The sequence below is a fragment of the Pseudoalteromonas sp. MB47 genome (genome assembly GCF_011319765.1).
Classification (GTDB): domain Bacteria; phylum Pseudomonadota; class Gammaproteobacteria; order Enterobacterales; family Alteromonadaceae; genus Pseudoalteromonas; species Pseudoalteromonas simplex.
Genome location: NZ_VFBD01000014.1, coordinates 1 through 57,671, shown reverse-complemented (window position 1 = coordinate 57,671; position 57,671 = coordinate 1). Strand labels below are relative to the sequence as shown.

The 57,671-nt window shown below is 41.6% G+C and carries 55 protein-coding genes and 1 rRNA gene (1 of these 56 running past the window's edge); 32 read left to right on the top strand and 24 right to left on the bottom strand.

Annotated features, from left to right (window positions below; translation table 11 throughout):
* Both IMPJCBKJ_RS08470 and IMPJCBKJ_RS08465 read left to right on the top strand, forming a co-directional pair.
* A protein-coding gene (locus IMPJCBKJ_RS08470; protein WP_138617965.1) for a methyl-accepting chemotaxis protein crosses the window boundary here: on the top strand, positions 1–42 show its final stretch. Its footprint begins 1,554 nt before the window's first position; 42 of the gene's 1,596 nt are visible here — the last part of the coding sequence; the start codon falls outside the window, past its left edge; it ends in the stop codon at positions 40–42.
* Positions 43–108: 66 nt separating this feature from the next.
* Complete coding sequence (locus tag IMPJCBKJ_RS08465; protein ID WP_166339788.1) at positions 109–561, top strand: hypothetical protein; 453 nt, start codon at positions 109–111, stop codon at positions 559–561.
* Here the strand turns inward: IMPJCBKJ_RS08465 and hemF are convergent.
* The 6 genes from hemF to IMPJCBKJ_RS08435 form a co-directional block, all read right to left on the bottom strand.
* Entirely contained in the window at positions 558–1,508 is a 951-nt protein-coding gene (gene hemF, locus IMPJCBKJ_RS08460; protein ID WP_138602077.1) for an oxygen-dependent coproporphyrinogen oxidase, read from the bottom strand. The two genes, IMPJCBKJ_RS08465 and hemF, sit on opposite strands and share 4 nt — an antisense overlap.
* Before the next feature lie 2 nt (positions 1,509–1,510).
* Positions 1,511–2,077 carry an L-threonylcarbamoyladenylate synthase gene (locus IMPJCBKJ_RS08455; protein WP_054554765.1) on the bottom strand — a complete coding sequence of 189 codons (567 nt, stop codon included), beginning with the start codon at positions 2,075–2,077 and terminating at the stop codon, positions 1,511–1,513.
* Positions 2,078–2,111: 34 nt separating this feature from the next.
* Positions 2,112–2,681 carry a type I DNA topoisomerase gene (locus IMPJCBKJ_RS08450; protein WP_166339786.1) on the bottom strand — a complete coding sequence of 190 codons (570 nt, stop codon included), beginning with the start codon at positions 2,679–2,681 and terminating at the stop codon, positions 2,112–2,114.
* A 71-nt stretch (positions 2,682–2,752) separates the two neighbouring features.
* The gene (locus IMPJCBKJ_RS08445) at positions 2,753–3,226 is read right to left on the bottom strand and encodes a DUF494 family protein (protein WP_054554767.1); all 474 of its coding nucleotides are present in this window, start codon (positions 3,224–3,226) and stop codon (positions 2,753–2,755) included.
* The gene (dprA, locus tag IMPJCBKJ_RS08440; protein WP_166339784.1) at positions 3,219–4,316 is read right to left on the bottom strand and encodes a DNA-processing protein DprA; all 1,098 of its coding nucleotides are present in this window, start codon (positions 4,314–4,316) and stop codon (positions 3,219–3,221) included. Before dprA ends, IMPJCBKJ_RS08445 begins: the two co-directional genes overlap by 8 nt.
* 30 nt (positions 4,317–4,346) lie before the next feature.
* The gene (locus IMPJCBKJ_RS08435; protein WP_054554769.1) at positions 4,347–5,465 is read right to left on the bottom strand and encodes a LysM domain-containing protein; all 1,119 of its coding nucleotides are present in this window, start codon (positions 5,463–5,465) and stop codon (positions 4,347–4,349) included.
* Between the two features lie 118 nt (positions 5,466–5,583).
* Here IMPJCBKJ_RS08435 and def point away from each other — a divergent pair, with 118 nt between their 5' ends.
* From def to trkA, 4 genes are read left to right on the top strand one after another with little or no spacing between them, the layout of a single operon-like run.
* The gene (gene def / locus IMPJCBKJ_RS08430) at positions 5,584–6,093 is read left to right on the top strand and encodes a peptide deformylase (protein ID WP_054554770.1); all 510 of its coding nucleotides are present in this window, start codon (positions 5,584–5,586) and stop codon (positions 6,091–6,093) included.
* Between the two features lie 20 nt (positions 6,094–6,113).
* Positions 6,114–7,067, top strand: a complete 954-nt coding sequence (fmt, locus tag IMPJCBKJ_RS08425; protein WP_166339782.1) for a methionyl-tRNA formyltransferase — start codon at positions 6,114–6,116, stop codon at positions 7,065–7,067.
* Positions 7,060–8,346, top strand: a complete 1,287-nt coding sequence (gene rsmB / locus IMPJCBKJ_RS08420) for a 16S rRNA (cytosine(967)-C(5))-methyltransferase RsmB (protein WP_054554772.1) — start codon at positions 7,060–7,062, stop codon at positions 8,344–8,346. Before fmt ends, rsmB begins: the two co-directional genes overlap by 8 nt.
* Positions 8,347–8,358: 12 nt before the next feature.
* Entirely contained in the window at positions 8,359–9,735 is a 1,377-nt protein-coding gene (gene trkA / locus IMPJCBKJ_RS08415; RefSeq protein ID WP_054554773.1) for a Trk system potassium transporter TrkA, read from the top strand.
* A gap of 84 nt (positions 9,736–9,819) precedes the next feature.
* Here trkA and IMPJCBKJ_RS08410 read toward each other — a convergent pair whose 3' ends face one another.
* The 9 genes from IMPJCBKJ_RS08410 to IMPJCBKJ_RS08370 all read right to left on the bottom strand — a co-directional run bounded on the left by IMPJCBKJ_RS08410 (position 9,820) and on the right by IMPJCBKJ_RS08370 (position 17,656).
* Entirely contained in the window at positions 9,820–10,038 is a 219-nt protein-coding gene (locus IMPJCBKJ_RS08410; protein WP_054554774.1) for an EF-hand domain-containing protein, read from the bottom strand.
* 86 nt (positions 10,039–10,124) lie between these two features.
* A complete protein-coding gene (locus tag IMPJCBKJ_RS08405) occupies positions 10,125–10,340 on the bottom strand; it encodes a calmodulin (protein ID WP_054554775.1) in 216 nt (71 codons plus the stop codon).
* A gap of 140 nt (positions 10,341–10,480) precedes the next feature.
* A complete protein-coding gene (locus IMPJCBKJ_RS08400; protein WP_054554776.1) occupies positions 10,481–10,693 on the bottom strand; it encodes a calmodulin in 213 nt (70 codons plus the stop codon).
* Positions 10,694–10,760: 67 nt separating this feature from the next.
* Positions 10,761–10,970, bottom strand: a complete 210-nt coding sequence (locus IMPJCBKJ_RS08395) for a calmodulin (RefSeq protein ID WP_054554777.1) — start codon at positions 10,968–10,970, stop codon at positions 10,761–10,763.
* Between the two features lie 468 nt (positions 10,971–11,438).
* Positions 11,439–12,095 carry a flagellar brake protein gene (locus IMPJCBKJ_RS08390; protein WP_300357340.1) on the bottom strand — a complete coding sequence of 219 codons (657 nt, stop codon included), beginning with the start codon at positions 12,093–12,095 and terminating at the stop codon, positions 11,439–11,441.
* Positions 12,096–12,131: 36 nt separating this feature from the next.
* Positions 12,132–13,583, bottom strand: a complete 1,452-nt coding sequence (locus IMPJCBKJ_RS08385) for a TrkH family potassium uptake protein (protein WP_054554779.1) — start codon at positions 13,581–13,583, stop codon at positions 12,132–12,134.
* A gap of 95 nt (positions 13,584–13,678) precedes the next feature.
* Positions 13,679–14,296 carry a YigZ family protein gene (locus IMPJCBKJ_RS08380; RefSeq protein WP_166339778.1) on the bottom strand — a complete coding sequence of 206 codons (618 nt, stop codon included), beginning with the start codon at positions 14,294–14,296 and terminating at the stop codon, positions 13,679–13,681.
* A 57-nt stretch (positions 14,297–14,353) separates the two neighbouring features.
* The gene (pepQ, locus tag IMPJCBKJ_RS08375) at positions 14,354–15,676 is read right to left on the bottom strand and encodes a Xaa-Pro dipeptidase (protein WP_054554781.1); all 1,323 of its coding nucleotides are present in this window, start codon (positions 15,674–15,676) and stop codon (positions 14,354–14,356) included.
* 93 nt (positions 15,677–15,769) lie between these two features.
* Positions 15,770–17,656 carry a transglycosylase SLT domain-containing protein gene (locus IMPJCBKJ_RS08370; protein ID WP_166339776.1) on the bottom strand — a complete coding sequence of 629 codons (1,887 nt, stop codon included), beginning with the start codon at positions 17,654–17,656 and terminating at the stop codon, positions 15,770–15,772.
* 195 nt (positions 17,657–17,851) lie between these two features.
* Here IMPJCBKJ_RS08370 and fadB point away from each other — a divergent pair, with 195 nt between their 5' ends.
* The 3 genes from fadB to tusA all read left to right on the top strand — a co-directional run bounded on the left by fadB (position 17,852) and on the right by tusA (position 21,576).
* Positions 17,852–20,011 (top strand): fatty acid oxidation complex subunit alpha FadB, encoded by a 2,160-nt coding sequence (gene fadB, locus IMPJCBKJ_RS08365; RefSeq protein ID WP_166339774.1) that lies wholly within the window; start codon positions 17,852–17,854, stop codon positions 20,009–20,011.
* Between the two features lie 5 nt (positions 20,012–20,016).
* A complete protein-coding gene (gene fadA, locus IMPJCBKJ_RS08360) occupies positions 20,017–21,183 on the top strand; it encodes an acetyl-CoA C-acyltransferase FadA (protein ID WP_054554784.1) in 1,167 nt (388 codons plus the stop codon).
* A 153-nt stretch (positions 21,184–21,336) separates the two neighbouring features.
* A complete protein-coding gene (gene tusA, locus IMPJCBKJ_RS08355) occupies positions 21,337–21,576 on the top strand; it encodes a sulfurtransferase TusA (protein ID WP_054554785.1) in 240 nt (79 codons plus the stop codon).
* Positions 21,577–21,745: 169 nt separating this feature from the next.
* Here tusA and IMPJCBKJ_RS08350 read toward each other — a convergent pair whose 3' ends face one another.
* The 7 genes from IMPJCBKJ_RS08350 to dnaA all read right to left on the bottom strand — a co-directional run bounded on the left by IMPJCBKJ_RS08350 (position 21,746) and on the right by dnaA (position 31,430).
* Positions 21,746–22,195 (bottom strand): hypothetical protein, encoded by a 450-nt coding sequence (locus tag IMPJCBKJ_RS08350; protein ID WP_054563764.1) that lies wholly within the window; start codon positions 22,193–22,195, stop codon positions 21,746–21,748.
* A 61-nt stretch (positions 22,196–22,256) separates the two neighbouring features.
* Positions 22,257–24,326 (bottom strand): glycine--tRNA ligase subunit beta, encoded by a 2,070-nt coding sequence (gene glyS, locus IMPJCBKJ_RS08345; RefSeq protein ID WP_138618662.1) that lies wholly within the window; start codon positions 24,324–24,326, stop codon positions 22,257–22,259.
* 8 nt (positions 24,327–24,334) lie between these two features.
* A complete protein-coding gene (gene glyQ / locus IMPJCBKJ_RS08340) occupies positions 24,335–25,234 on the bottom strand; it encodes a glycine--tRNA ligase subunit alpha (RefSeq protein WP_054554789.1) in 900 nt (299 codons plus the stop codon).
* A gap of 141 nt (positions 25,235–25,375) precedes the next feature.
* Positions 25,376–27,802, bottom strand: a complete 2,427-nt coding sequence (gene gyrB, locus IMPJCBKJ_RS08335) for a DNA topoisomerase (ATP-hydrolyzing) subunit B (protein ID WP_166339772.1) — start codon at positions 27,800–27,802, stop codon at positions 25,376–25,378.
* Between the two features lie 12 nt (positions 27,803–27,814).
* Positions 27,815–28,909 carry a DNA replication/repair protein RecF gene (recF, locus tag IMPJCBKJ_RS08330; RefSeq protein ID WP_138602147.1) on the bottom strand — a complete coding sequence of 365 codons (1,095 nt, stop codon included), beginning with the start codon at positions 28,907–28,909 and terminating at the stop codon, positions 27,815–27,817.
* Positions 28,910–28,915: 6 nt separating this feature from the next.
* The gene (dnaN, locus tag IMPJCBKJ_RS08325) at positions 28,916–30,019 is read right to left on the bottom strand and encodes a DNA polymerase III subunit beta (RefSeq protein WP_166339770.1); all 1,104 of its coding nucleotides are present in this window, start codon (positions 30,017–30,019) and stop codon (positions 28,916–28,918) included.
* A 13-nt stretch (positions 30,020–30,032) separates the two neighbouring features.
* On the bottom strand, positions 30,033–31,430 hold the full coding sequence (gene dnaA, locus IMPJCBKJ_RS08320) for a chromosomal replication initiator protein DnaA (protein ID WP_138602144.1): 1,398 nt from the start codon (positions 31,428–31,430) through the stop codon (positions 30,033–30,035).
* Positions 31,431–31,936: 506 nt separating this feature from the next.
* Here dnaA and rpmH point away from each other — a divergent pair.
* The 4 genes from rpmH to yidC all read left to right on the top strand — a co-directional run bounded on the left by rpmH (position 31,937) and on the right by yidC (position 34,542).
* Positions 31,937–32,071 (top strand): 50S ribosomal protein L34, encoded by a 135-nt coding sequence (gene rpmH, locus IMPJCBKJ_RS08315; RefSeq protein ID WP_008488847.1) that lies wholly within the window; start codon positions 31,937–31,939, stop codon positions 32,069–32,071.
* Positions 32,072–32,078: 7 nt separating this feature from the next.
* Positions 32,079–32,501, top strand: a complete 423-nt coding sequence (gene rnpA / locus IMPJCBKJ_RS08310; protein WP_058583673.1) for a ribonuclease P protein component — start codon at positions 32,079–32,081, stop codon at positions 32,499–32,501.
* Positions 32,502–32,629: 128 nt separating this feature from the next.
* The gene (yidD, locus tag IMPJCBKJ_RS08305; protein WP_054563758.1) at positions 32,630–32,902 is read left to right on the top strand and encodes a membrane protein insertion efficiency factor YidD; all 273 of its coding nucleotides are present in this window, start codon (positions 32,630–32,632) and stop codon (positions 32,900–32,902) included.
* A gap of 8 nt (positions 32,903–32,910) precedes the next feature.
* Complete coding sequence (gene yidC, locus IMPJCBKJ_RS08300) at positions 32,911–34,542, top strand: membrane protein insertase YidC (protein WP_166339769.1); 1,632 nt, start codon at positions 32,911–32,913, stop codon at positions 34,540–34,542.
* A 56-nt stretch (positions 34,543–34,598) separates the two neighbouring features.
* On the opposite strand, the gene IMPJCBKJ_RS08295 is transcribed toward yidC, so the two are convergent.
* The gene (locus IMPJCBKJ_RS08295) at positions 34,599–35,804 is read right to left on the bottom strand and encodes a PepSY-associated TM helix domain-containing protein (protein WP_166339767.1); all 1,206 of its coding nucleotides are present in this window, start codon (positions 35,802–35,804) and stop codon (positions 34,599–34,601) included.
* Between the two features lie 9 nt (positions 35,805–35,813).
* Positions 35,814–37,961: a TonB-dependent siderophore receptor gene (locus IMPJCBKJ_RS08290; protein ID WP_166339765.1), complete on the bottom strand. Its 2,148-nt coding sequence runs from the start codon at positions 37,959–37,961 to the stop codon at positions 35,814–35,816.
* Between the two features lie 209 nt (positions 37,962–38,170).
* Here IMPJCBKJ_RS08290 and mnmE point away from each other — a divergent pair, with 209 nt between their 5' ends.
* The 19 genes from mnmE to IMPJCBKJ_RS08195 form a co-directional block, all read left to right on the top strand.
* Positions 38,171–39,535 carry a tRNA uridine-5-carboxymethylaminomethyl(34) synthesis GTPase MnmE gene (mnmE, locus tag IMPJCBKJ_RS08285; RefSeq protein ID WP_166339763.1) on the top strand — a complete coding sequence of 455 codons (1,365 nt, stop codon included), beginning with the start codon at positions 38,171–38,173 and terminating at the stop codon, positions 39,533–39,535.
* A 146-nt stretch (positions 39,536–39,681) separates the two neighbouring features.
* Positions 39,682–40,422: an isocitrate lyase/phosphoenolpyruvate mutase family protein gene (locus IMPJCBKJ_RS08280; protein WP_166339761.1), complete on the top strand. Its 741-nt coding sequence runs from the start codon at positions 39,682–39,684 to the stop codon at positions 40,420–40,422.
* A gap of 586 nt (positions 40,423–41,008) precedes the next feature.
* Positions 41,009–41,458: an FMN-binding protein MioC gene (mioC, locus tag IMPJCBKJ_RS08275; protein WP_054554800.1), complete on the top strand. Its 450-nt coding sequence runs from the start codon at positions 41,009–41,011 to the stop codon at positions 41,456–41,458.
* A 429-nt stretch (positions 41,459–41,887) separates the two neighbouring features.
* Entirely contained in the window at positions 41,888–43,777 is a 1,890-nt protein-coding gene (gene mnmG / locus IMPJCBKJ_RS08270) for a tRNA uridine-5-carboxymethylaminomethyl(34) synthesis enzyme MnmG (protein WP_054554801.1), read from the top strand.
* 15 nt (positions 43,778–43,792) lie between these two features.
* Positions 43,793–44,413: a 16S rRNA (guanine(527)-N(7))-methyltransferase RsmG gene (gene rsmG, locus IMPJCBKJ_RS08265; protein ID WP_166339759.1), complete on the top strand. Its 621-nt coding sequence runs from the start codon at positions 43,793–43,795 to the stop codon at positions 44,411–44,413.
* 13 nt (positions 44,414–44,426) lie between these two features.
* Positions 44,427–45,212, top strand: coding sequence for a ParA family protein (locus tag IMPJCBKJ_RS08260; protein ID WP_054554803.1), 786 nt, complete (start codon positions 44,427–44,429; stop codon positions 45,210–45,212).
* Positions 45,213–45,232: 20 nt separating this feature from the next.
* On the top strand, positions 45,233–46,144 hold the full coding sequence (locus IMPJCBKJ_RS08255) for a ParB/RepB/Spo0J family partition protein (RefSeq protein ID WP_054554804.1): 912 nt from the start codon (positions 45,233–45,235) through the stop codon (positions 46,142–46,144).
* A 159-nt stretch (positions 46,145–46,303) separates the two neighbouring features.
* Entirely contained in the window at positions 46,304–46,684 is a 381-nt protein-coding gene (locus tag IMPJCBKJ_RS08250) for an ATP synthase subunit I (RefSeq protein WP_054554805.1), read from the top strand.
* 15 nt (positions 46,685–46,699) lie between these two features.
* Positions 46,700–47,557, top strand: a complete 858-nt coding sequence (gene atpB / locus IMPJCBKJ_RS08245; protein WP_054554806.1) for a F0F1 ATP synthase subunit A — start codon at positions 46,700–46,702, stop codon at positions 47,555–47,557.
* 56 nt (positions 47,558–47,613) lie between these two features.
* The gene (gene atpE / locus IMPJCBKJ_RS08240; protein ID WP_010561330.1) at positions 47,614–47,847 is read left to right on the top strand and encodes a F0F1 ATP synthase subunit C; all 234 of its coding nucleotides are present in this window, start codon (positions 47,614–47,616) and stop codon (positions 47,845–47,847) included.
* A gap of 42 nt (positions 47,848–47,889) precedes the next feature.
* On the top strand, positions 47,890–48,360 hold the full coding sequence (gene atpF / locus IMPJCBKJ_RS08235; RefSeq protein ID WP_054554807.1) for a F0F1 ATP synthase subunit B: 471 nt from the start codon (positions 47,890–47,892) through the stop codon (positions 48,358–48,360).
* 16 nt (positions 48,361–48,376) lie between these two features.
* The gene (atpH, locus tag IMPJCBKJ_RS08230) at positions 48,377–48,910 is read left to right on the top strand and encodes a F0F1 ATP synthase subunit delta (protein WP_166339757.1); all 534 of its coding nucleotides are present in this window, start codon (positions 48,377–48,379) and stop codon (positions 48,908–48,910) included.
* Positions 48,911–48,924: 14 nt separating this feature from the next.
* Complete coding sequence (atpA, locus tag IMPJCBKJ_RS08225; protein WP_054554809.1) at positions 48,925–50,466, top strand: F0F1 ATP synthase subunit alpha; 1,542 nt, start codon at positions 48,925–48,927, stop codon at positions 50,464–50,466.
* Positions 50,467–50,525: 59 nt separating this feature from the next.
* Complete coding sequence (atpG, locus tag IMPJCBKJ_RS08220; RefSeq protein ID WP_054554810.1) at positions 50,526–51,386, top strand: F0F1 ATP synthase subunit gamma; 861 nt, start codon at positions 50,526–50,528, stop codon at positions 51,384–51,386.
* Between the two features lie 32 nt (positions 51,387–51,418).
* Positions 51,419–52,804 (top strand): F0F1 ATP synthase subunit beta, encoded by a 1,386-nt coding sequence (gene atpD, locus IMPJCBKJ_RS08215; protein ID WP_054554811.1) that lies wholly within the window; start codon positions 51,419–51,421, stop codon positions 52,802–52,804.
* 13 nt (positions 52,805–52,817) lie between these two features.
* Positions 52,818–53,240, top strand: coding sequence for a F0F1 ATP synthase subunit epsilon (locus tag IMPJCBKJ_RS08210; protein ID WP_054554812.1), 423 nt, complete (start codon positions 52,818–52,820; stop codon positions 53,238–53,240).
* A 272-nt stretch (positions 53,241–53,512) separates the two neighbouring features.
* Complete coding sequence (glmU, locus tag IMPJCBKJ_RS08205; protein WP_166339755.1) at positions 53,513–54,871, top strand: bifunctional UDP-N-acetylglucosamine diphosphorylase/glucosamine-1-phosphate N-acetyltransferase GlmU; 1,359 nt, start codon at positions 53,513–53,515, stop codon at positions 54,869–54,871.
* A gap of 143 nt (positions 54,872–55,014) precedes the next feature.
* Positions 55,015–56,853 carry a choice-of-anchor I family protein gene (locus IMPJCBKJ_RS08200; protein WP_166339753.1) on the top strand — a complete coding sequence of 613 codons (1,839 nt, stop codon included), beginning with the start codon at positions 55,015–55,017 and terminating at the stop codon, positions 56,851–56,853.
* A gap of 570 nt (positions 56,854–57,423) precedes the next feature.
* Positions 57,424–57,671: ribosomal RNA gene (locus IMPJCBKJ_RS08195) — 16S ribosomal RNA — on the top strand; the annotation flags it as partial.

The following is a 57,671-nucleotide window of genomic DNA, read 5'->3' as shown; positions in this document are numbered from 1 at the left end:
CGGTCACTGGATGAACAAGTAAGACGCTTCAAATTAAGCTAAATTGCGCACTTTTCGTGCAACTGCTAGAGTTGTTATATACATTTCATAGTAAATAAGGATGTTTAAATGAAATTTATAACAACTCTTTTAGTCTGCATTGGGATTATTGCAGCGCTATTATTTACCTATCAGCACAGCGTGAATGATACTGCTGATCAACTAAGCACTATTGATCAATATATTTATCAGGATGATATTCAACAGATTGCTCAATCTCTTATCAGTCAAGATAAAACCTCACAGAGCGATAAACATGAACAAAGCATTGTTGATGGTTTTGATAAGCTTATTCAGCACCCTGAATATTTTGAGGTGAAACTTGATTTCTATGCCTGTGATATTAGTCAATGCTTAACACAGGTTAGTGCCCCCATTGATACACCATCTGATAAGTTAGAGATATTAAAAGTAGAAGTGCTATTTAGTGTCTTGGCAGAGCTGCCTAACAGTGACAGTGTCGCCACCCTCGTTGAGGGTGACAACACAATGTTGATTAGAGTGGTTTCAATACTTGATTAAAGCTGCCACTGACGTGCAACTAAATCTGATTCTTTGCTGTTTAACCAATCTTGCGGGCGTAGATAGTACTGATACAGCTTAGCTTCTGGGCTATCTGCAGCAGGTACATAGTTATACTCCCAACGTGCTAATGGTGGCATCGACATCAAAATTGACTCAGTACGTCCGCCGGTTTGTAAGCCAAATAATGTACCGCGGTCCCAAACAAGATTAAATTCAACATAACGACCACGACGATACAGTTGGAAATCGCGTTGCTGTTCGGTTGTCGGCGTGTCTTTACGGCGCTCAATAATAGGAAGGTATGCATCTAAATAGCCATTTCCTACCGCCTGCATAAAGGCAAAGCTTTGTTCAAAGCCGAGCTCATTTAAATCATCAAAGAATAAGCCACCAACACCACGTGTTTCGCTGCGGTGTTTTAGATAAAAGTAATCATCACACCAGTTTTTATATTTGTCGTATACCGATGCACCGAATGGCTGACATAAATCGCTTGCCACCTGATGCCAATGTTGTACATCTTCAAATACAGGGTAATAAGGTGTTAAATCAAAACCACCGCCAAACCACCAAATTGGATCTTCACCTTCTTTTTCGGCAATGAAGAAACGCACATTGGCGTGACTCGTTGGAATATGTGGATTATTAGGATGGATCACTAATGACACACCACATGCATGAAAACTACGACCTGCGAGCTCTGGACGATGCGCTGTTGCAGATGCTGGCATTGACGCGCCAAAAACATGCGAGTAGTTTACCCCACCCTGTTCGATGACATTACCACCTTGGATAACACGAGTACGACCACCGCCGCCTTCTGCACGTTGCCAATTATCTTCAACAAATTTTGCTTTGCCATCGGCACTCTCAAGACCCTGACAAATTGTATCTTGTAAGGCCATTAAATAGGTTTTAACTTGTTCGAGTAGCTCGCTTTGCATGTTTATCCTCTAAATACTTTGCCGGTCGCAGCGTCTTTGATCACACTTGGTTGGCTGTTGCCACCTAACGGCTCATCAACATAAAAATCTACCATGTCAGCAAATTCGCTTTTCGCTTGTGCGATAGTCATTACCGTTTCTTGACCGGTTAAGTTTGCACTTGTTGAAACTAACGGCTTACCAAATTGCTGACACAGGGCTTTTACTGTTGGGTGATCAGTTACACGCACAGCAATAGTATCAAATTGACCAGTTAACCACTTTGGCGTTTCTTTTGCTGCCGGCATCACCCAAGTGATAGCACCTGGCCATTGTGAAAAGATATCAGCACGTTTATCCATGGGGATTTTGGCATCATCTACATACTTTAATAACTGGCCATAATTGTCAGCAATTAAAATTAAGCCTTTTTCTACAGGGCGTTGTTTGATGGCTAAAAGCTTTTCAACCGCAGATTGGTTATCAGGATCGCAACCAAGACCAAAAACAGCTTCGGTTGGGTAAACAATCACACCGCCTTGCTGCAAAGCGTCAATTGCATTGGCTGGTTGTGCAACAGGATCAGACAAAGAAACTCTCCTAAATAAACAAATTACAAGTGCATTAAGATTCGACTAACTTATGCATACACGACTTCTGCGGGCATTGTAACACAACACCTGAGGCAGTTTTCTTTTCGGTCATAATTGGCCAATGACAGGCAGGACACTCGGTCGCCACAGGTTTGTGGTTAAGTGTATATTTACAGCGCGGATAGCCATCACAAGAATAAAAGGTTTTGCCAAACTTATTACTACGCGCAACCAGCTGGCCTTTTTTGCATTTCGGGCAAGCAGGTAACTGAGGGGCACCGTCAGGTTCTTCATCATGTGCAATATAGTGGCACTCGGGATAGCCCGTACACCCAATAAACATGCCGTAGCGGCCATTTTTAATTACCAATGGCTTGCCACACTCTGGGCAGGCACTGTCTTCGAGTACTTTTATTTGTTGGCTATCGTGATGAGCTAATGGGCGGATGTAGTCACATTTAGGGTAACTGGCACAGCCTAAAAATGGCCCTGACTTTGAGTTGCGCATAACCAATTCAGAACCGCATTTAGGGCAAACCTCATACTCTTTTTCGAGTGCATGTTTATCTGCAGAAAAAAGAGAATGGTCGATTTTACTCATAAGATTCCTGTGGGGTTGGCTAATTTTCGCCTAATATACCCAAACTCAACAAAGATACAAGCAAAGTCGAATTAATGTAATACATCGGTTGGTTCGTCAAATATTAAGTCTTCCATTTGTGCGTAAGCTTGCTCTGACCCAGGTACATTAAATAACACCATCAGCACTACCCACTTTAGATCTTCCAAAGAAATAAATGGTTTATCTAAAGCGCAAAGCCTATCTATCACCATTTCGCGGGTTACGGTGTTAATCACACCAATTTGCTCAATAAACATTAAAAAGCCGCGACACTCAACACTTAACATTTGGCATTCACTATCTGTGTAAATACGCATAGCATGTTGTGGTTGGGCATTAAGGTACGGGTAGATATCGCTTTGTTGTAAGTCTGCAAGTTGCTCTAGCCAATCAAGGGCTTTGTAGATTTCAGGTTTATTGAAGCCAGCACGAACTAACTCATCGGTAAGTTCGTTCTCTTCAGTAAAGATTTCAGCTTCACTATGGATATAGTTTTCAAAAAGATACATGAGGATGTCAAACATGTTTATGTCCTCCCAGTCTTATATAACCATCTAGTACTCGTTCGATTTTATCTGCGAGCTCTAGGTCGAGTAACCGAGCTTGTACTTCGTCTACAGGTAATTGGCTGCGCTGTGTTATTTGATCAACACTTGTTACCTCATACCCTATACTTTTGAACACTGGGCAGTCGGGTTCATCTGCTATGGGCTGTTCTATACTATATAGACTGTTTTCACAGAAAAAGCTCACTTCATCAAGAATATCACTAATATTTTCTGTCAATTTAGCGCCTTGCTTAATTAAAAAATGACTCGCCTCTGAAAGTGGGCTTTTTATAGAACCCGGCACTGCAAACACTTCTTTACTCTGCTCAAGTGCATAGCGTACGGTAACCAAAGAGCCACTTTTAATCTGCGCTTCTACAATCAACACACCTAATGATAATCCAGAGATAATACGGTTTCGGCGCGGAAAATTAGCGGCATTAGCAGCAGTGCCTGGTAAGAACTCAGAAACCAATAAGCCCCGCTCTGCAACTTGTTTAATGAGCAAACTATGGCGTTTGGGATAGGCAATATCGATACCCGTACCAAGTACAGCAATGGTGTTTCCTGTTCCTGCTAATGCACCTTTATGGGCTGCGCCATCAATGCCCAAAGCCATACCAGATGTCACCGTCATGCCAACAGAAGATAATTGATGAGCAAATTCAGCAGCTATTTCAAGCCCTGTTGGTGTGGCATTACGGCTACCGACAATTGCTATTTGTGGTGACCGTAATAGCTCAGTGTTACCTAAACAAAATAATAAGATAGGTGCACTGGCTATTTGTTTGAGTAAGGGCGGATAGTTGCTATCAAAATAACTGATCACTTTGATTTTAAGCGTTGATATCTGCTCTTGATAGTGGGCGACTAATTGCCAATCGGTATTAACTAAGTTATCGGCTTGGCTTTGTGATAAGCCCAGCTGCTGAAGCTCTAAACTAGATAACCTAAATAGCTCATCCAGTGGCTGCTTTTGACTTAATGCAATAAGGCTTTTTATCCCAAGCCCTTTACATAAATAAAAGGCAAGCCAATGGGATAGCTTGCCTGAAACCTGTGCCATGCTCCCTCCTTAGAGCGCCCAAATTGTGAGTTAGTTTATAACTGCATAATCTCCAACTCGGATCGGGTGCTGATTTTTCACAATCAATGCGTAGCTAACATTGTCATATACCTTAAACACCATTAGTTCACCGACTTTTTCCTTTGGCATATGCCATACACTACTGTCTTCGTCACTTTCGATACCGAACAGCTCATTTGCGTCAGTCATGAATTTCTCAAGGCTGTTAGAGTCTTCGCGGTAGCGAGGACCATTGCGACCGTCATACACTTCTGGTGATTGACGTTGAATATCGAGGACGAAACCCGGTTTCACTTGGTCCGAGCCTAAGTTTAGTACAACAATATCCATGGTACTAAATTCACGCATTTCATTAGCTGACGCGATTATCGTGCCATCTAAAGCCGTGTCTGGACGTTTCATTGTGAAATAGGCAGGCAACATCTGCCCTTCCATTGCTGGCATTAAAAAGTCATGCGGCTTAATTTCTTGTTTTACTAGCTCAACCTTAACTGAGGCAGGAACGCCATTTGCTACATCACCGCTTCTAAATGAGCGAACAATCGCCACAAGCTCAGCTTTATTCGCCAATACTTCATTGGTCTTTGGATCAACAAGGTCATTTCCTTTTCGATAAACCCCATACGCTTCATTTAAATGCAGGTCGCCTTTAACATAGAGTGTATGCCCCAAGGTGTTCATTTTAGTATTAACACTAGCGCCTAAAATATAGGGTTTATCAGCAATAATTTCGGCGCTAATCGCTTGCTCATAGCTTAAATATGGGCGTAATAATTCCAATGGTAAGGTAGGCACTGCATTTTTGCCTTTTGGAGTGATTCGCCCTTCTGGAGAGAGTTTTTTATAACGCGCATTTTTAACTAAACGAGGATTTCCGTCTTTATCGTAAATTAAAGTGAGAGCATCACCCGGGTATATTAAATGTGGATTCGCAATTTGTGGATTCATTTGCCATAAGTCAGGCCATTGCCAAGGCTCATCTAAATACACACCAGAAATATCCCAAAGTGTGTCGCCCTTTTTTACAACGTATTGTTTTGGCGCATCTTTTTTTATTGTTAACACATCAGCAATTGCAGGAAAAGCACTGCTAAAGGCTAGCAAAGCCGCAACTAGTGGGTATCTCATTTGGCTTCCTTGTGTTGTTTTTCGATTATTATCAACCAAAACCTGTTAAAGGTGAACACGAATGGCTAAAATAAGAGCATACAATACCCTAAATGAATCACAAGTGTAAAAGGTAACTATGGCTAGGTTAGAAGTTTTAAGATTTCCGGATGAGCGTTTACGTACAATCGCGAAAGAAGTGCCAGAAGTAAACGATGAAGTTCGTCAAATCGTCAAAGACATGCTTGAAACTATGTATGACGAAAACGGTATCGGCTTAGCAGCAACGCAAGTAGATATCCACCAGCGCATTGTGGTGATCGATGTATCTGAAGAGCGCGACCAACCGTTAGTGTTAATCAACCCAGAAATCACCAAAAAAGATGGTTCAACGGTGAGTGAAGAAGGCTGTTTATCAGTTCCTTATTCATATGCAAAAGTTGACCGCGCAGAAACAGTCACTGTTAAAGCGCTTAATGAAAATGGTGAAGAATTCAGCCTAGACGCTGACGAGCTATTAGCGATTTGTATTCAGCATGAGCTTGATCACCTTAAAGGCACTCTATTTATTGATTATCTATCACCTTTAAAGCGCCAACGAATCCGTAAAAAGCTTGAGAAAGAAGCTAAGCTGGCAGCTAAATCATAAGTTAATCAATAGGAATATCTGTGACACAACCATTACGCATTATTTTTGCTGGTACGCCGGATTTTGCTGCGCGCCATTTACAAGCACTGATTGACTCAGAGCACGACATTGTTGGTGTATATAGCCAACCAGATCGCCCAGCGGGCCGAGGTAAAAAGCTAAAAGCCAGTGAAGTTAAAGAGCTGGCGCTTGCTCATGATTTACCTGTATTTCAACCGCAATCACTCAAATCAGATGAAGCGCTTGCAGAGCTTACCAGCCTGAACGCCGATATTATGATTGTAGTGGCGTACGGCTTACTGTTACCAAAAGCGATTTTAGATGCACCGCGCTTAGGCTGCTTAAACGTGCATGGCTCTATTTTACCGCGCTGGCGTGGTGCTGCACCGATCCAACGTGCTATTTGGGCTGGTGACAATGAAACCGGTGTAACAATAATGCAAATGGATGAAGGCTTAGATACAGGCGACATGCTGCATATCAGCCGTTGCCCAATTGATAGCACAGAAACCAGTAGCTCTTTATACTATAAGCTAGCTGCATTGGGTCCTGATGCACTGATCAGTACAATCAACCGTCTTGCTGCAGGTGAAATCACTCCAGAAAAGCAAGATGACGCACAAGCTAATTACGCTAAAAAGTTATCAAAAGACGAAGCCAATATTGATTGGTCAATGGATGCTGCGCAAATTGAGCGTAATATCCGCGCTTTTAATCCATGGCCTGTTTGTTTTACCGAAATGGCAGGACAAACAGTAAAAATTTGGCAAGCCGAAGTTGTATCGCAAACTGCACAAGCCGGTAAAATCATTGCTGCTGATAAGCAAGGTATTACTGTTGGCTGTGGGCAAGATGCACTTAAAATCACCCTTCTTCAACCGCAAGGTAAAAAACCAATGGCTGTTACTGACTTTTTAAATGGTCGCAGTGATTGGGTCGAGCCTGGCTCAGTATTAGGTCAAAGCAATGAGTAATGTAAGAGCACTTGCTGCTGAAACCCTTTACAACGTAGTCGATAAAGGCGCGTCGCTTAATCAAGAGCTACCTTTTGCAAGCCAGGGTTTATCGCCGAAAGATAAAGCCTTACTACAACAAATTTGCTACGGTGTGCTGCGCTATTTACCTAGCCTAGAAAATTATTGCCAGCAACTTTTAGATCAACCACTAAAAGGTAAGCGCCGTATTTTCCAGTTCTTGTTGTATGTGGGTATTTACCAACTTCAACATATGCGTGTACCGCCTCATGCAGCAATCAGCGAAACGGTTAATGCGCTTCAGCAAATGCGCGCACTGGGTTTAAAAGGTCTGATTAACGCGATTTTACGTAGTTTCCAACGTGAGCAAGCTGAGCTTGAAGAAAAAGCAAAGCAAATTCCTGTTTGCAAATTTAACCACCCAGGTTGGTTTATCAAACAAGTTACTGCAGCTTATCCTGATAACTGGCAAGAAATTCTTGAAGCGAATCAGTTGCAAGCACCTATGTGGTTACGTGTAAACCAAGCGCAGTACAGCACCCAAGAATACAGCGAGATGCTTAAAGCAAATGATATTGAGCATACCCTTAATGCTGATTTTCCTGATGGTATTAAACTAGCTAAACCGTGTGATGTATACGCATTACCAGAGTTTGATACCGGTGCCTGCTCAGTTCAAGATGCAGCGGCGCAATTAGCAGCACGCTTTTTAGATCCACAAAATGATGATGTCATTTTAGATGCGTGTGCAGCGCCAGGTGGTAAAACGTGCCATATCCTAGAACTTGCCGACGCTGACGTATTAGCACTAGATAGCGACAGCGAGCGTCTAGAACGTGTTAAACAAAACTTAGTGCGTATTGGCTTGGCTGCCGATCTACAATGTGCCGATGCTTCACAACCCCATATCTGGTGGGATGAACAGCAATTTGACCGTATTTTGCTTGATGTGCCTTGTTCAGCAACTGGCGTGATCCGTCGTCACCCTGATATTAAGTGGTTACGTCGTGCATCTGATATTGAAGATCTAGCTAACTTACAAGGCGATATCCTAAATAGCATTTGGCCTCTACTTAAGCCTGGTGGTACGTTAGTTTATGCGACCTGCTCTGTATTACCGCAAGAGAACCAACAACAAGTTGCGAAGTTCCTTGCCAATAATCAAAGTGCTGAACACATACCTTTGCATGAAAACGACACCCCTACTTTACCTGGTCTGCAATTACTGCCTGGTGAAAGTGACGGTTTCTATTACGCAAAGCTAGTTAAAAAACACTAATAAGAACAAGCTATGAAAATAATCATACTCGGTGCCGGACAAGTTGGTGGCACATTGGCAGAAAACCTCGTAGGTGAGCAAAATGAGATCACCGTTGTCGATATCGACGGTAACCGTTTGCGAGAGCTACAAGATAAGTACGACTTACAAGGTGTTACCGGTCACAGTGCGCATCCCGATGTATTGCGTCGCGCAGGCGCAGAAGACGCCGATATGATTATTGCCGTAACCAGTTCAGATGAAGTGAACATGGTTGCTTGCCAAGTTGCTTATAGTATTTTTAACACACCAACCAAAATTGCCCGTATTCGCTCAGAGCAATACTTAAAGTACCGTGAAAAGCTATTTCATAATGACGACTTACCTGTTGATCACTACATTGCTCCTGAAGCGCTGGTAACTAAGTATATTCGTCGCTTAATCGACTATCCGGGTGCTTTACAGGTATTACAATTTGCCGATGGCATGTTATCGCTGGTTGCGGTGAAAGCCTATTACGGTGGTTTGCTGGTGGGTTATGCACTTTCAGCCTTGAAAGAGCACATCCCGAATGTCGAAACCCGGGTAGCGGCTATTTATCGTCAAGGTAAAGCGATTAAACCACTTGGCACAACCGTTATCGAAGCGGACGATGAAGTGTTCTTTATCGCTGCAACAAAGCATATTCGCGCAGTCATGAATGAACTTCAAAAGCTCGAACGTTCATACAAAAAGATCATGATCGCCGGTGGTGGTAATATCGGTGCGGGCCTTGCGCGTTCACTTGAGAAAAACCACAGCGTTAAGCTGCTTGAGCGCAATAAAGAGCGTGCAGCACAGCTTTCTGAAATGCTTGATAACACCGTCGTATTTTGTGGCGATGCCTCTGATCAAGAACTGTTATCTGAAGAACATATTGAACAAGTAGATGTTTTCATTGCTGTTACCAATGATGATGAAGCAAACATTATGTCTGCGATGCTGGCAAAGCGTATGGGCGCACAAAAAACCATGGTGCTTATTCAGCGTGGCGCTTATGTAGACTTAGTACAAGGTGGTGAGATTGATATTGCTATTTCGCCTCAGCAAGCCACTATTTCAGCACTACTAACACACGTTCGCCGTGGTGACATTGTTAATGTTTATTCGTTACGTAAAGGCGCAGCAGAAGCTATTGAAGCTGTCGCTCATGGTGATGAGCATACATCTAAAGTTGTTGGCCGAGCAATTGCTGAGATTAAGCTACCAGCTGGAACTACCATTGGTGCAATTGTACGTAACGATGATGTGCTGATTGCCCATGACGATACCGTTATTCAGTCTGGCGACCACGTTATCATGTTCTTGATTGATAAAAAGCACATTACAGTTGTTGAAAAGCTATTCCAAGTAAGTGCTATCTTCTTGTAAACGAACGCTTATAAACGAAAAAAGCAGCCATGACAGCTGCTTTACGACTCTTGAAGTGAAAGTACCTAACTTTTCTAAAAGATTCTACTGAATTTGAGCAAACTCTTCTTTTGAAAGTTCGCCATTACCATCGCTATCTAACTCTGGAAATAACTTTTCAAGCTGCATATTTGCAGACGCTTCTTCTTTGCTGATCACACCATCACCGTCGGTATCGAACGTTGCAAAGCTTACGCCTTGTGCAAAGGCTGCTGATGATGTTGCTAGTGCTAAAATTGCGATTGTTGTGCTTAACTGTTTCATAATAACTACCTTAAATTTTAAAAGAGTGAAATCCGTTTCTGAGATCCTTGCTTAGTGGAAACTGGTATAACTACGTACTAATTCAGTTATTCGGCTTCAGAGAACTCAGCTTCAGTAAGAACGCCGTCGCCATTCACATCTAGTGTTTTAAACTGCGACATAATTTTTGCGTCAACGGCTGCTTCACTTTTGCTAACCACGCCATTACCGTCAACATCTAGAGTGTCAAAGTCAGATGCTGCAAAAGCTGCTGATGATGATGCAAGTGCGATTAAAGCTAATGTTTTGTTTACTGTTTTCATAATCATATTCCTTCAATATTAAGAGTGTTAGCTGATCACACTTCCAGTGTTGTCCTTTGTCATGGATTCCCTTATCCATTTAGGCTGTCTTTGGCAGCTCAGAACTAATCAGCTAAAAAAACTGGTTTTGCTTAATCACATTAAGCTTTTGAAAATTCTTGTTTCGATAACTCACCGTTACCGTCAGTGTCTAGTTCACTGAATTTGCTCATAAGCTCTGCATCTACCGATGCTTCGCTTTGGCTGATAACACCATTGCCATCAACATCTAAGGTATCGAAGTCACTCATCGCAAATGCTGCAGATGAAGATACAAGTGCCATAAGTGCTAGTGTTTTATTTACTGTGTTCATAATGTCATTCCTTCAAAATGTGTTGTCTTGAGTTAGAAATCCTTTTCAGTGCGTCCTTACAATGAAATTAAGCTTTTGAGTACTCTTGTTTTGACAGCTCACCGTTGCCGTCTGTATCAAGCTCTTTAAATTGGCTCATTAATGCTTCGCTTACAGATGCTTCGCTTTTGCTGATTGCGCCATCACCATTAACATCTAATGTGTCAAAGTCAGCGGCAAATGCTGCAGATGAAGTTGCAAGAGCTACAAGTGCTAAAGTTTTGTGTAACGTTTTCATAATCACTATTCCTTCAATGTTGTCTCAACTGTGATAAAGGATATGTTCCTGAATCAGTTTTTCTCTGTGTTCGCTAAGGCTATTTCAACTTCGATGCCAAAGTTAAAAAGAACAATAAAATCAGTGCATTAAATTAAAACACCGAGAATTAGGGGGAAATAACGCGATTTATTTGTTGCTGTTTTGCAACAAGCTCGGTGGTTGGTTTTTTGTCACCTTTAAAATCAATAAGTTACAAATATTAAAATGGAGACAATAGCGATTAATTCGGATTAGAAAACAGAAAAGTTAGGGATTGGAAAATAAATACTATCTGAACAACAAAACTTAAAGAAAAAAATCGAAATTAATTTAATTAGTAATACATTGATTTAATTGGTTATTTAAATTTATTTATAAAATAATTTTAATATCTGTGGGGTTAAATTGAGGAAAATAGCCATTTTGTTGCAAAATGGCGAATTGGCATTAACTATCCAACACTGAAAGGTCAATTAAGTGCTCTTTCATAAACGCTTTCATTTCATCTTCACTGGTATCAAGCTGTACACCGAACATAAAGCCACCCGCTCGCTTGCGTACGCTGCATACCTTGCCACTAAACTCACGTTTACTTAGGGTGATTTGGCAGCTTTGTCCTTTAAAAGCGCTTAAGTCCTCCTTGCTATTAATATCAAACTGCACACCTGTCACAGAAATATCTTTAATAAGCCCTGCCAGTTTTTGCTCTGCAATGACTAAGTTTGCAGGGAATAACGTAGGAATACGCGCTTCACTACGCAAACTATAAAGCTGCACTTGCTGAGGGAAGTCAAGAAAGATTAAGCGATAAGGGTGCGATGATAAGGCGCTTATTTGCTGGCGAAAAGCAATTACTTGACCACCGCCCGCTTCGAGCACAGCCCGTATAATCACCATCACACCGTCTTTGATGAAATCACTGCCGTTCGCCAATCGCTTTGAGGAAGGGTAATTTAAGATGATGTATTGCTCATTCATCAAGCCAATAAACTCTGTTTTCACACGCTTACTATTTGTTGGTGTGATAATTTCCACATCAACTAAGCTACCAGCAGGAATACAGGTTAACTTTTCTAAATTTAATTGCTTTTGGGTTTTTGGCACTTTTTTGATCTCCATTCCTAGAGAGTTATCCGCCGTTTACCCTCGCCAAAACGTTGGGGTAAATAACACTAATAAAGTAAATATTTCTAAACGACCAAATACCATCGCAATAGTAAGTAGCCATTTTGCCGTATCAGAAATCGCGCCGTAATGAGCAGCGACTTCACCTAAACCAGGGCCTAAGTTATTTAAGCAAGCAGCGGTTGCTGAGAATGCACTGATGTTATCCATACCGGTGCCCATCAGCGCCAACATAATAATGACGAACACTAACGCATAGGCTGAGAAAAAGCCCCAAACGGCTTCTACAACTTTATCTGGGAGTGCTTTTCGGCCTAATTTAATTGAATAAATAGCCCTCGGGTGCACTAGACGATTAAGTTCACGAATACCTTGTAGGTAAAGTAAGAACACCCGCACGACCTTCATACCACCACCGGTAGATCCGGCACAGCCGCCAATAAAACTTGAAAAGATAAGTAAAATAGGTAGGAACAGCGGCCATGCTGAGAAGTTATCAGTCGCAAAGCCCGCGGTTGTACTCATTGAAACCGCTTGGAACATGGCTTGGTCGAGAGTCTCATCACCATCGGCATAAATATTATTTGATGACAGCACAGTAAAGCAGACAATAACTAAGGCTAATTGAATCAATAAAAACACTTTGAATTCAGGGTCGCGTAAATAAACACGAATATTGCGTGACGATACAGCTGCATAGTGCAGCGAAAAGTTAATGGCTGCGATCAGCAAAAACACGACACAGATAAAGTTAATTAATGGGCTATCAAACTGCCCCATTGATGCGTCGTAGGTAGAGAAGCCGCCAATCGCAATCGTAGAGAATGCATGACATATTGCATCAAACCAATCCATCCCTGCAGCCCAGTATGCAAGCGTACAGGCAATCGTCAGCGATACATAGATATACCAAAGGTGCTTTGCAGTATCGGCAATACGCGGTGTCATTTTTGAGTCTTTAACCGGACCAGGTGTTTCTGCACGGTATAGCTGCATACCACCGACACCTAGCATAGGCAGTACCGCGACCGCTAGTACGATGATCCCCATACCACCTAGCCATTGCAGTTGCTGGCGATAAAAGAGCACTGATTTAGGTAGGTATTCTATGCCCGTAAGTACGGTAGCCCCTGTCGTTGTCAGCCCAGAAAAGGCCTCAAATACGGAGTCAGCTAGGGAGAGGTTAGGTTCTTGTAAGAACACTAAAGGCACCGCAGCGAAGGTACCTAGTACTAACCAGAACAAGACCACAATCAAGAAGCCTTCACGGGCTTTAAGATCACCATGTTCATGACGGTTTGGATAATAAGCCGCTAAACCAATTACAACACTAAAGATAAAAGCGAGAACGAATGGCACACCACCACCGTCTTTGTAGATCAAAGACACCAGTGCCGGTGGCACCATAGTGATACTAAATAACGCCACCAGCTGGCCGAGAATTTTTATTATGGTACGAAATTGCATCTAGGCGTATCGCTTTCTTATTAAATGTTTAGCTAATACAGTTTATTGTCTTACAGGCTTAATTGTAAGTAAACGGAATGTATTATTTTTACATTTCAAACTTTTCTGACTTTTAGGCTAACTTCGCCATGAGTCAATTCATGGATATCAGCAATCGCTTGCTGCGCCTGACGGCTATCGATTTCAATTTGCCAAGTGATGTTCTCTGCAAATTGTTTTTCGATATTAAGCACCTGATACTGATTTTTTAATAACTGCTCGATTGCACCTTGTACGCTGTAATCACTTTGGCCAACCAGCTCAACACTCGGTACCTTGGTAATGGTTTTAAGCTCGCGCATGGCATTATTTAAACTACCGCCGTAAGCGCGAACTAGCCCACCTGTACCAAGCTTGATGCCCCCGAAATAACGGGTTACCACCGCTGTAATTTCACCAATACCAGAACCTGTTAATACATTAAGCATTGGCTTACCAGCCGTGCCATTAGGCTCGCCATCATCAGAAAAACCATACACATGACTGCCACCGGGGTTACCCGCAACATGTGCCCAGCAATTATGACGAGCATCGCTGTATTTATCTTGAATTTCTTTAATAAAGGCTTTTGCTGACGCAAGATCAGGAGTGTGGGCAATATGCACAATAAAGGTGCTTTTTTTGATTTCTTCTTGGTAAAAAACCGGCTCAGCCGGATATTGGTATTCAGACATAATTGCTTATCTAAAAAAATGGGGCCTATTGGCCCCGATATTCACGAACCTTTATCGTTAATCTAAGTGTAGATCACGCGTCATGTTTTCTAGGCTATCTTCATGAACGATAATATTATCTTCAATACGGATACCGCCAAATGGCTTAAGCGCTTCAACTTTTTCCCAGTTAATAAACTGTTTGTTGTCAGTTTGCGCAAGGTCACCTAATAACGAGTCGATAAAGTATAAACCAGGTTCAATAGTAAATACTTGGTTCTTTTCGATTAAGCGAGTGCAACGTAGGAAAGGATGACCTTCCGGTGGTGCTTGGTGCGCACCTGTATCATCAGCCATAAAGCCACCCATATCGTGAACTTGTAAACCAAGGTGGTGACCAAGACCATGCGGGAAGAACGTCGACGTAATACCACGTTCCACAATTTCAGCGGCTGGTAATTTCACAATATTAAAGTCGCTTAGTACTTGCGCTACACGCTGGTGACAATCTAAATGCAATTCACCGTATAACAGGCCTGGCTTTAATGCTTTACCTAAAGCGATTTGATGCTCAGTCATTACTTTAATTAAGTCGCTAAATTCACCTGACTTTTTAAAGTCATAAGTACGTGTGATATCAGCAGCATAACCATTAAAGTTTGCACCAGCGTCAATAAGGAAAGAATGATGCGTTTGCGGCGCTTTAGGTTCAAAATGCGTGTAATGTAAAATTGCACAGTTCTCATTTAGTGCAACGATATTACCGTAAGGCATTTCGTTTTCACTCTGGCGGGTAGCCATGAGGTAAGCTTGCTGAATATCAAACTCTGAACCACCAGCAAAAAACGTATCACGTGCTGCTTTATGGCCATCTACCGCGATACGGTTAGCTTGTCGTAAACACTCAAGCTCGTATTGTGTTTTATAAGCACGATGAAAATGCAAGTAGTTCATCACTGGCTCTGGATTCATAATGCTAAAGCCCAGTGCTTGCGCTACTTCTAAATATTCACCGATATAAGCATATTTAGCTTTATCATAAGGAAGCAGTTTTTCTACCTGATCTGGCTGTACTAATAATTCAATATCAAAATACTCAGCCCAAAAATCACGTGGTTCGTCAGGCACTTTATGCCAAAAGTCGACAGGACGATAAAAAATCAGTTTCGGCTTAGATGCACCATCAACCACAATCCAGCAATGTGGGTTGTCGATCACTGGTAACCAAGCTTTAAATTGCGGATTCACCTTAAACGGATAATACATGTCATCTAAAAACTGACGTTTAGCCTGACCTGAGTGAATTACTAACCCTTCTAAACCTTCACGCTCTGTAATTGTACGAGTGCGTTGTTGCAAGGTTGCAATATGTTCGGCGTATAGCACCGCTAATTTATCCATAGTAAACCCATCTTTAGTAAATTTAACTTGTTAGAAGTCTATCATAGCCAGCACTATCCCCCAACTGAGGGAGGATAGTGTGGCAAATCGAGTTTAACCACCCATCGACATATCAAGGATTGGCGCTAGAACATTGCCATCGCGTCCTAATCGAGTGTGATAAACCTGCCTGTAAGCAAACACGTTCTTAACGTAGTTTCGTGTCTCTGTATAAGGAATTAACTCAATCCACAGCTCTGCTGGCATAGCTTGTTCAGGGATCCAGCGTTTAATACGATGGTAGCCCGCATTATAAGAAGCCGTTGCTAGGATTTCGTTGCCATGATTTTTCTTTTTCAAATACTGCAAATACTCACTACCAAGACGAATATTAGTACGAGGCTGATATAACTGTTTTCGTGATACCGAGCTCTTATTCATATATTTAGCAGTGCTTGGCAACAACTGCATTAAACCATGGGCATTTGCATGAGAACGCGCATCCGGTGCAAAAGAGCTTTCACGGCGTGAAATTGCAATGCTCCAAGCGACATCAATATGGCTACGACTACTATAAGTGGCAAACACATTCTTAAATGCAAATGGGAAACGTAAGTCGACATAGTCCCACTCTTTTATTTGCGCTAAGGTGTAAATGGTACTGTCATACCAATCAAGTTCAGCAGCAAGCAAAGACGCGGCGAGCTTTTCTTCTTTGGTTGATGTATCCGTTAAATAATTCCATTCACGACGCGCAGAAGTAAAACGCTCAAGCTCATACAAAGCGCGAGCGCGCTTAAAGCCAGGGGCATTGGCCACCTCAAGCTTTAACTTGTTACTTATATTAATTTCTTTATTATTTAAGCTAACCGGAACACCTAAGCGTGCAGACGCTAAAAAGCCGTAATAGTCACGCTCTTTAGCCACTGTTTGCCAAATCTCACGAGCACGTTCGACTTCACCACGTTGATTTAAGCTATACGCCAGCCAATATTGCTGACCAAGGCTCAAGTTTTCTTTACCTGTGAAAAACGCCACTATGCCAGACCAATCTTGCCTCTCTAGCATATTACCAAGTTGCCATTGCATTAACTTTTGAGTTTGGCGTTCTTTAGGCACCTTATTTAACCAAAAGCGTGCTTGTTGATGACCGCTTGAGGCAAGCGATAACGCAAAGCTGTAGTAAACGTCTGCTTTTTGCTCGTCAGTGTAATTAAACATGGTTTCGAGTTTTTCCCATGCACGTAATGCAAGGTCTTTATCTCGCCATACTAAGCGCTTCACACCATAAATCGCGATTTGCCCTTCTTTAGCAGACTTTTTCTTATAACGATAAAGACCCGCCGAAGCACTTGGGTCTTTGCGTACCTTTAAATATAAATCAGCTAAATATTGATCAGCACGAGGCAATAATGTTTTTAAATATGGAATTAAACTCGATGAGCCTCCTTCGGCAGCTAAGCTAATACGCTGCCAAACTCGCTCTTCGGTCTGATAGCCTTTTTTCTTCCAAAGTGAGAACAACTCATCACATTCTTTTGGCTGAGATTTTCCTACCACCCATAAATCTGTTACTTGGTTCATGATGGCTTTTTCAGGGGCACCTAAGTCCAATTGAAAACTTAAATAAGGACAAGTTAATTCGTTATTGCTTGTTTCGCGGTAGTTACGAATATAAGCCGCTTTTTTATTATACTTTTTTAAATAATTAAGCCATGCCTTACGCACAGGCCACTCTAATGGCGTGTTTTGGTAAACATTGAGGTAGTCCTCGATTTCGGTCTGGTGTTTAAGGCTTGGGTTTCGTTGCCAATAAGCCTTTTCGACATAAGGTTTCAATGGGTGATCAAGCCCATTTGCCGCCTCTTTCATGTCTTGATAATCACCGTAACGCGCCTTTTTTTCTGCTTTTAAAAAAGCGTCATGTTTATCGTTGGCTTCAGCTGCAAAAAAAGGAAAAAGTAATGCGGCAGCTGTCCAACCAAAGAGTTGTTTTTTCATGATGACCTTTAACAAAAATTAAAGAATTAATAACAAAAAACTTCTGCTACACCTTAGCACCAAACCAGCTATATTTTAACCAATCGCGATAAAGCGTAGTAAATTTTTCGTTGCATTTTCATTTTAAAGCAAGCACACTGATTGAAATGCAAACTCATCGTACCAGTCTTAGTTAATAAACTAGGGAGAATAATAATGTTATATAAAAGCGATTCATTTGAAGTTGCTTTCATCAAGGACAACATCGCCGAGTTTAAGTTCTGTGCAGACGGCTCAGTAAATAAACTTTCGCAGCAAACCTTGCAAGATTGCGCTTTAGCATTAAAAGAATTGGCAACAAACTCAGATATCAAAGGCATGGTGTTCACCAGCGATAAAGATCATTTCATTATCGGTGCCGACATTTTCGAATTTTTACCTACCTTCACTAAGCCTCAAGAAGAACTTGTTGCATGGATCAAAAATGCAACTGACGTTTTTGATGCAATTGAAGATTTACCTTTCCCAACGCTAAGTGCTGTAAACGGCATGGCGCTTGGTGGTGGATGTGAGTGGGCACTTGCTACCGATTACCGCGTTGCTAGCTCTAACGCTAAAATTGGCCTACCTGAAGTTAAACTAGGTATTATGCCTGGTTTTGGTGGTACAGTTCGCCTTCCACGCCTTATTGGCGCTGATAATGCGATGACATGGATCACTACAGGTAAAGAAAACCGCGCCGCTGATGCCCTAAAGGTAGGTGCATTTGACGCAGTAGTTAGTGCTGACAAACTTTTAGAGTCAAGTATTTCAACACTTGAGCAAGCAATTGCTGGCAAGCTAGATTGGCAAGCAAAACGACAAGTAAAATTACAGCCACTGAAAATGAACCGTGTTGAGCAAGGTATGAGCTTTGCGATGGCGGAAGGCATGGTAATGGGTCAGACAAAAGGTCACTACCCAGCACCTGTTATGGCTGTAAAAACAATCAAAGCTGCGGCAAACTGTGAACGCGCTGAAGCAATGGCGATTGAAAACGCTAACTTTGCTAAATTAGCAGCAACAAGCGAAGCTGCTGCGCAAACAGGTATTTTCTTAGCTGACCAATACATTAAAGGTAAAGCGAAGAAGCAAGCTAAACACAGTGAGCTTGAGATCAAACAAGCTGCTGTATTAGGTGCTGGTATTATGGGCGGTGGTATTGCATACCAGTCTGCTTATAAAGGCACACCTATTATCATGAAAGACATCAACCAAGATGCACTTGATTTAGGTATGGGTGAAGCATCTAAGCTACTTGGCAAAAAAGTACAACGTGGCCATATGGCGATGGATAAGATGGTTGCTACCTTAGGCAAGATCAAGCCAACGCTAAACGATGCAGACTTACAAAGCGCAGACATCGTTGTTGAAGCTGTGGTTGAAAACCCTAAAGTGAAGCAAGCTGTTCTTGCGGGCCTTGAAAAAGACTTACCAGCGGGCACTATCCTAACTTCAAATACCTCAACAATTCGTATTGACGAGTTAGCATCGGCACTTGAAAAACCAGAAAACTTCTGTGGTATGCACTTCTTTAACCCAGTGCCAAAAATGCCATTAGTAGAAATCATTCGTGGTGAAAAAACATCAGAAGCAACAATTAATGCCGTTGTTGATTACGCATTAAAACTTGGTAAATCACCAATCGTTGTAAACGACTGCCCTGGTTTCTTTGTAAACCGCGTACTATTCCCTTACTTTGCAGGTTTCAGCAAACTTGTTGTTGAAGGTGCTGACTTCACTAAAGTTGATAAAGTGATGGAAAATGTATTTGGTTGGCCAATGGGTCCTGCCTATCTTCTTGATGTTGTAGGTATCGATACAGCTTACCACTGTACTGGTGTAATGGCTGACGGTTTCCCTGAGCGTATGGCTCGCCAAGATAAAGACCCTGTTACTGTATTTGCAAACGAAAAGCGCTTTGGTCAGAAAAATGGTGCTGGTTTCTACCAATACGCGCCAGACCGTCGTGGTCGCCTGAAAAAAGCAAAAGATGCTACAGCAACTGAGTTACTAAGTGCTATCACTGATGCACCTAAAGATTTCGATAAACAAGAAATCATTGACCGTTGTATGATCCCGATGATCAACGAAGTACTACTTTGTTTACAAGAAGGTATCGTAGCGTCACCACAAGAAGCTGACATGGCGCTAATTTACGGCATTGGTTTCCCTCCATTTAGAGGCGGTGCATTCCGTTACTTAGATCAAACTGGTTTAGCGAACTTTGTTGCAACAGCAGACAAATACGCTCACTTAGGTGCGATTTACCAAGTATCAGATGAAACTCGCAAGTGGGCCGAAGAAGGCCGTGTATTCTATAAGGTGGAAGGATAAGAAACATGAATAATCCAGTAATCGTAGATTGTATCCGCACACCAATGGGTCGTTCAAAGAACGGCGTATTCAAAAACAAGCGTGCGGAAGATTTAAGTGCTCACTTAATGAAAGGTTTGTTAGACCGTAACCCAGCCGTTGATCCAGCATCAATTGATGATATTTACTGGGGCTGTGTACAACAAACTTTAGAGCAAGGTTTTAACATTGCTCGTAACGCAGCACTACTAGCCGGTATCCCTCACTCAGTACCAGCTGTCACAGTTAACCGTTTATGTGGTTCATCAATGCAAGCATTACACGATGCAGCACGCGCTATTATGACTGGCGCTGGTGATACCTACATCATTGGTGGTGTTGAGCACATGGGTCACGTACCTATGACTCACGGTAATGATTTTCACCCAGGTTTATCAACGTCTGTAGCACAAGCTGCTGGCGTAATGGGTTTAACTGCAGAATACCTTGCTACGCTACACGGCATTAGCCGCGAGCAACAAGACGAATTTGCTTACCGTTCACACCAACGTGCACACGCGGCAACTGTTGAAGGTCGTTTCCGTCGTGAAATCCTGCCAATGGAAGGTCACGATGCAGATGGTTCTTTAATCTTAGTTGAAGACGATGAAGTAATCCGTCCTGAGACAACTGTTGAAGGTTTATCGCAACTTCGCCCTGTATTCAATCCAGCATCAGGTAGCGTAACCGCAGGTACTTCTTCTGCACTTTCTGACGGCGCATCAGCAATGCTTGTAATGAGCGAAGAGAAAGCAAAAGAACTTGGTTTACCAATTCGTGCACGTATTAAATCAATGGCTGTTGCAGGTTGCGATCCATCAATCATGGGTTACGGCCCTGTTCCTGCATCGCAAAAAGCACTTCAACAAGCAGGTATCACTATTGACGATATCGATGTTGCAGAGCTTAACGAAGCCTTCGCAGCACAATCTCTACCAGTATTAAAAGACCTAGGTCTGATGGATGTGGTAGATGAAAAAGTTAACCTAAATGGTGGTGCAATTGCACTTGGTCACCCGCTTGGTTGTTCTGGTTCACGTATTAGCACAACGCTTGTTCACCTAATGGAAGACAAGAACGCTAAATACGGCCTAGCAACTATGTGTATTGGTTTAGGCCAAGGTATTGCAACTGTATTTGAGCGCGTAGAATAACGAGCTCACACCAAACATCTTGGTGATAAAAAGGTGCACTGAATTGCTCAGTGCGCCTTTTTTATTTGCTTTGCTTTCGGTTATTGAAACTGGCGACAATAGAAAGTTAAAATAGCCGCTTATTAATCGTCTCTTTCACCTAAAAGGTCAGCCATGAGTTTTGATAATCCCGATCACCAATTAGATGCACTTGGCCTTCGTTGTCCAGAACCTGTGATGATGGTGCGTGGTGCAGTACGAAAAATGAAAGATGGCGAAACATTACTTATCATCGCCGACGACCCATCAACCACCCGCGATATCCCCAGCTTTTGTACTTTTATGGATCACACACTTGTGGCTAAAGATGTAGAACAAGCACCGTATCGATACTTGGTGAAGAAAGGGTTGTAACAACGAGTTTCGAGTTTCGAGTTTCGAGTTTCGAGTTTCGAGTTTCGAGTTTCGAGTTTCGAGTTTCGAGTTTCGAGTTTCGAGTTAATCAATTAAAATTAAAAGTGAGCATTTATCAATATTAAACGCTCACTCGATCGGCTTAAAACTGACAGCTGAAAGCTTAAAGCTATTTCTTCGTTACTGTCACTTTTGGTTGATTACTATTGCGGTAATCAAAGCTCACTACATACACACCTTTTGCAGCGGGTTTAAAGCTGAAATAATTATAGATGGTATTACAATCGGCATTGGCGGCTTGGCCTAGAACCAATGATTGCCCTGCTGGGTCCATATCACTGTAACCACAGTTATAGCCTTCGCTAAAATCTGCATCCGCTACTTTGAATTCATAAACCTTACCAGGTGTTGAAAACTTAACGTCGGTTTGGAATATGCCCGGTGCAACTTGCTCTAATTGATACTGCGGCTCGGCATCCCACAAGGTGAAATCACCACGTAAATACATAGTACGGTCAAGCTCTTTACTTGGCAGAATATCGTCAATGCTTGGCATTTGCATTTGGCTAGAACAGGCTGTTAATAAGCCTGCTAATGCTAAAGTAATTACACGTTTCATTACTGTTCCTTATGCTACAAAAAAGCCAGCACTGAGCTGGCTTTTATTAATTGGCTACTGCTTACTTCTGAAGTACAGAAATATCAGCAATATCTAAAAACAGACGGCTTAGTTGGCTTAACAATGCTAAACGGTTTTGTTTAACCGCTTCGTCATCTGCCATTACCATAACGTTATCGAAGAAGTTATCAACACTCTCACGGATACCCGCAAGTTGTGACAATGCTTCTTGGTAATCGCCATTTGCATATAAAGGTGCAAGCTCAGTTGCAAACTTAGCAACGTGTGACGCTAATACTTTTTCTGCGTCATCGCTTAATAGGCTCTCATTCACATCACCTTGTGTTGTGATGTCATTTTTAGCTAAGATATTGCTTACACGTTTATTTGCTGCTGCAAGCGCTTCTGCTGCGTCTAATGTACGGAAGTGACTTACTGCTTTAACACGGCGGTCGAAATCAACTGGTTTAGTTGGGCGACGTGCTAGCACTGCTTGAATGACATCAACTTCGATACCTTCATCTTGATACCATGCGCGGAAACGACCTAACATAAACTCAAACACATCTGTTGATACGTTTAGGTTCGTTAGCTTTTCACCGAATAGTGTTTGTGACTTAGCAACAAGGTCTAAGATATCTAGCGGTAATGATTTTTCAACCATGATGCGTAATGCACCAATTGCTGCACGGCGTAGTGCAAATGGGTCTTTGTCACCTTTTGGCGCTTGGCCAATACCAAAAATACCCACCAGCGTATCAAACTTATCAGCAATTGCGACCGCACAGCTGATCACATTTGTTGGTAAGTTATCGCCCGCGAAGCGAGGCATATATTGTTCATTTTGCGCTAGTGCAACTTCTTCAGCTTCACCGTCGTGACGAGCGTAATGCATACCCATTACACCTTGTACGTCGGTAAACTCCATAACCATTTCGGTCATTAAGTCTGTTTTACTTAATAAACCTGCTCGCTTAGCCAGCTCGGCATCGGCACCTAATTGCTCAGCAATGTAACCGGCAAGTTCACTAATACGCTCAGATTTATCTTTCAGCGTACCAAGTTGCTTTTGGAATAAAACGGTATCTAGCGATTCTAAACGGCTCTCTAGCGTTTTCTTCTTATCGGTTTCGTAGAAGAACTGTGCATCAGCTAAACGAGGACGAACAACTTTTTCGTTACCGGCAATTACCACGCTTGGATCTTTACTTTCAATATTAGAAACAAATAGGAACTTGTTAAGTAAGTTGCCATCTTGGTCTAATAACGGGAAGTACTTTTGGTCGTCCTTCATGGTATAGATAAGCGCTTCTGAAGGAACATCTAAGAATGCTTCTTCGAATGTTGCTGTCAACGTTACTGGCCATTCAACCAAGGATGTTACTTCTTCAAGTAAGTCTTCATCCATCGCTACTTTTGCATTTACAGCGCTAGCTGCTGCTTCAATTTGTTCGCGAATTTGTGCTTTACGCGCTTCGAAGTCAGCGACAACGTAAGCAGATTTCAGCACATCAAACACATCATCAGCGTGGTTGATTGTTACTTTTTCTGGATGATGGAAACGGTGGCCTTGTAATTGGTTGCCAACTTGCTTACCAAGTATTTCGCCTTCGATCAGCGTGCTACCAAATAAAATAGTCGCTGTGTGCACTGGGCGAATAAATTGTGTTTTATTTGCCCCCCAACGCATTGGTTTAGGGATAGGTAATTTAGCAAGTGCTTTGTTTACTGCATCACTCATAAGCGATGTAGTTGCTTGACCTTCAACCTGTGCTTTATGTAATAACCAAGCGCCTTTATCTGTTTCTAGTGTTTGTGCATCGCTTACATCGATACCACAACCACGCGCCCAACCCATTGCTGCTTTAGTTGGATTACCATCGGCATCAAAAGCGGCTGCAACTGCAGGACCACGCTTTTCTACAACCTTGTCACTTTGTTTTGCTTCAAGTGCAGTAACACGTAAGCCTAAACGACGTGGTGATGCGTACCAGTTAACGCCTTGATGATTTAATTCTAAGCTTGCAAGCTCAGCTGCTAAGTTCTCAGCAAACGACTCAGCAAGTTTACGAAGTGCTTTCGGTGGCAACTCTTCAGTGCCAATTTCTACTAATAAATTTTCTGCTGACATGCTAATTCTTAATCCTTACAAAGCGGGAAACCAAGAGCTTCACGGGCATCATAGTAACTTTGCGCACATGCTTTAGATAAAGCACGAACACGTAAGATATAACGTTGACGTTCTGTTACTGAGATAGCGTGACGAGCGTCTAATAAGTTAAACGCATGTGATGCTTTCATTACTTGCTCATAAGCTGGTAATGGTAAGCCTGCTTCAATTAGCTTTTCGCTTTCTTTTTCACAGTGATCGAACTGTGCAAATAAGAACTCAACATCCGCTTGTTCGAAGTTATAAGCTGACTGCTCTACTTCATTTTGATGGAATACATCACCATATGTCACACGACCCATAGGACCGTCTGCCCATACTAGGTCATAGATACTATCTACGCCCTGAATATACATTGCTAAACGCTCAAGACCATAAGTGATTTCACCGGTTACTGGTGAGCACTCTAAGCCACCTACTTGCTGGAAGTAAGTAAACTGTGTTACTTCCATGCCGTTTAACCAGATTTCCCAACCTAGACCCCAAGCACCTAATGTAGGCGACTCCCAGTTGTCTTCTACGAAGCGAACTTCATCAGTTAGTGTATCAATACCAACAGCAGCTAAAGAGCCTAAATAAAGCTCCTGGATGTTTTCTGGTGATGGTTTTAATACTACTTGGAATTGGTAGTAATGCTGTAAACGGTTCGGGTTTTCACCATAACGACCATCAGTTGGACGGCGGCATGGTTGAACATACGCGCTCGACATTGGCTCTGGGCCAATCGACTTTAAGAAAGTTAACGGATGAAATGTCCCTGCTCCCACTTCCATATCGAGTGGTTGAGCAATCACACAGCCTTGCTGTGCCCAATAGTCCTGTAAAGCCAGGATCAAACCTTGAAAGGTTTTAACGTCATATTTTTGCATATTTGGCTTATAGTATCTGGTGCGTTTAGTCTGAAAATTGCTCTCAGTATACCTTGTGTGCAGTAAGGTTTTAAGCAGTTTGTGCTTTTTCAGCAATAAAAAAAGGAGCCTGTTGGCTCCTTTTTAATTCTTAATTTAGCGTTATACGTCTAAGTTAACTACGCGTAGTGCATTCGTTTCGATGAAGTCACGACGCGGCTCAACTTGGTCACCCATTAGAGTCGCAAACAATTGGTCTGCCGCTACTGCATCTTCAATTGTTACTTTCAACATACGACGAGCATCTGGGTCCATAGTGGTTTCCCAAAGCTGATCAGGGTTCATCTCACCGAGTCCTTTATAGCGTTGGATATAAAGGCCGCGTTTCGATTCATTGATTAACCACTCTAATGCATCCACAAAGTTATCAACAGCAAGAGTTTTCTCACCGCGTTGAACATATGCCCCTTCTTCAAGTAAGTTAGCAATGTTTACGCCTGTCGCTGCAATGCGTTTATAGTCACGCGATGTGATGAAGTCATGGTTTAGTACATGAGCTTTATCCACACCATGTTGACGAATATTCACAACAGGATAATACATGTTGCGCTCAGTATCGTGCTCAGTGCCCGCATGGAAGATAGTTGCATCTTCATCACGTGCAATTAAGTCGTCAACTAGCGTGTTAGTCCACTCTTTAACTTTTGCTTCATCTGCTAAATCAGCTTCGGTAATTTCGCTTTGATAGATTAAACGTTCCATAACCGAGTTTGGATATTTACGTTTTAAGCGTTCAATCACTTTAACTGTATTTTGATAGTCGTGAACGATTCTTTCTAGTTCTTCACCTTCAAGTGCAGATGCACCTTCGCTTGTATAAAGTGCAGCATTGTTTAATGCTAATGATGTTAAATAATCAACAAGCGCTGGGTCATCTTTAATGTAGCGTTCTTGCTTACCTTTTTTCACTTTATAAAGTGGTGGTTGCGCAATATAGATAAAGCCTTTTTCTACAATCTCTGGCATTTGACGGTAGAAGAAAGTCAGTAGTAAGGTACGAATGTGAGAACCATCCACGTCCGCATCGGTCATGATAATGATACGATGATAACGTAGCTTTTCTGGGTCATATTCATCACGACCAATACCACAGCCTAATGCAGTGATTAGAGTTGCTACTTCTTGAGAAGAAAGCATCTTATCAAAGCGCGCTTTTTCAACGTTAAGAATCTTACCTTTAAGTGGCAAAATTGCTTGGTTTTTACGGTTACGACCCTGCTTAGCTGAACCACCTGCAGAGTCACCCTCCACTATGTATAGTTCAGAAAGTGCTGGATCTTTTTCTTGGCAGTCTGCCAATTTACCTGGCAAACCAGCTAAATCCATTGCACCTTTACGGCGTGTCATTTCACGTGCTTTACGTGCTGCTTCACGAGCTCGTGCTGCATCAATAATTTTGCCAACAACTGTTTTAGCATCAACAGGGTTCTCTAATAAGAACTCTGTTAGTTTTTCTGCCATTGCTTGTTCTACAGCAGACTTAACTTCACTTGATACTAGTTTGTCTTTCGTTTGTGATGAGAACTTAGGATCAGGTACTTTAACACTTACAACCGCAGTTAAGCCTTCACGAGCATCATCACCCGTCGCATTGCTTGTTGTTTTCGCTTTTTTATTAAAGCCTTCTTTTTCCATGTAGTTATTTAGCGTACGTGTTAATGCAGCTCTAAAGCCAGCTAAGTGCGTACCACCATCACGTTGTGGAATGTTGTTTGTGAAACAGTAAATGCTTTCTTGGAAACCATCGTTCCACTGCATTGAAACTTCTACACTAATACCGTCTTCTTCACGCTCATGGGTAAAGTGGAAAACACTTTTATGTACAGGTGTTTTGTTACGGTTTAGATATTCTACGAATGCTTGGATACCACCGTCATATTTGAAGTGGTCATTTTTAGATTCTTCACGCTCATCAGTAAGAATGATACTTACACCAGAGTTTAAGAACGAAAGCTCACGCAAACGTTTTGCTAAGATATCGTAGTGGAAGTTAAGGTCACTGAATGTTTCACCACTTGGCCAGAAACGTAATTCAGTACCCGTGTCTGTTGCGTCACCAATTATAGCTAATGGCGCATCTGGTACACCCATAGTATATGCTTGTTGGTGAATTTTGCCTTCACGACGAATAGTCAGTTGTAGCTTTTCAGATAGTGCATTTACTACTGAAACACCTACACCGTGTAAGCCACCTGATACTTTATATGAGTTATCATCGAACTTACCACCAGCATGAAGTACCGTCATGATAACTTCAGCCGCAGAAACACCTTCTTCTTCGTGAATAGATGTAGGAATACCACGACCGTTATCTCTTACAGAGACTGAACCGTCTAAGTGAATCGTTACAAAAATATCATCACAATGACCAGCTAAGGCTTCATCGATAGAGTTATCAACAACCTCAAACACCATGTGGTGTAGGCCTGTACCGTCATCGGTGTCCCCTATATACATTCCTGGACGCTTTCTTACTGCGTCTAATCCTTTAAGTACTTTAATACTCGACGAATCGTAATTCTCAGACATGGTTAATCCCACTTATCTTGTTATTAGGTTGCCATGTTTCACGTGGAACATTTTTAGTTCTCGTTGCATGGGTTCCACCACAGCAGAAATACTTTCAGATAAAATTGATGAGATAAAAAGTTGCGAATCGCAATGAGTCAAAAGTTGACCCACTTTTTCTTTTGTATCTTCACCCAGTTCTGAAGGTAAGTCATCTATTAGCAATATAGATTGCTTATCAGTTTCTGACTCAATTAAGCTATTTTGCGTTACTTTTAACGCATAAAGCAAGAGCTTCAATTGACCGCGAGAAAACGTATTTTCTACACTGTTACCAGAAACACTAAAACTAAAATCAGCTTTATGCGGACCTTTACTTGTGAAACCTTGTTTAGCATCACGTTCAAAGCTTTGCTCAAGCGCCTCTGAGAGCGTTTCACTCTCTTTCCAGCCCGCATGAAAGTTAATTTCTAAATCGCTTACAAGCGTTAATTCTGCACACATTTTATCAAAAAACTGCTGCTTAAACCTACTTATATACGCGATTCTTAGATTATTTATTTGTTCAGCTAGTCTAACAAATTCTTTATCCCAAAACTTGATCTGTTCGAAATAATCTCGAGGTTTACTTTTTAATAAAGCATTACGTTGCTTTAGTACTTTATTAAAAGATTGCCACAAGTAAAAAAAGTCATGTTCCACGTGGAACAATCCTAAATCGAGAAATTTTCTACGCTCTTTTGGGCCACCAAAAAACAACGAATAGCTTTCTGGAGTAATAACTTGCACCGGCACTAGTTGAGCTAATTCAGAGATTTTACGGCTCGTTTTTCCCTGAATCTTTAAAGACGTTTCACCCGCTTGGTTTTTGCTTATACCAATCGGAATAGACAAATCATGCAGCGCTTTGCGCCCATGAATCACAAATTTGTCTTGTTGATGCTGAATGATATTTTTATGTTTGGCGGTACGAAATGATTTACCGTGAGAAAGGAAATATATCGCCTCAAGGAGGCTGGTTTTTCCGCTGCCATTTTCGCCATAGATAATGTTTATGCCATTAACCGGCTCAATTGTCAGCGCCTCAATATTCCGAAAATTATTGAGGCTTAAATGACTTAAACTCATATAAGCTTATAGGCGCATCGGCATTACAACGTACATAGCTTCTTCGTCACCTGCACCTTCAATTAGCGCACTGCTATTAGAGTCTGCAAGCGTAAAGGTTACATCTTCTGTTTTTAATGTATTAAGTACATCAAGCACATAAGAAACGTTAAAGCCAATTTCAAGTTCGCCGCCCTGGTACATTACCTCAACAACCTCTTCAGCTTGTTCTTGCTCAGGGTTGTTAGCAGTAATTTTTAATAAACCTTCAGATAGGTTTAATCGTACACCACGGAATTTTTCATTCGATAAAATAGACACACGTTGGAAAGCACTACGAAGCCATTCACGGTTAGCAGTAATCACTTTATCACCACCACGTGGCAATACACGACGATAGTCAGGGAAACGACCATCCACCAGCTTGCTGGTAAACGTAAACTCAGTATCAATAATACGAATATGGTTAGCACCAAATTGAATGGTTACTAGCTCATCATCAGCCACCATTAGGCGCATAATTTCTTGTACACCTTTACGTGGAATAATTAACTGACGTTGTGTATTTAAAGACTGTGGTAATTGCTTTTGTGCAATCGCCAAACGGTGACCATCTGTAGCCACTGTTTTAATATCTGCGTTATCAACTTCAAATGACATACCGTTTAAGTAATAACGTACGTCTTGATTCGCCATAGAAAAGTGCGTGCTTTCTAAAAGTTTACGCAATTCTAAACGCGTTAGTTGAAATTCAACTTCACCATCCCATTGCTCAAGATTCGGAAAATCTTCAGCGGCTAGCGTAGTTAAAGAAAAACGGCTTTTACCACTTGTTAGTAGTAACTGATGATCTTGGCTACTTAACGTAAGGTCTGAGCCATCAGGTAAACTTTTACAAATATCGAGTAACTTTTTAGCTGGTAAAGTAAGTTGCGTATCTGTGGTATCTTCACCGACATACACACTCGCCACTAACTCAATTTCAAGATCAGTACCCGTCATCGAAAGTTGTCCGTTTTCAACAACTAACAGTACGTTCGATAAAATCGGTAAAGTATGCTTACGCTCAATCGCACCAGACACTTGAACTAAAGGTTTTAAAAATTGCTCTCTTGATATTGTTATTTGCATAATAAAGTCGGCCTTAAGATGACAAGGTTCTTATTAAGTTTTGATAATCTTCTTTCACTTCGTGGCTTTCATCACGGAGTGATTTAACTTTACGACAAGCGTGTAATACAGTTGTGTGATCACGACCGCCAAAGGCGTCGCCAATCTCAGGTAAACTGTGATTTGTAAGCTCTTTTGATAATGCCATGGCCACTTGACGTGGTCTTGCTACTGAACGGCTACGACGTTTAGAGAGTAAATCTGACACACGAATACGGTAATACTCAGCAACAGTGCGTTGAATATTATCTATCGTTACCAGTTTATCTTGCAGCGCAAGTAAGTCACGTAGCGCTTCTTTTACAAAGTCGATCGAAATCGGACGACCAGTAAAGTTTGCATTAGCAATAACGCGGTTTAACGCCCCTTCTAATTCACGCACATTTGAGCGTAATTTTTTCGCGATAAAAAAGGCAACTTCGTGAGGTAAATTAATTTTACTTTGCTGCGCTTTTTTCATCAAAATAGCAACGCGCGTTTCAAGCTCTGGCGGCTCAATAGCAATGGTTAAGCCCCAACCAAAACGTGATTTAAGGCGATCTTCAACCCCTTCAATCTCTTTTGGATAGCGGTCTGAAGTTAAGATAATCTGTTGATTTCCTTCAAGTAAAGCGTTGAAGGTATGAAAGAACTCTTCTTGTGAGCGTTCTTTATTAGCGAAAAATTGAATGTCATCGATCATCAATGCATCAACACTTCGGTAATAACGTTTAAATTCTTCGATGGCATTATTTTGAAGCGCTTTAACCATGTCTTGCACAAATCGCTCTGAGTGCATATAAACAATTTTCGCATCTGGCTTATTAGCCATAATACCGTTACCAACAGCGTGTAATAAGTGAGTTTTACCTAAGCCAGTACCACCGTATATAAATACAGGGTTAAATGCTGAACCTGGGTTATCTGCAACTTGAGTCGCTGCAGCTTTTGCTAATTGGTTTGATTTACCTTCAACAAAGCTATCAAAGGTGTAATTTTCTTTAATGTTTGATTTATAGCCTGATTTTGGTGCAGGTTCGACCGCTGCTTTTTCAGGTTTTGGCTGTTGTTTTTCGGCAGTCTGTTGGGTAACAGGCGCGCTAGCTTCTGCTGCAGCCGGTGCTGATGCCACTTGGGCATTTAAAATAGGTTTACTACCAACATCAAAACGTAATTCAGGCGCTTCATCACCACAAATTTCAACGAGTAGTTCATTAATACGGTTTAAATACTTTTCTCTCACCCAATCCAAAACAAAACGGTTAGGTGCATATATAGTCAACGTATCTTCGGTACTTTCTGCTTGAAGTGGTCTTACCCACATACTGAATTGCTGTGAAGGCAATTCATCTTGCAATACATATAAACAACTTTGCCAAACCGACAGATACACAGTTAAACTCCCAGAGATTTAATTTTTATTCCCGTTCATCTTTAATGATGGAAAATCAAACATTTATTGCTAATCTTTGACCAACTTTCTTGGCCCAGACCGACTATTATGAAGGTACTTTATCCACAAGTACAAGATTGATTTTTATGAAAAATATGATCTCAGCAACATAAAAGAATAAAACACTGATTTTTAAGAAAGTTATTTTTTAAGCTCGAACAGTGATCATAACAAATTTGCAGCCAGATCGCGATCAAATTCTACGATCGAATTGGCTTTTCCCAAGCTTTTATTCACTTTTTATACAGAGGCTGTGGAAAACTTCTTATTTATGATGATCCTATATGATCAGGTAAAAGGATCCTTTATAATTACGGCCTCTGCAGCGTTTTAATGATTGACTTTTGTTGTCTTCATCTATAATATCTCGCGCTCGCAATGGCACCTGTGCCAGGATCGCGACCTGCATAGGATGTTTTAACCTTAACCGATCGGATGGAATTGTTATGAAAAGAACTTTTCAACCTAGCGTTTTAAAACGCAAACGTACACACGGTTTCCGTGCTCGTATGGCAACAGCAAATGGCCGTAAAGTATTAGCTCGTCGTCGTGCTAAAGGCCGTAAAGTTCTTTCTGCTTAATATATAAGTGGAAGACTTTAGCTTCAGCAGGGAGTTACGTCTGTTAACTCCCTCGCATTACTCTCGAATCTTTAATGAACCAGCACGCGCTGCGACTCCTTTCTTTACCCTATTAGCTAAACGCAATGACCAAACTAATCCTCGATTAGGTCTTACGGTCGCAAAAAAACGCGTTAAAAAAGCCTGTCAACGTAATCGAATTAAACGACTTGCTCGCGAAAGTTTCCGTTTAAATCAACATAAACTCGATAACATTGATATTGTGCTTATGGTTAAAAGTGGTATTGATGAACAGTCAAACGAAGAGCTGACAAAGCAACTAAATAAATTGTGGCGAAAAATTAACGAACGCTGCAAGCCTGGTGCACCTAAACCACCACCATTTAAAAAACGCCCGAATAAATCAGCTAAATCTAATAAACAAGCCTGATAGCAATAGAATTACAGGCTTAATTAAGGTATCTTTAGCTCACCTTTTAATCATGCATTTAAAATTCTACGATGGGAATTTAAATTCATGGTATCCATTGACTAAATTAACGCAGGGGCAGACACATCATGAGGTTACTTAAACCACTTGTTGCTATTCCAAAGCGCTGTTTAGTCATGCTAATACGCGGCTATCAAAAATGGATAAGCCCACTATTAGGCCCGCATTGTCGTTTTAATCCAACTTGCTCTAGTTACGCTATTCAAGCAATTAATTTGCATGGAAGTGTAAAAGGCAGTTGGTTAGCTGTTAAACGCATATTAAAATGCCACCCTTTACATGCTGGTGGGGATGATCCCGTACCGGCAAAAAATCATATTAACCACCAACACGAGAAATAAGAGCTGTTATGGAATCGCAACGCACGTTTTTATTAATCGGCTTGATGCTTGTGTCGTTTTTATTATTTCAAGAATGGAATAACGACTACAACGCACCAAAGGCTGATCCAAGTGCCACAACACAAACACTAGGCGCAACAACACCAGAATCTGATGACTTTATTCCTGCATCATCTGACGGTGAAGTTCCAGCTGTAACGACAGCAAAGCGCTCAGTTATCGATGTAACAACTGACGTATTCACTGTTAAAATTGACACCCAAGGTGGTGACATTATTGAAGCAGACCTACTTCAGTACGAAGAGGTAAAAGGCGGTGAAACACCTTTCATGCTACTTGGTGAGTTTGACGGTAACCAATACTTCTCGCAAAGTGGCTTAATTGGTTTAAATGGCCCAGAGACAACCCTGAAAGGCCGTCCTGTTTATAAAACCACACAAAAAGCATTCACTTTAACGGGTGATGAGCTACGTGTACCACTTGAGTTTACTGACAGTAAAGGTGTGACCTTTACTAAAACTTATATCTTCAAAAAAGGCGACTACGCTGTAGATTTAGAGTACACAGTAAACAACGTAACAGCTGATCCAATTCAAGTTCAGTTATACACGCAAGTAAAACGCACAGTACAAGAAAAAGGTAGCTTAGTAGATCAAAACTACTTAGGTGCAGCATTTGGTACTGAAGAAGAGCCATACGAAAAGTACAGCTTCTCAGACATGGCTGATAAAAACCTTAACATCACTACAGCTGGTGGCTACATTGCATTTATCCAACACTACTTTGTAAGTGCGTGGGTACCAAAGCAAGACCAACAAAATACCCTTTACAGCAAATTAGTTGCTGGTAATGCGGCAATTATTGGTACTAAAGGTGAAGCAGTTAACGTACAAGCTGGTACGCAAGCAACACTTAGCTCAACTTATTACATGGGCCCGAAAGAGTCTGACGTACTAGAAGCAATCCACCCAGACTTAGACCTAACTGTAGACTACGGTTGGTTATGGTTTATTTCACAACCATTATTCGTACTACTTAAGTGGTTACACAGCATCCTAGGTAACTGGGGTCTAGCTATCATTGCAATCACGGTTATCGTTAAAACGGCAATGTACCCGCTTACTAAAGCACAATACACGTCAATGGCGAAGATGCGTGCCTTACAACCTAAAATGGCTGCACTAAAAGAGAAGTATGGTGATGACCGTCAAAAATTCGGTCAAGCTATGATGGAAATGTACCGCAAAGAAAAAGTGAACCCTATGGGTGGCTGTTTCCCGCTGTTACTACAAATGCCAATCTTCTTAGCGTTATTCTACGTATTCTTAGAATCAACTGAGCTACGTCATGCTGAATTCGTTTTATGGTTAAATGATTTATCAGCAATGGACCCATACTACGTATTACCGGTTTTATTTGGTTTAAGTATGTTCATCACTCAAAAGCTGCAACCTATGACGGTTACTGACCCTATGCAGCAAAAAATGATGACCTTTATGCCAGTAGTATTCTCTATTTTCTTCTTATGGTTCCCATCTGGCCTAGTACTTTACTGGTTAGTATCGAACCTTATCTCAATCGCTCAGATGCTAATCATCTACCGCGGTATGGAGAAAAAAGGTATTAAGGTAAGAGGCTAAACTCTTAACCCAAGAAAAAAGGCGCTAACTGCGCCTTTTTTAATACCTGAAAATAGCTAACCGAGAATAGGAGAATAAACCTGATTGGGCACACTGCGTTCAGTAAAGCTCAAACTTGTTGTTAGTAGTGAAGCAACTACCAAGCCGATTGCAACCACCCCAGATAAACCAAGCCACTTTACAGCCGTTGATTTACGCTTAACCCTAAGCCAACTCATATAGATGCCAGCAGCGCTTACAAAGCTCATCAATGCACCAAATAGCCCCCAAATAAGCTTGGTACCAATGCCTGCAAAGTTACCAAAGTGCAGCGGATCAGCGGTGTCTTTAATTCGTGGAAGCAGGTTTAGTTCTTCCCCTTTTTGTATGCCAAGAACTTCACCGGAGCTTGGTTTTAAATAAACCCGGTTAGCACGCAGGCGCAGTAAAATATCATCGTTATAACCACGCACTTCAATAGGCTGATCCGCTTTATTAGGATAACGAATATAGCGAATATCAAGGCTAGGAAATGCCTGTTTAGCGGCTTCATAAGCTGTAGCTAAACTAATTGGCGATAGACCCTTGCGAGGGCTTTGTTTCTTAAACTCACTCACAGCTGGTGGACTAGAGACATAGTGAGGTACCTTCGCGGTTTGCAGCCCATGTTCTACCAGATACCAAACCCCTGTGATAGCCATCACAGCAATAAACCATAAACTCCAAAGCCCAAACAGCTTATGCCAATCAGACCAACTACTACGTATATCAATACTAAGCGCAGCAGGCTTTTTCATAAAGCCTTGCCACCAGCGTCGATATACATAAAAACTCGAGACCAATAAAATAACGAGTAACACACTCAAACTGGTGACGATTAGTTTACCCGTCCAGCCCATCGACAAGTTCATATGCCAGTTACGTAAAAACCGCGATATTCGCGCCCACTCTCCTTCACCGAGTAAGCGACCCGTTGCAGCATCTAAATAAACAAAGCGAAATGAATCACCGACTTTAAGAGCCACTTCGGTGGCAAGGTAATCTTGCTTATGACGTTGGATATAAAGTAACTGAGCTTGCGGATAATGCTGATTAAGGGTGTTTTCGAGAGCTGGGTAGTTAGTAGAGGCAGAAGAAGTTAATGCACGGTACTTAGCGTCTGTTAAGTACTCGAGTTCATGACTTAACGTAGCGAGTGTTCCCGATACGCAGGTAACAAAAAGCAGGACTCCAACAAAGAGTCCTGCCCAAGAATGTAAGTTAAACCAACTTTTAGCGTTCACACGCCACCATTAAAAGCTGTATTTAGCACTTAAATAAACACGACGTGGTTCACCAGGAAAGTGCCCTGTTCGTTCGATAAAGCCACTGCTTGCGTATTCTTTATCAAATAGGTTCTTAACTGATAGCTGCCATTGCCAGTTATCAACGGTTGTTTGCCACGCCATGTTGTAAACAGTGTAAGGTTTAACACGTTGACCGCCTAAACTAAGCTGTTCATCAACATAATCTAAGCCTGCAGAAATAGATGACGATAAGCTAGGTAGCTCATAGCGTGTCCATATACCTAGAGTATTTTGCGGCGCGTTAGCAAATTTATCGCTATCAGGAATTTGATTGGTAATACTGTCGTTTGCTTCAGTAATACGGGTATCATTATAAGCGTAGCTTGCAGTCACTACCCAGCTATCAGTGATATCGCCAACCACTTCAAGTTCAAAGCCCTTACTTTGTACTTCACCAACAGCAACTAAGTCATCAACCCCGTCACCTGCAACATCACCTAATAAGCTAGGCTGCAGGATGTTTTCGCGGACAATATCGTACACAGCCATATTAACAGCAAGTGTGTCTGCTAATAGCTTAGTTCTTAAACCTAACTCGTTAATACGGCTAGTCTCCGGCGAGAACGGACCGCCCTTTGCTGTTTCTTGATTACTCGCACTTTGCGGCACAAAGCCAGTGCCATGTAGCGCATAAGGGAAGAACATGTTGTTAATGTTATAGCTGGTACCAATACGGTAAGTTAAGTCGCTATCAGAAAACTCGGTTTGATTTAACAGATCTTTATCTTCAAAACGATCATACCTTAAGCCAGCTGTCACACTCCAATTAGCGGTGATATCTAGCTGATCTTGCAAGTAGGCACCAAAGCGGGTGCTATTCGTTTTCCCAAGCCGTGGGGTAATACTATCAAGGTCATAATCATCAGCAGAGGTTAAACCATATTCAGGGTTGTTAAGATCAAGTCCTGGTACTGGGCCACCTTTACTTTGTTGTGTAGCTGTACGGTAAACGCTTTCAAAATCATGTTCATACCAATCACTACCAAACAGCACTTGATGCTGCATATTAGCAAATGCAAACTCTGCAATCGCATTAGCTGTTAAGCTAAAGCCTTCGTTCTCACGTACTTGATCACGAAACTCGCGATGGCTCCAATCAACAATACCGTCGTCATCTGTATCAACGAGGCCTCTTGGTTCATGATAGTTTTGCACTTCTTTGTTATCAAAATAACGTGCTGTGACATCTGTGCGCCAAACATCATTAAACTCATGTTTTAAAGTTGCCTGATAGACATGGGCTTCAACATTTTGAAAGTCTGTCGCCTCGTTATGATTCCAGCTAATATCAGTTAGAAAATTACCGTTATCATCAGCAGGTACACCACGTAAACGTGCCCCACCCAACTCTTGCTCTATATAGGTATACTGAGTGGTTAATTCGGTTGCACTGTTGATAAGCCACGTATAACCAAGATCAACAATGGTATTATCGCTGCTAGTATTAGCACGGAATGGCTTTTCAGTATCACGGTAAAGACCAACACGGTAAGCATGATTATCAAGTGATTCACTCAATGTTCCAGTGCTTTCTAATGCACCACTGAAGAAGTCATCATTACCTACTTCAACTTCAATACTGTGTTCACTGGTGAATTTAGGCTTCTTAGTTACATAGTTAATAATACCACCCGGATTACCGCTACCGTATATAGCGCCAGCAGGTCCTTTTAAAACCGCAACTTGTTCAATATTAAATAATTGCGGCACAGCAAAGCCATTGAAAGGGTCGCCCTTTACACCATCATATAAAATCTCATCTTGGCGGAAACCACGGAATGTCACGCCTGAATAACTAAAGGCATTAACACCAGCAATATTGCTATAAAGATCGGTAATTTGGCGAGCAGCCTGATCGCTAATCAGCTCCTGCGGCAAAATTTGAATTGACTGAGGAATTTTCTCTAAAGGTGTATTGGTACGAGTAGCAAAGCTAGACTCGGTTGGGCGATATAAAGAGAACGCACGGCCAACAACTTCTATTTTTTCGAGTTCTTTTGAATCACTTTGATCCGAAGTAGTCACTTCAGTTTGAGCATGGGCAACGCCCGAAAAACCAGCAGCAAGTGCAATAAAAACAGCAGAAAGACGCATAATAAAAAACGATAAGATTTAGAATGCGCAACATGTTAATGAATATAGTTATCATTTTCAATGAGTGTTTATTATTAATTAAAGCTAAATAAAGTATTACTTACATCAGACTTTTGCTACCTCATTACTCAAACAGCTATTCGCATGAAATTAAGCCATAGGTTACAATAGAGCCAGCATTCATTCTTTTATTGGCATTATTTCATCGCATGATTAATCAAGACACAATTGCAGCACAAGCGACCGCACCAGGACGTGGTGGGGTTGGTATTATTCGCGTCTCTGGTAGCTTAGCTAAAACAGTGGCAGAACAGATTATTGGCCGTTGTCCTAAAACGCGTTACGCAGACTATGTACCATTTAAAAGCTTGAGCGGTGAACAGCTTGACCAAGGTATTGCTATTTACTTCCAAGGGCCAAATTCATTTACCGGCGAAGACGTACTAGAACTACAAGGTCACGGCGGCCCTGTCGTTTTAGATATGCTATTAAAAGAAATTAGCCAAATTGACGGTGTACGTTTAGCAAAACCAGGTGAGTTCTCTGAGCGCGCATTTATGAATGATAAGCTTGATTTAACTCAAGCAGAGGCAATTGCCGATTTAATTAATGCAACCAGTGAACAGGCAGCAAAAAGTGCCCTCCAATCACTGCAAGGTGAATTCTCTAAACATATTGAAACGCTGGTGGAGAAAGTCATTCACCTACGTATGTATGTTGAAGCTGCAATTGATTTTCCTGATGAAGAAATCGACTTTTTATCAGACGGTAAAGTATCCGCAGATCTCAATGCCATCATTGATCAATTAGAGAATGTAACTCAGCAAGCTAAACAAGGTAGCATCATGCGTGAAGGTATGCGTGTTGTTATTGCGGGTCGCCCTAACGCAGGTAAATCAAGCCTACTTAATGCGTTAGCTGGCCGTGATGCAGCCATCGTTACCGAAATAGCAGGTACAACACGTGACGTATTACGCGAACATATCCACATTGATGGTATGCCACTACATATTATTGATACCGCAGGCCTACGTGAAAGCCCAGATAAAGTAGAGCAAATTGGTATTGAACGCGCATGGGATGAAATTAACCAAGCCGATCGCGTACTATTTATGTTAGACGGCACAGACACATCAGCCACTGATCCTCATGATATTTGGCCAGAGTTTATGGCCAAATTACCAGAGGGTATGGGTGTTACTGTGATCCGAAATAAAGCCGATATTTCCGGTGAAAATGTCGGTATGGATGAACATGATCAATATCCGGTGATCCGTTTGAGTGCTAAAAATGCAGAGGGTATAGAGTTAGTTCGTACTCACTTAAAGGCATGTATAGGTTTCCAAGGCGCCACAGAAGGTGGATTTATGGCACGCCGTCGTCACTTAGATGCACTTGATCATGCTGCCTATCATTTAAACACAGGCAAAGAGCAATTAGAGATGCATGTTGCTGGTGAGATCTTGGCTGAAGAATTACGCCTAACTCAACAGTTCTTAAATGAGATAACGGGTGAATTTACCTCTGATGACTTGCTAGGGAAAATCTTTAGTTCGTTCTGTATCGGTAAATAAATTCCGGTCATCAATATTATAAAAAAGAGTCGCAAGACTCTTTTTTTGTTTTTAGTCCAGTAATCAATTATCGGTTCAGGCCCGAAACCAGCCAGTAATAAACCTCATATCAATTAGTCTAGCGATGTCATTAAACGGAGGACATCATGGACAAATATCAACTCTTTCACCAATTACACCACCAGCATGGGGGCTTTGTACTCGCTAATGCATGGGATCTTAGTTCAGCACAATTCATCCAAGCTGCGGGAGCTAAAGCCGTAGCAACAACCAGCTGGGGAATTGCGGCAAGTTTAGGGTTAGCTGATGGTGAAAACATCTCTTTTCAAACTCAGTTAGCGCTGGTTAAAAGCTTAACTGAACACCTTCATATTCCACTCTCTGTGGATATAGAGTCAGGCTACAGTAACGATCCGCTGCAAATTAGCGAAAACATTTTAGCGTTAGCAAGGTTAGGAGTTGTAGGCATCAACATAGAGGACTCAGATAAAGACACTAACGCACTGAGATCTACCGAACAGCAATGCACTATTATTCGTGAGATAAAAAAAGCACTTAACGAAAATGGCTTCGGTGGTTTATTTATAAACGCCAGAACCGATACCTACTTTGTTAGTGACTCCCCTTTTCAAGCAACATTAAAGCGAGCGAAAGCGTATCAAGATGCAGGTGCAGACGGTCTGTTTGTGCCCGGCTTAACTAACATAGAGCACATAACCAGCTTAGCTAACACAATAGATATGCCATTAAATGTGATGGCAATGAGCAATTTTAACTCAGCAAAAGCCGCTTTCGCTGGTGGTGCAAAACGGTTTTCATTGGGTAATTCGCTCTATGATCTAGTCGGTAATACGATAAAAACCAGTTTAACTCAGATCGAAAACTAACTTAGCGAGCTAAAAAATCAGATCAAAACAGCTTTTAAGATCGAATTTAGCTAAAAATGTTATCCACATTTGGGGCTTTTTTAGATCTAAAGGCTGATTTGATCATAAAAAAACGCGAAAATTTGAATTTATTTTCATACAACAGCCCTTTTTGATAACTAATTTTCTTAAAAACAGCCTTTATTAGCGCTTATTTAAGTTTTTTTCGATCTATTTTATTGATCGCAAATTGCAAACCGATCGTTATCAACAAGCGATCTATCCACAAAACGATCATACTCACTATTTTTATCAGATCTGAAAATTTAAGCGCTTACACACAATTAAAGATCAACAACTTAGCAAAGTTATACAGTTTCCAATATTTAGCTTGATCAGAACTTTCCCCAAATTTATCAACAGCTTGATCAAAGGGTTTGATTTATGAATAAAAATAAAAAACCATTAAAAACAGTAGATTATAAAAAGCATTGAATTAAAGCTGTCATTTTAAGCAGAAAAACTTATTCAGATCGTAATTCAACGCTTTACTCACACCCTAACTTAGTTATCATGTGGCCACTTATTTCTATACATGATCAATCACATGCAATCAGTAAATATCATCGTTGGCAGCCAAATGGGATCTGCAGAATACGTGGCAGAGCAACTAGCAGAAGCCCTTGAACAACAAGGGATCCAAGTGCAGCTTCATGAACAGCCTGTATTTGATGATATTGATCAGCAAGATACTATTTGGTTGTTATGTACTTCTACATACGGCGCTGGAGACTACCCAGAGAACCTACTGCCATTTGTTGAATCTATTAACCAACAGGCTGATCTTAAAGGATTAAACTACAGTGTGATCGGATTAGGTGACACTAGTTACGACACCTATAACTATGCAGGCCGTAATCTAGATGAGTTATTAGCTAATAAAGGCGCAAACCGCGTGGCAGAACGCTTAGAGCTCAATATTCTTGATGAAGCATTGCCAGAAGACACGGCATTAGCCTGGTTACCAAGCTGGATCGAATCAGCAGGGCTCAATTAAGCCGATCGGTGTTGATCGTTGTTATAAAAGTTACCCACAATTTACTGATAATTTAGATCAGATTGTGGATAAACACTGATCTAACTGCGATTTTAACCTAGTTTATCCCTTGGATAAGATCCAATCGATATTGACCTGTGTATAAATAGCCCTTTTGATCAAAGCTTTTACGCGGGAAGATCCGATCATATTAACACCTTTAGATCTGCGTTAAGATCATGTTTTAAATGGTAAAGCGAACATTATCAACAGATCTAGCTGTTACTAGTAGTAAGAGTAATAAAAGATCTCTTTAAAAGATCCTTTATATTATTAGAGATCACCCACTTAGATCTTGAGCACTGTTTAATCATTTATCTTCTCTAAATTTCTAGGTAGAATACGCTCCCTTTACAAAGTTTTGCTGGTCGATTAAGTAGGATCCCATAAATGATTTTTCACGAACGTTTTGATGTTATTGTTGTAGGTGGTGGACATGCAGGTACTGAAGCTGCATTAGCATCTGCTCGCATGGGCATGAATACCCTATTGCTAACTCATAATATGGATACCCTTGGTCAAATGTCTTGTAATCCGGCAATTGGCGGTATTGGTAAAGGCCATTTAGTTAAAGAGATCGATGCTCTTGGTGGTGCAATGGCTCAGGCTATTGATAAAGGCGGTATTCAATTTCGTACTTTAAACTCATCTAAAGGTCCTGCAGTACGTGCTACACGTGCACAAGCTGACCGTGCTTTGTATAAAGCAGCTATTCAACATACTTTACAACATCAAGAAAACTTAAAGATCTTCCAACAATCATGTGACGATCTAATCGTTGAAGGTGATCGAGTAATCGGTGTTGTAACGCAAATGGGTCTTCGTTTTAGCGCGCCTTCTGTGGTTCTTACCGTAGGTACTTTCTTAGGTGGTCAGATCCATATTGGTTTAGAGAACTTCAAAGGCGGTCGTGCCGGTGATCCACCTTCTATTGCACTTGCTGAGCGTTTACGTGAATTACCTTTCCGTGTTGATCGCTTAAAAACAGGCACGCCTCCTCGTATTGATGCGCGTACTGTTGATTTTAGCAAGATGCAAGAACAGCCAGGTGATACCCCAACGCCTGTATTCTCATTTATGGGTAAACAATCGGATCACCCACAGCAGATCCCGTGTTACATCACTTATACAAATGAAAAAACACATGATGTGATCCGCAATAACTTACATCGCTCACCTATGTATTCAGGTGTAATTGAAGGTATTGGTCCACGTTACTGCCCTTCAATCGAAGATAAGATCGTACGTTTTGCTGATAAAGACAAACATCAAATCTTTGTTGAGCCTGAAGGTTTAACATCATACGAATTATATCCAAATGGTATTTCAACTAGCTTACCGTTTGATGTACAGCTTGAAATTGTGCAATCAATCACTGGTTTTGAAAATGCACACATTTGTCGTCCTGGTTATGCGATTGAGTATGACTTCTTTGATCCGCGCGACTTAAAGCAATCATTAGAAACTAAGTTTATTAATGGTTTATTCTTCGCAGGCCAAATCAATGGTACAACCGGTTACGAAGAAGCCGGCGCGCAAGGTTTAATTGCGGGTATGAACGCCGCATTACAAGTACAAGGCAAAGAGTCTTGGACACCTCGTCGTGATGAAGCATACACAGGTGTACTCATTGACGATTTAGCAACATTAGGTACTAAAGAACCATACCGTATGTTTACTAGCCGTGCTGAATACCGTTTATTACTTCGTGAAGATAATGCCGACATTCGTTTAACTGAAAAAGGCCGTGAACTTGGCTTAGTTGACGATGCTCGTTGGGCTGCATTTAACGAAAAAATGGAAATCATCGAAAAAGAAACGCAACGTTTAAAAGAAACATGGATCCACAAAGATCACGTTGCTGTTGATCAAGTAAATGCGTTATTAAAAACACCACTGACTCGTGAAGCGAGCCTTGAAGATCTGATCCGCCGCCCTGAAATTCGTTATAACGACTTAATGGCAATCGATGGTTTAGGTTCTGAGTTTGATAACCAAGCTGCACTTGAGCAAGTTGAGATCCATACTAAGTACGCAGGCTATATTGCTCGTCAGCAAGATGAGATCAATAAGCAGCTACGTCATGAACAAACTGTATTACCAAAAGACTTTGATTATTCAACTGTTTCTGGTTTATCAAATGAGGTTATCGCAAAGCTTACTGATAGTCGTCCAGATACAATTGGCCAAGCGTCACGTATTTCAGGTATCACCCCTGCTGCTATTTCGCTATTATTAGTCTATCTGAAAAAGCAAGGCTTACTGCGCAAGACTGCGTAGTTGGTGAGGAATACAGTGTTACAACAACAATTAACTTCGCTGTTAGCGCAAACTGATATTGCGCTAACAGAAAAACAGCAACAACAACTTGTGCAATATGTTGAATTATTAGACAAGTGGAACAAAGCGTATAACTTAACCTCTGTTCGTTTACCTGAAGAAATGATGGTTAAACATATTATGGATAGCTTAGTTGTTGCACCACACCTTAAAGGCAAACATTACATTGATGTAGGTACGGGTCCTGGTTTACCGGGTATCGTATTAGCCATCGCTTTATCTGATACACAATTTGTATTGTTAGATAGTTTAGGTAAACGCGTGCGCTTTTTGATGCAGGTAAAACATGCACTTGGCCTTGAAAATGTAACCCCAGTGCAGTCTAGAGTTGAAGAATATCAACCAAGTGTTAAATTAGATGGTGTATTAAGTCGTGCATTCGCCTCTTTACAAGATATGGTTGACTGGTGTGCGCACTTGATTGATCATTCAGGTAAATTTATCGCCTTAAAAGGCGTATTTCCGAGCGAAGAACTAGACTCATTACCTAAAGGTATTAAGTTTGATGAAAAAATCAGCTTGGAAGTACCTGAGTTAGATGCGCAAAGACATCTAATCATTCTATCTAAAGACTAGGGATCAGAGCACTGTGGCAAAAGTCATCGCATTAGCAAACCAAAAAGGTGGTGTTGGTAAAACGACCACCGCTGTGAACCTCGCGGCATCGATGGCCGCGACGAAGCGTAAAGTGTTATTAATCGATCTTGATCCGCAAGGAAACGCTACCATGGGTAGTGGTGTCGATAAATACGGTGATGTTGCGACTATTTACGATTTATTGATTGAAGAAACACCAATCGATGAAGTGATCAATAAAGAAACCTCAGGTGAGTATCACTTAATTGCTGCTAATGGCGATGTGACTGCCGCTGAAGTTAAACTAATGGAATTGTTTGCTCGTGAAGTGCGTTTACGTAATGCGCTTGAACAAATTCAAGACCAATACGATTTCATTTTTATCGACTGCCCGCCTTCACTTAACATGCTTACTGTTAATGCAATGGCTGCCGCAGATTCGATTTTAGTTCCGATGCAATGTGAGTATTATGCCCTTGAAGGTTTAACGGCATTAATGGATACCATTACGCAGCTATCTAAGCTAGTAAATCCAGCGTTAACAATTGAAGGGATTTTGCGCACCATGTATGATCCGCGCAATCGCCTTGCAAATGATGTATCAGAACAACTCAAACAACATTTTGGCGATAAAGTATATCGTACCGTTATCCCACGTAATGTCCGTTTAGCAGAAGCGCCGAGTTTTGGTGCCCCTGCCATGTATTATGACCGTGCATCAAGTGGTGCTAAAGCTTACTTAGCCCTAGCCGGCGAAATGTTACGTAGAAAAGAGAAAACATCTTCAGCAGTAGCCTAACTTCGAGGTAAAAAAATAACATGTCTGCTAAAAAACGCGGTTTAGGCCGAGGACTCGACGCTTTATTAAGTTCATCAAAACCTGCCCCAAGTGCAAATAATCAGCAACAAGCGACAGCAACACCAGAGCAAGTCTCTGAAGTAGTTGCAGAGCAAAGCAAAGGTGAGCTGCAAAAATTAGCGATTGAGTTTTTACAATCGGGTAAATATCAACCGCGTAAAGACATGTCTGAAGAAGCGCTAGAAGAGTTAGCCAGCTCAATTCGTGCTCAAGGCATCATTCAGCCAATTGTTGTGCGCCAAATTGGTGCAGACAAATATGAAATTATTGCTGGTGAACGTCGTTGGCGTGCTGCTCAACTTGCAAAATTAGATGCTGTTCCATGTATCATCAAAGATGTACCAGATGAAGCAGCCGTTGCGATCGCATTGATTGAAAATATCCAACGTGAAGACCTAAACGCGATGGAAGAAGCGATTGCATTGAATCGTTTACTTAACGAATTTGAACTCACTCATCAACAAGTCGCCGAAGCAGTTGGTAAATCGCGTACGACTGTGACTAATTTACTACGTCTAAATAACCTTAACGAAGATGTTAAAATCTTGTTAGAACATGGCGACATCGAAATGGGTCATGCACGTTGTTTATTGGCACTTGAAGGCGAAGCGCAGTCAGATGCTGCTAGATTAGCGGTTGCTAAAGCGTTGACTGTTCGTGAAACTGAGAAATTAGTTCGCTCTATTTTAGAACCAGCTCCGAAAAAAGAAGTACAAGAAAAAGATCCGGATGTCAAACAGTTAGAACAAAAACTTGCTGAAAATTTAGGCGCCAAAGTAGAAATAAACTACAATAAAAAAGGCAAAGGCAAACTGGTTATCTCTTATACAACTCTTGATGAGTTGGATGGCATTTTAAGCCGTATAAATTAAGACTATTCCCGTCATTAATTAATAACATGTCCAAAAAGAGACATTTGTGGTGTTTTTGCACTACAAAGGGTCGACTCAAGTTGCAAAACTGGTAGGAATCAGTATAATTTCGCCAGTTTTCATACCCTGACAATTTAACGTTCTAAAGGTTAACAAAACGTGACTAATAGGTTAGCAAGGCCGTATAGGCTTGCCGCATTTAAATTAATTTGTCTTCAGGGTATCGTAGCATTAATCGCTGCAGTAATTGTTTTTATAGGTTGGGGAGTCAATGCCGGCCAGTCAGCGCTTGCTGGCGGAGCTGTTGCACTACTCCCTAATTTTGTATTTGCTGTCTATGCATTCCGTTATATGGGTGCAAGTCGAGTAAATCAAGTGTATGCCTCGCTAAAGCGCGGCAACGGATTAAAATTTATGCTAACAATCGTTTTGTTTGCACTGATACTGAAGTCTTACACGGTCGTTTTATTACCGTTTTTCTGTGTTTATGTATTGGTGTTATTTAGCGGATTGTTTGCGCCCGTTTTTTTTAATCATTAACTTTTGGGATATAACATGGCTGCAGAAGAAGTAACTCTATCAAGCCATATTCAGCACCACTTAACTAACGCTAAGATGTGCTCGACCGACGCTGGTCTTGCCTTCAACAAAGCGTGTGCAGACAGTGGTTTCTGGACATGGAATATAGATACCCTCGCATGGTCAATCGGTCTAGGTCTTGTATTTTTATGGATCTTCCGTAGTGCCGCTAAGAAAGCAAATACCGGTGTACCTGGTAAATTTCAGTGTTTCATTGAAATGATCGTTGAGTTCGTTGGCGACAACGTACGTGACACATACCACGGTAAAAGCGCATTAATCGCTCCATTAGCTCTAACGATTTTCGTTTGGGTGTTCTTAATGAACTTAATGGACTTGATTCCGGTTGATTTCCTACCTGCATTCGCTGGCTTCGTTGGCGAGCAAGCATTTGGTATGGATTCTCACGATGTTTACATGAAGATTGTACCTACAACAGACATCAACATGACTGCTGCACTTGCTATTGGTGTATTCATTCTGATGATCGGTTACGCAATCAAAATCAAAGGGATTGGCGGATTCTTAGCTGAATTAACCCTTCACCCGTTTAGCTCTAATAACAAGCTAGCGATGGTGTTCTTAATCCCATGTAACTTATTACTAGAAACAATCGCTTTAGTTGCTAAGCCGTTCTCGTTAGCACTGCGTTTATTCGGTAACTTATATGCTGGTGAGTTGATTTTCATCTTGATCGGCGCAGTTGGTTTAATGCAACTACCGTTGCACTTTATTTGGGCTGTATTCCACATCTTAGTAATCGTACTGCAAGCATTCGTATTCATGATGCTTACAATCGTATACCTAAGCATGGCAAGCTCAGATAATCACTAATTTTTTACACTTTTAAATTTTAACTTTAATTTACAATTGAAACTTTGGAGAAAAAAATGGAACTAATGATTGGTCTTAAGTACATCGCTGTTGCTCTACTTATCGGCTTCGGTGCAATCGGTACTGCTATCGGCTTCGGTAACATGGGTGGTAAATTCCTAGAAGCTTGTGCACGTCAACCTGAACTTGCACCTTCATTACAAGTTAAGATGTTCATCCTTGCTGGTCTAATCGATGCCGTAGCTATGATCGGTGTTGGTATCGCAATGGTATTGTTGTTCGTACTTTAATATTATTTTTTGAACAGCTTACTATTTTAAGGAGGAGCGGTCGTGAACTTAACAGCCACTCTTATCGGTGAATTAATTGCATTTACGGTTTTCGTACTTTTCTGTATGAAATACGTATGGCCACCACTAAATGGTGCAATTGAAGCTCGCCAGAAGAAAATCGAAGATGGTTTAGCTGCCTCTGATAGAGCCGAAAAAGACTTAGAACTTGCGCAAAAGAAAGCTGCTGAGCAGCTTAAAGAGGCAAAAGCTCAAGCGGCTGATATCATTGAACAAGCTAAAAAGCGTGCCACGCTAATCGTTGACGAAGAAACTGTTCGTGGTCAACAAGAGCGTGAAAAAATTATTGCTCAAGGGCACTCTGAAATCGAAGCAGAGCGTAACCGTGTAACAGAAGAACTACGTAAACAAGTAGCGACGCTGGCAGTGGTTGGTGCTGAGAAGATTTTAGAGCGCGAAATCAATCAAGCCGCACACAGTGACATCGTTGAAAAACTTGTCGCTGAGCTGTAATTAGGAGGGTATGAGCATGTCTGAATTGGCTACTATCGCTCGCCCATACGCTAAAGCGGCTTTTGAACTTGCCGTTGAAAAAGGCACTGTTGAAAGTTGGAACGACATGCTGTTCTTTGCTGGCCAAGTTGCCAGCAACGAGCAAGCCGCTGCCGCGCTAGCTGGATTGCCTACTGCTACTGAACAAGCAGATCTGTTTATCAAGATCTGTGCAGAGCAGCTCAACGAACAAGGTCAGAACCTAATCAAGGTGATGGCTGAAAATGGACGTTTAGTTGCACTGCCTGCTGTTGCTGAGTTATTCGCTGAATTTAAAGCGGACTACGACAAAGAAATCGACGTTGACGTGATTTCTGCAACACCGCTTGCTGCTGAGCAGCAAGCAACATTGGTAGCGGCACTTGAAAAACGTTTCGCACGCAAAGTTAAGCTGAATTGTAGTGAAGATACTACAGTTGTTGGCGGTCTTATCATTAAGGCGGGTGACACTGTAATCGACGGCTCAGTACGTGGCAAATTAGCCCGCTTAGCTACATCACTACAATCGTAATTGGGAAAAAGAGCATGCAACTTAATTCCACTGAAATTTCAGATCTGATCAAACAACGTATTGAGCAGTTCGAAGTTGTAAGTGAAGCTCGTAACGAAGGTACTATCGTATCTGTTACTGACGGTATCATCCGCATCCACGGTCTTGCTGACTGTATGCAAGGTGAGATGATCGAGCTTCCTGGCAACCGTTATGCTATCGCACTAAACCTTGAGCGTGACTCAGTAGGTGCTGTAGTAATGGGTCCTTACGCTGACCTTAAAGAAGGCGTAAAAGTTAAATCAACTGGTCGTATCCTAGAGGTTCCTGTTGGTCGTGGTCTACTTGGTCGTGTTGTTAACACACTAGGTGCACCTATCGACGGTAAAGGCGCTTTAGATAACGACGGTTTTGAACCTGTTGAGAAAATCGCACCAGGCGTTATCGAACGTCAATCAGTAGATGAGCCAGTACAAACTGGTTATAAATCTATCGATGCGATGATCCCAGTAGGTCGTGGTCAACGTGAGCTTGTGATCGGTGACCGCCAAACTGGTAAAACTGCATTAGCAATCGATGCTATCATCAACCAAAAAGGTACAGGCGTTAAGTGTGTGTACGTTGCAGTTGGTCAAAAAGCATCTACTATCGCTAACGTAGTACGTAAATTAGAAGAGCACGGTGCATTAGAAAACACAATCGTTGTTGTTGCATCTGCTTCTGAATCTGCGGCACTTCAGTACCTAGCACCATTCTCTGGTTGTACTATGGGTGAATACTTCCGTGACCGTGGTGAAGACGCGCTAATCGTATATGATGATTTATCTAAGCAAGCTGTTGCTTACCGTCAAATCTCATTACTACTTAAGCGTCCACCAGGCCGTGAAGCATACCCAGGTGACGTATTCTACCTTCACTCACGTCTTCTAGAGCGTGCATCACGTGTAAACGCTGATTACGTTGAGAAGTTCACTAATGGTGAAGTGAAAGGTAAAACAGGTTCATTGACGGCATTGCCAATCATTGAAACTCAAGGCGGCGACGTTTCTGCGTTCGTACCGACAAACGTTATCTCTATCACCGATGGTCAGATCTTCTTAGAAACTGACTTATTCAACTCAGGTATCCGTCCAGCTGTTAACGCTGGTATCTCGGTATCTCGTGTTGGTGGTGCAGCGCAAACTAAAATCGTTAAGAAACTAGGTGGTGGTATCCGTCTAGCGTTAGCTCAGTACCGTGAATTAGCTGCGTTCTCGCAGTTCGCGTCTGACCTTGACGATGCAACACGTGCTCAATTAGAGCATGGTGAACGCGTAACAGAGCTAATGAAGCAGAAACAGTACGCACCAATGTCTGTTGCTGAAATGTCTCTGTCGCTATTTGCTGCTGAAAAAGGCTACCTAAAAGACATCGAAATCGCGAAAATCATGGATTTCGAAGCTGGCCTAATTTCTTATGCAAACAGCACATACGCAGAGCTAATGGCTCAAATCAATGAAACTGGTAACTACAACGCTGAGATTGAAGCTCAACTTAAAGAACTTCTAGAGAAGTTCAAGTCGACGCAAACTTGGTAATTTAGTTATGAATGGTGAGCTTTAGGCAACTAAAGCCCACCTGATTCGGAGAGAGAGTCATGGCCAGCGGAAAAGAGATTAAAAGCAAGATCGGGAGTATCAAGAATACTCAAAAGATCACCAGCGCAATGGAAATGGTTGCTGCGTCTAAAATGAAAAAAGCGCAGGAACGTGTGGCGTCAAGCCGTCCATACGCTGAAAACTTACGCCAAGTGATTGGTCGTGTTGCTCAAGCAAATCTTGATTTTACTCACCCTTTCTTAGAAGAGCGTGAAGTAAAACGAGTTGGTTATATTGTTATCTCTACTGACCGTGGTCTATGTGGTGGCTTGAACTCAAACGAGTTCAAAAAAGTTGCCCTAGATGTTAAAGCGTGGAAAGAAAAAGGCGTTGAAGCTGAATTTACTACTTTAGGTAGCAAAGCAGCTGGCTTTTTCCAACGTTTTGGCGGTAAGTTAGTCGCTAAAAAAGCGAACTTAGGAGATACACCTTCACTACAAGACGTTATTGGTCCTGTAAAGACAATGCTAGATGCATACTCTGAAGGTAAAATTGACCGCTTATACGTAGTATTCAACAAGTTCGTTAATACTATGAAGCAAGAGCCAACAATCGATCAGTTACTCCCTTTGCCAAAAGCTGAAGAAGAAGTATCTCAACATTCTTGGGATTACTTATATGAGCCAAACCCAGAAGCGATTTTAGAAGCTCTGTTAGTACGCTTTATTGAGTCTCAAGTATACCAAGGTGTAGTTGAGAACGCTGCCTCTGAACAGGCTGCCCGTATGGTTGCAATGAAAGCTGCAACTGATAACGCTGGCGACCTTATGGATGAGTTACAGCTTGTTTATAACAAGGCTCGTCAAGCTGCAATCACACAAGAAATTAGTGAGATTGTTGGCGGTTCGGCAGCAGTTTAACGCTTCGGCAAAGTTTAATGAGAGGAATAGACATGAGTTTAGGTAAGGTCGTCCAAATTATCGGCGCCGTTGTGGATATCGAATTTCCACAAGACAACGTGCCAGCCGTATATGACGCACTAAAAGTAACAGATGGCGACTTAGCTGGTTTAACTTTAGAAGTTCAACAACAGCTAGGTGGCGGTGTGGTACGTGGTATCGCACTTGGTACTACTGACGGTTTACGTCGTGGTACTGCAGTAGAAGGTACAGGTCAGCCAATCCACGTTCCAGTAGGTACGAAGACACTAGGTCGTATCATGGACGTATTAGGTAACCCTATTGATGAAGCTGGTCCAATTGGTGAAGAAGAGCGTATGTCTATTCACCGTGCAGCACCTTCTTATGAAGAACAATCAAGTTCAGTAGAACTTTTAGAGACTGGTATCAAGGTAATCGACCTTGTATGTCCATTCGCTAAAGGTGGTAAAGTTGGTCTATTCGGTGGTGCCGGTGTTGGTAAAACCGTAAACATGATGGAACTTATCCGTAACATCGCAATCGAGCACAGCGGTTACTCAGTATTCGCAGGTGTTGGTGAGCGTACTCGTGAGGGTAATGACTTCTACCATGAGATGAACGACTCAAACGTACTAGATAAAGTATCTCTAGTATACGGTCAAATGAATGAGCCACCGGGTAACCGTTTACGCGTAGCGTTAACTGGTCTTACTATGGCTGAGAAGTTCCGTGACGAAGGTCGTGACGTACTTTTCTTCGTTGATAACATCTACCGTTATACTCTAGCGGGTACAGAGGTATCAGCACTTCTAGGTCGTATGCCTTCAGCAGTAGGTTACCAACCAACTCTTGCTGAAGAAATGGGTGTACTTCAAGAGCGTATCGCATCTACTAAGACGGGTTCAATCACTTCAATCCAAGCGGTATACGTACCTGCGGATGACTTAACTGACCCATCTCCAGCAACAACGTTTGCTCACTTAGATGCAACAGTAGTACTTTCTCGTGATATCGCTTCACTTGGTATCTACCCTGCGGTAGACCCACTTGATTCATCTTCACGTCAACTTGACCCACTAGTAATCGGTCAAGAGCACTACGATACAGCGCGTGGCGTTCAAACAGTTCTTCAACGTTATAAAGAACTTAAAGACATCATCGCAATCCTAGGTATGGACGAGCTTTCTGACGAAGATAAGCAAGTTGTATCTCGTGCACGTAAAATCCAGCGTTTCCTATCTCAGCCGTTCTTCGTTGCTGAAGTATTCACAGGCGCGCCTGGTAAATACGTGTCACTTAAAGACACAATTGCTGGCTTCAAAGGTATCTTAAACGGTGAGTTTGATGATATGCCAGAGCAAGCGTTCTACATGGTTGGCTCTATTGAAGAAGCTCAAGAAAAAGCCAAAAGCATGTAATTAGGAGGGTAGTATGGCGGCTATGACTGTACATCTTGACGTAGTAAGCGCAGAAGAGAGCTTGTTCTCTGGTCTGGTTGAATCGATTCAAGTGAGTGGTAGTGAAGGTGACCTTGGTGTTAACTATGGTCACGCTCCATTATTAACTGCCCTAAAACCTGGTATGGTACGTTTAGTTAAGCAATTTGGTCACGAAGACGTGATGTATATTGCTGGCGGCACGCTAGAAGTTCAACCGGATCGCATCACGATTCTTGCAGATACTGCAGTACGTGGTGAAGACCTAGACGAGCAAGCGGCTGAAAAAGCTAAACGTGATGCTGAAGAGCAAATGGCGAATACGTCAACTGCTGAGTTAGATTATCAACAAGCTGCAGTGCAACTTGCTGAAGCAATCGCTCAACTTCGCGTAATTCAACAATTACGTAAAAAGTAAGCCTACTCGGTTTTCGAAAAGCCCACTTAACGTGGGCTTTTTTGTGCCTAAAATTCACCGTTTAGCACCCTACTTTATATTTATACTTATATCCTTCATCAAAGCTCGCTACAATAGTGTAAATTATTAGTGAATAGCTGTTTCATTCAAGGTTCAGTCCAATGCATTAGGATTGCGTATTTACACATGATGTGACTTACACAACTTTGTATGTTTCCCAGAACTCACAAAATATTGCACACCTAAAACAAAGAAAGAAGGATATTGTTTTAATGTCTCTGACTACCGTTATTCTTGCTGCGGGTAAAGGCACCCGTATGCGCTCTGCTCTACCTAAGGTATTACACAAAGTTGCTGGTAAACCTATGGTTCAGCACGTTATCGATAATGCCACTGCCCTTGGTGCTCGTGAAACAAATCTTGTTTACGGTCATGGCCGTGATCAGCTTCAAGAAGCCCTATCGCACAACCAAGTAAACTGGGTATTACAAGAAGAACAACTCGGTACGGGTCATGCTGTTGCTGTTGCTAAAGAACACATTGCCGATGATGACACCGTATTAATTCTCTATGGTGATGTGCCACTAACAAAACGCACGACCTTAGAAAAGCTACTTGCTGCGACTCCAGAAAAAGGCTTAGCAGTATTAACGGTTACCTTAGATGACCCATCAGGTTATGGCCGAATGATCCGTGAAAATGGCAAGCTAGTCGGTATTGTTGAACAAAAAGACGCTTCACCTGAGCAACTTGCGATTAAAGAAATCAATACCGGTATTATGGCTGCTAATGGTGCGCTACTTAAACGTTGGTTAGGTAACCTATCTAACAACAACGCCCAAGGTGAATATTACTTAACAGATATTGTAGCTATGGCACACAGTGAAGGGGTTGAAATTACCTCTGCACAGCCTGAGCATCCGATGGAAGTTGAAGGTGCTAATAATCGCGTACAACTTTCAGCGCTTGAACGTGCATACCAAGCATGGCAAGCAGAAGAGCTAATGCTAAACGGCGCAACACTTGCTGATCCTGCTCGTATTGATGTACGTGGTGAAGTAACGACTGGCGAAGACGTACTGATCGACGTTAATGTTATTTTCGAAGGTAAAGTAACGCTTGGTAATAACGTACAAATTGGCCCAAATTGCGTACTTAAAGATTGTACTATCGGCGATAACGTTGTTATTAAAGCTAACTCACTTGTTGAAGAAGCCAGCGTTGCTGCTAAATGCACTTTAGGCCCATATGCCCGCCTTCGCCCTGGTGCGATTATGGAAGAAGACTCGCACATTGGTAACTTCGTTGAGATGAAAAAGACTCGCTTAGGCAAAGGCTCAAAAGCAAACCACCTAACCTACTTAGGCGACACTGAAGTTGGCGAAAAAGTTAATATTGGCGCAGGGACTATTACTTGTAACTATGATGGCGTAAATAAATCAAAAACCATTATTGGAGATAACGCCTTTATCGGTTCTAATTCATCACTGGTGGCCCCTGTTAATATTGGCTCAATGGCAACGATTGGCGCAGGCTCTGTTATCACTAATACTGTTGAAGATGATCAGCTTGCAGTCGCTCGTGGTAAACAACGTAACCTTACTGGTTGGAAGCGCCCAACTAAAAAGTAATGAGCTACCCTACTAATTTATAAATAAAAAGCGAGTTTATACTCGCTTTTTTTATGACTAAATTTTGTTCTCATAAAAGTGCCATATAGTTGTAATGCCTGCGTGTTGTAATTGCCTCAATACAACTCCAAGGAAAAATAATAATGTTAAAAAGATCAATTATTGCGCTATCACTTTTAACCATTCTTTCTGGCTGCTCATTAGACGGTGACGACGGCAAAGACGGCCTACAAGGTGAGCAAGGTCCTGCAGGTCAAAATGGTACTAATGGAACTGATGGGGTAAATGGCACCGATGGTGCAAACGGAACTGACGGAGCAAATGGTACAGATGCAAACGCTGCTTTAACTATAAATCTTATCGGCCGTGCAGTGCTGAACGCAGAAAGCCCTGAAGGTGCTGCGGAAATTGTTGCTTACCAAGCATCTAAACAACGAATATTTGCTATCAATAGTTCCGGTGATTCTGCGGTCGTTAATATCATGAAAGCCGATAGCTTTGACCGTGCAGCTTTAGTTAAAGATAACGAAGGGGTTATAAACGGCACTAATTTAAGCTCAGAGATTACCCTTGCACTTAATGAGCACAGTGTGGGTGATGCAAACAGTATCGCGATTGATGCTAATAATGAACTTTTAGCCGTTGCAATGGCAGCTAGTAATACCGGTGATGCAGGTTTAATCGCATTTTATGATATTAGTGGCGACGAGCCTCAGTTTATTAAAAATGTCACTGTAGGCGCCCTGCCCGACATGGTTACTTTTAGCCATGATGGCAATAAAGTACTGGTTGCAAATGAAGGTGAACCTAATGGTGACTATAGCATTGACCCTGAAGGCTCTATCAGCATTATTAATATTAATGATGGTGTAATTGCAGATACTGCTATTAGCATTACTTTTTCGGCTTATAACGACAAACAAGCAGAGCTTGAAGAACTTGGGATTGTATTTGCTAACCCGACAGGTCGAACAATCAACGGTAACTTGATTAATACAACCGTAGCAATGGATTTAGAACCTGAATACATCAGCGTTTCGAAAGACAATAAGTTTGCCTACGTCTCACTACAAGAAAATAACGCCCTTGCTATCGTCAACCTTGAAGATAATAGCCTAGAGCTTAAAGGATTAGGTTTTAAAGATTGGTCCAATTTACTTTTTGATGCATCTGATAAAGACGGTGGCGTTAACTTTAAATCGTACCCTGGTCTCTATGGCATGTATCAACCAGATACGATTTCAAGCTTTACTTGGAAAGGTGCTAACTTTATTGTCACAGCGAACGAAGGTGATGCACGAGAATACTTCTTTGATACAACCGACGAAGCTGATTGTTTAGCAAAAGGTGGTCTAGATTACGATGAAGATGATGGTTGTTTATCATATATAGATGAAACTAGAGCTAAAGACTTAACACTGGCAAGCAATTTTGACTACCTGAACAATGACAACAGTGATATTGGCCGTTTAAAAGTAACCACTGTTAAAGGTGATGAAGATAATAATGGCGAATATGAATCACTCTATGCATATGGTGCTCGCTCTTTTACCATCTGGGATAGTAACGGCATGGTGGTTTTTGACTCGGGCGATCAAATCTCACGTATTACTGCATCAGTTCACGGAGCAGCATTCAATAATAACGAAGATGAAAATGAAGGTGATAGTCGCTCTGATGACAAAGGTGCAGAACCAGAAGCGTTAACACTGGGTACTATTGGCGAACGTACATTTGCATTTATTGGTTTAGAGCGTATGGGTGGCATTATGGTGTTTGATATTACTAATCCATACAATGTGACATTCCAAGATTACTTTTTTAATCGTGGCCTAGAAGCTGATGCAGATATAACAGGTGATCTTGCTCCTGAAGGTATGGCATTTATACCTGCAGAACAAAGTGCAACGAATGAAGCATTGCTAGTTGTTGGTAATGAAATTTCGGGTTCAATCGCTGTTTGGGAAATTTCTACTAACTAATCCGCCTTATAAAAATAAAAAGCGACATAGCTAATTTAATGTATGTCGCTTTTTCTATGCCATTTTATCCTCACAAAAATGACTGCTTTTTGAGCTAAAACCCCTCTGTAACCCTTTATTTGTATGGTTATTGCACTAATTTGAAAATATTCAAAAAAACCTTCAAAAAGTGCTTGCGTTAATTCTTCGTATCCCTATAATGCGCATCCACTGACACGGCGGGCAGCAATGAAAAAGGCTGAACAAAGTGACAGAGAGTTAAGTAAAACTTCGGTTTAAAACGGTCTAAAAAGAAAGTTTAAAATTAAGTGTTGACTCGAAAAATTAAGGATGTATTATACGCATCCCTAGCGACAACGTCGCAACGTTCTTTAACAATATAAAGCAATCATCTGTGTGGGCACTCGTACAGATTGAGTTCTAACAGCGAAGCTTAGTTTACTAAGTAACGCAAACAAATTTAGAGTCTCAAATGTAACTGAGTGACTTCATAGTCAATTCGATATCGAAAGATATCAAAATCAGAATTCATTGAGCATGGTTTGAAGTTTACTTCAAACAAAAAACTTTTAATTGAAGAGTTTGATCATGGCTCAGATTGAACGCTGGCGGCAGGCCTAACACATGCAAGTCGAGCGGTAACAGAGAGTAGCTTGCTACTCTGCTGACGAGCGGCGGACGGGTGAGTAATGCTTGGGAATATGCCTTATGGTGGGGGACAACAGTTGGAAACGACTGCTAATACCGCATGATGTCTACGGACCAAAGTGGGGGACCTTCGGGCCTCACGCCATAAGATTAGCCCAAGTGGGATTAGC

Excerpts from the sequence above, each read along its gene's own strand:
- tusA (WP_054554785.1), top strand. The coding sequence starts at position 21,337 with ATGAGTTTTGATAATCCCGATCACCAATTAGATGCACTTGGCCTTCGT.
- rpmH (WP_008488847.1), top strand. The coding sequence starts at position 31,937 with ATGAAAAGAACTTTTCAACCTAGCGTTTTAAAACGCAAACGTACACAC.
- IMPJCBKJ_RS08465 (WP_166339788.1), top strand. The coding sequence starts at position 109 with ATGAAATTTATAACAACTCTTTTAGTCTGCATTGGGATTATTGCAGCG.
- IMPJCBKJ_RS08445 (WP_054554767.1), bottom strand. The coding sequence starts at position 3,226 with ATGTTTGACATCCTCATGTATCTTTTTGAAAACTATATCCATAGTGAA.
- IMPJCBKJ_RS08395 (WP_054554777.1), bottom strand. The coding sequence starts at position 10,970 with ATGAAAACGTTACACAAAACTTTAGCACTTGTAGCTCTTGCAACTTCA.
- pepQ (WP_054554781.1), bottom strand. The coding sequence starts at position 15,676 with ATGGATAAATTAGCGGTGCTATACGCCGAACATATTGCAACCTTGCAA.
- IMPJCBKJ_RS08290 (WP_166339765.1), bottom strand. The coding sequence starts at position 37,961 with ATGCGTCTTTCTGCTGTTTTTATTGCACTTGCTGCTGGTTTTTCGGGC.
- IMPJCBKJ_RS08380 (WP_166339778.1), bottom strand. The coding sequence starts at position 14,296 with ATGTCTGAATACCAATATCCGGCTGAGCCGGTTTTTTACCAAGAAGAA.
- IMPJCBKJ_RS08255 (WP_054554804.1), top strand. The coding sequence starts at position 45,233 with ATGTCTGCTAAAAAACGCGGTTTAGGCCGAGGACTCGACGCTTTATTA.
- IMPJCBKJ_RS08370 (WP_166339776.1), bottom strand. The coding sequence starts at position 17,656 with ATGAAAAAACAACTCTTTGGTTGGACAGCTGCCGCATTACTTTTTCCT.
- IMPJCBKJ_RS08410 (WP_054554774.1), bottom strand. The coding sequence starts at position 10,038 with ATGAAACAGTTAAGCACAACAATCGCAATTTTAGCACTAGCAACATCA.
- IMPJCBKJ_RS08405 (WP_054554775.1), bottom strand. The coding sequence starts at position 10,340 with ATGAAAACAGTAAACAAAACATTAGCTTTAATCGCACTTGCATCATCA.
- dnaN (WP_166339770.1), bottom strand. The coding sequence starts at position 30,019 with ATGCAAATAACAATATCAAGAGAGCAATTTTTAAAACCTTTAGTTCAA.
- IMPJCBKJ_RS08400 (WP_054554776.1), bottom strand. The coding sequence starts at position 10,693 with ATGAACACAGTAAATAAAACACTAGCACTTATGGCACTTGTATCTTCA.
- glyS (WP_138618662.1), bottom strand. The coding sequence starts at position 24,326 with ATGTCAGCAGAAAATTTATTAGTAGAAATTGGCACTGAAGAGTTGCCA.
- gyrB (WP_166339772.1), bottom strand. The coding sequence starts at position 27,802 with ATGTCTGAGAATTACGATTCGTCGAGTATTAAAGTACTTAAAGGATTA.
- def (WP_054554770.1), top strand. The coding sequence starts at position 5,584 with ATGGCTAGGTTAGAAGTTTTAAGATTTCCGGATGAGCGTTTACGTACA.
- atpH (WP_166339757.1), top strand. The coding sequence starts at position 48,377 with ATGTCTGAATTGGCTACTATCGCTCGCCCATACGCTAAAGCGGCTTTT.
- recF (WP_138602147.1), bottom strand. The coding sequence starts at position 28,909 with ATGAGTTTAAGTCATTTAAGCCTCAATAATTTTCGGAATATTGAGGCG.
- IMPJCBKJ_RS08280 (WP_166339761.1), top strand. The coding sequence starts at position 39,682 with ATGGACAAATATCAACTCTTTCACCAATTACACCACCAGCATGGGGGC.
- atpG (WP_054554810.1), top strand. The coding sequence starts at position 50,526 with ATGGCCAGCGGAAAAGAGATTAAAAGCAAGATCGGGAGTATCAAGAAT.
- dprA (WP_166339784.1), bottom strand. The coding sequence starts at position 4,316 with ATGGCACAGGTTTCAGGCAAGCTATCCCATTGGCTTGCCTTTTATTTA.
- IMPJCBKJ_RS08385 (WP_054554779.1), bottom strand. The coding sequence starts at position 13,583 with ATGCAATTTCGTACCATAATAAAAATTCTCGGCCAGCTGGTGGCGTTA.
- mnmE (WP_166339763.1), top strand. The coding sequence starts at position 38,171 with ATGATTAATCAAGACACAATTGCAGCACAAGCGACCGCACCAGGACGT.
- fadA (WP_054554784.1), top strand. The coding sequence starts at position 20,017 with ATGAATAATCCAGTAATCGTAGATTGTATCCGCACACCAATGGGTCGT.
- IMPJCBKJ_RS08200 (WP_166339753.1), top strand. The coding sequence starts at position 55,015 with ATGTTAAAAAGATCAATTATTGCGCTATCACTTTTAACCATTCTTTCT.
- IMPJCBKJ_RS08450 (WP_166339786.1), bottom strand. The coding sequence starts at position 2,681 with ATGAGTAAAATCGACCATTCTCTTTTTTCTGCAGATAAACATGCACTC.
- IMPJCBKJ_RS08210 (WP_054554812.1), top strand. The coding sequence starts at position 52,818 with ATGGCGGCTATGACTGTACATCTTGACGTAGTAAGCGCAGAAGAGAGC.
- IMPJCBKJ_RS08350 (WP_054563764.1), bottom strand. The coding sequence starts at position 22,195 with ATGAAACGTGTAATTACTTTAGCATTAGCAGGCTTATTAACAGCCTGT.
- mioC (WP_054554800.1), top strand. The coding sequence starts at position 41,009 with ATGCAATCAGTAAATATCATCGTTGGCAGCCAAATGGGATCTGCAGAA.
- glmU (WP_166339755.1), top strand. The coding sequence starts at position 53,513 with ATGTCTCTGACTACCGTTATTCTTGCTGCGGGTAAAGGCACCCGTATG.
- atpE (WP_010561330.1), top strand. The coding sequence starts at position 47,614 with ATGGAACTAATGATTGGTCTTAAGTACATCGCTGTTGCTCTACTTATC.
- glyQ (WP_054554789.1), bottom strand. The coding sequence starts at position 25,234 with ATGCAAAAATATGACGTTAAAACCTTTCAAGGTTTGATCCTGGCTTTA.
- hemF (WP_138602077.1), bottom strand. The coding sequence starts at position 1,508 with ATGCAAAGCGAGCTACTCGAACAAGTTAAAACCTATTTAATGGCCTTA.
- yidC (WP_166339769.1), top strand. The coding sequence starts at position 32,911 with ATGGAATCGCAACGCACGTTTTTATTAATCGGCTTGATGCTTGTGTCG.
- trkA (WP_054554773.1), top strand. The coding sequence starts at position 8,359 with ATGAAAATAATCATACTCGGTGCCGGACAAGTTGGTGGCACATTGGCA.
- IMPJCBKJ_RS08435 (WP_054554769.1), bottom strand. The coding sequence starts at position 5,465 with ATGAGATACCCACTAGTTGCGGCTTTGCTAGCCTTTAGCAGTGCTTTT.
- atpD (WP_054554811.1), top strand. The coding sequence starts at position 51,419 with ATGAGTTTAGGTAAGGTCGTCCAAATTATCGGCGCCGTTGTGGATATC.
- atpB (WP_054554806.1), top strand. The coding sequence starts at position 46,700 with ATGGCTGCAGAAGAAGTAACTCTATCAAGCCATATTCAGCACCACTTA.
- fadB (WP_166339774.1), top strand. The coding sequence starts at position 17,852 with ATGTTATATAAAAGCGATTCATTTGAAGTTGCTTTCATCAAGGACAAC.
- rsmB (WP_054554772.1), top strand. The coding sequence starts at position 7,060 with ATGAGTAATGTAAGAGCACTTGCTGCTGAAACCCTTTACAACGTAGTC.
- atpA (WP_054554809.1), top strand. The coding sequence starts at position 48,925 with ATGCAACTTAATTCCACTGAAATTTCAGATCTGATCAAACAACGTATT.
- mnmG (WP_054554801.1), top strand. The coding sequence starts at position 41,888 with ATGATTTTTCACGAACGTTTTGATGTTATTGTTGTAGGTGGTGGACAT.
- yidD (WP_054563758.1), top strand. The coding sequence starts at position 32,630 with ATGAGGTTACTTAAACCACTTGTTGCTATTCCAAAGCGCTGTTTAGTC.